Origin of the sequence: Paraburkholderia madseniana (genome assembly GCF_009690905.1) — a bacterium.
GTDB classification, from domain to species: domain Bacteria; phylum Pseudomonadota; class Gammaproteobacteria; order Burkholderiales; family Burkholderiaceae; genus Paraburkholderia; species Paraburkholderia madseniana.
In genome coordinates, this window is sequence record NZ_VOSW01000015.1 from 1 (window position 1) to 57,671 (window position 57,671).

Annotated in this window: 49 protein-coding genes (1 of these 49 running past the window's edge); 26 read left to right on the forward strand and 23 right to left on the reverse strand. The window is 62.6% G+C overall.

All coding sequences use genetic code 11. The features are described from left to right. Positions 1 to 586: 586 nt before the first annotated feature. Both FSO04_RS09940 and FSO04_RS09945 read right to left on the reverse strand, forming a co-directional pair. Positions 587 to 2,098 carry an aldehyde dehydrogenase family protein gene (locus FSO04_RS09940; protein WP_154559534.1) on the reverse strand — a complete coding sequence of 504 codons (1,512 nt, stop codon included), beginning with the start codon at positions 2,096 to 2,098 and terminating at the stop codon, positions 587 to 589. 58 nt (positions 2,099 to 2,156) lie between these two features. Continuing rightward, the gene (locus tag FSO04_RS09945; protein ID WP_154559535.1) at positions 2,157 to 3,758 is read right to left on the reverse strand and encodes a GMC family oxidoreductase; all 1,602 of its coding nucleotides are present in this window, start codon (positions 3,756 to 3,758) and stop codon (positions 2,157 to 2,159) included. A gap of 806 nt (positions 3,759 to 4,564) precedes the next feature. On the opposite strand from FSO04_RS09945, the gene FSO04_RS09950 reads away from it, so the two are divergent. From FSO04_RS09950 to FSO04_RS09985, 8 genes are all read left to right on the forward strand, one after another. After that, on the forward strand, positions 4,565 to 6,265 hold the full coding sequence (locus FSO04_RS09950) for a DUF1302 domain-containing protein (RefSeq protein ID WP_166618167.1): 1,701 nt from the start codon (positions 4,565 to 4,567) through the stop codon (positions 6,263 to 6,265). A gap of 107 nt (positions 6,266 to 6,372) precedes the next feature. Then, positions 6,373 to 7,737 (forward strand): DUF1329 domain-containing protein, encoded by a 1,365-nt coding sequence (locus FSO04_RS09955; protein WP_166618168.1) that lies wholly within the window; start codon positions 6,373 to 6,375, stop codon positions 7,735 to 7,737. A gap of 121 nt (positions 7,738 to 7,858) precedes the next feature. Continuing rightward, a complete protein-coding gene (locus FSO04_RS09960) occupies positions 7,859 to 8,965 on the forward strand; it encodes a YCF48-related protein (RefSeq protein ID WP_154559538.1) in 1,107 nt (368 codons plus the stop codon). 88 nt (positions 8,966 to 9,053) lie between these two features. Further along, entirely contained in the window at positions 9,054 to 11,558 is a 2,505-nt protein-coding gene (locus tag FSO04_RS09965; protein ID WP_154559539.1) for an efflux RND transporter permease subunit, read from the forward strand. Between the two features lie 38 nt (positions 11,559 to 11,596). Further along, positions 11,597 to 12,574 carry a VOC family protein gene (locus FSO04_RS09970; protein ID WP_154559540.1) on the forward strand — a complete coding sequence of 326 codons (978 nt, stop codon included), beginning with the start codon at positions 11,597 to 11,599 and terminating at the stop codon, positions 12,572 to 12,574. Continuing rightward, entirely contained in the window at positions 12,575 to 13,402 is an 828-nt protein-coding gene (locus FSO04_RS09975) for an enoyl-CoA hydratase/isomerase family protein (protein WP_233464801.1), read from the forward strand. Between the two features lie 4 nt (positions 13,403 to 13,406). Continuing rightward, positions 13,407 to 14,276: an SDR family NAD(P)-dependent oxidoreductase gene (locus FSO04_RS09980; RefSeq protein ID WP_233464802.1), complete on the forward strand. Its 870-nt coding sequence runs from the start codon at positions 13,407 to 13,409 to the stop codon at positions 14,274 to 14,276. Beyond that, complete coding sequence (locus FSO04_RS09985) at positions 14,273 to 15,064, forward strand: alpha/beta fold hydrolase (protein WP_154559541.1); 792 nt, start codon at positions 14,273 to 14,275, stop codon at positions 15,062 to 15,064. Before FSO04_RS09980 ends, FSO04_RS09985 begins: the two co-directional genes overlap by 4 nt. A gap of 135 nt (positions 15,065 to 15,199) precedes the next feature. On the opposite strand, the gene FSO04_RS09990 is transcribed toward FSO04_RS09985, so the two are convergent. Further along, entirely contained in the window at positions 15,200 to 15,661 is a 462-nt protein-coding gene (locus FSO04_RS09990) for a MarR family winged helix-turn-helix transcriptional regulator (RefSeq protein WP_154559542.1), read from the reverse strand. A 115-nt stretch (positions 15,662 to 15,776) separates the two neighbouring features. On the opposite strand from FSO04_RS09990, the gene FSO04_RS09995 reads away from it, so the two are divergent. The 3 genes from FSO04_RS09995 (at position 15,777) to FSO04_RS10005 (ending at position 19,943) form a co-directional block, all read left to right on the forward strand. Beyond that, positions 15,777 to 17,336, forward strand: coding sequence for a DHA2 family efflux MFS transporter permease subunit (locus tag FSO04_RS09995; RefSeq protein WP_154559543.1), 1,560 nt, complete (start codon positions 15,777 to 15,779; stop codon positions 17,334 to 17,336). Between the two features lie 122 nt (positions 17,337 to 17,458). Continuing rightward, positions 17,459 to 18,313 carry an SDR family oxidoreductase gene (locus FSO04_RS10000; RefSeq protein WP_154559544.1) on the forward strand — a complete coding sequence of 285 codons (855 nt, stop codon included), beginning with the start codon at positions 17,459 to 17,461 and terminating at the stop codon, positions 18,311 to 18,313. Between the two features lie 202 nt (positions 18,314 to 18,515). After that, complete coding sequence (locus FSO04_RS10005) at positions 18,516 to 19,943, forward strand: MFS transporter (protein ID WP_233464803.1); 1,428 nt, start codon at positions 18,516 to 18,518, stop codon at positions 19,941 to 19,943. A 70-nt stretch (positions 19,944 to 20,013) separates the two neighbouring features. Here the strand turns inward: FSO04_RS10005 and FSO04_RS10010 are convergent, their stop codons facing one another. The 4 genes from FSO04_RS10010 to FSO04_RS10025 are packed head-to-tail and all read right to left on the reverse strand — an operon-like array spanning position 20,014 to position 22,905. After that, entirely contained in the window at positions 20,014 to 20,898 is an 885-nt protein-coding gene (locus FSO04_RS10010; protein ID WP_154559546.1) for a fumarylacetoacetate hydrolase family protein, read from the reverse strand. Further along, entirely contained in the window at positions 20,895 to 21,851 is a 957-nt protein-coding gene (locus FSO04_RS10015; RefSeq protein ID WP_168435630.1) for a VOC family protein, read from the reverse strand. Before FSO04_RS10015 ends, FSO04_RS10010 begins: the two co-directional genes overlap by 4 nt. A 43-nt stretch (positions 21,852 to 21,894) precedes the next feature. Continuing rightward, complete coding sequence (locus tag FSO04_RS10020; protein ID WP_154559547.1) at positions 21,895 to 22,653, reverse strand: SDR family NAD(P)-dependent oxidoreductase; 759 nt, start codon at positions 22,651 to 22,653, stop codon at positions 21,895 to 21,897. Between the two features lie 21 nt (positions 22,654 to 22,674). Continuing rightward, entirely contained in the window at positions 22,675 to 22,905 is a 231-nt protein-coding gene (locus FSO04_RS10025) for a ferredoxin (protein WP_097392617.1), read from the reverse strand. 471 nt (positions 22,906 to 23,376) lie between these two features. On the opposite strand from FSO04_RS10025, the gene FSO04_RS10030 reads away from it, so the two are divergent. The 7 genes from FSO04_RS10030 (at position 23,377) to FSO04_RS10060 (ending at position 30,696) form a co-directional block, all read left to right on the forward strand. After that, positions 23,377 to 24,111 carry an IclR family transcriptional regulator gene (locus FSO04_RS10030; protein ID WP_233464804.1) on the forward strand — a complete coding sequence of 245 codons (735 nt, stop codon included), beginning with the start codon at positions 23,377 to 23,379 and terminating at the stop codon, positions 24,109 to 24,111. A 440-nt stretch (positions 24,112 to 24,551) separates the two neighbouring features. After that, positions 24,552 to 25,865 carry an amidohydrolase family protein gene (locus FSO04_RS10035; protein ID WP_154559549.1) on the forward strand — a complete coding sequence of 438 codons (1,314 nt, stop codon included), beginning with the start codon at positions 24,552 to 24,554 and terminating at the stop codon, positions 25,863 to 25,865. Between the two features lie 185 nt (positions 25,866 to 26,050). Next, positions 26,051 to 27,199 carry an acyl-CoA dehydrogenase family protein gene (locus tag FSO04_RS10040; RefSeq protein WP_154559550.1) on the forward strand — a complete coding sequence of 383 codons (1,149 nt, stop codon included), beginning with the start codon at positions 26,051 to 26,053 and terminating at the stop codon, positions 27,197 to 27,199. 5 nt (positions 27,200 to 27,204) lie between these two features. Beyond that, positions 27,205 to 28,296 carry an acyl-CoA dehydrogenase family protein gene (locus tag FSO04_RS10045; RefSeq protein ID WP_154559551.1) on the forward strand — a complete coding sequence of 364 codons (1,092 nt, stop codon included), beginning with the start codon at positions 27,205 to 27,207 and terminating at the stop codon, positions 28,294 to 28,296. Then, positions 28,293 to 29,096 carry a crotonase/enoyl-CoA hydratase family protein gene (locus FSO04_RS10050; RefSeq protein WP_154559552.1) on the forward strand — a complete coding sequence of 268 codons (804 nt, stop codon included), beginning with the start codon at positions 28,293 to 28,295 and terminating at the stop codon, positions 29,094 to 29,096. Before FSO04_RS10045 ends, FSO04_RS10050 begins: the two co-directional genes overlap by 4 nt. 75 nt (positions 29,097 to 29,171) lie before the next feature. Then, positions 29,172 to 30,296, forward strand: a complete 1,125-nt coding sequence (locus FSO04_RS10055; RefSeq protein WP_154559553.1) for an acyl-CoA dehydrogenase family protein — start codon at positions 29,172 to 29,174, stop codon at positions 30,294 to 30,296. Between the two features lie 76 nt (positions 30,297 to 30,372). Continuing rightward, positions 30,373 to 30,696, forward strand: a complete 324-nt coding sequence (locus FSO04_RS10060) for a 2Fe-2S iron-sulfur cluster-binding protein (protein ID WP_093635194.1) — start codon at positions 30,373 to 30,375, stop codon at positions 30,694 to 30,696. Positions 30,697 to 30,767: 71 nt separating this feature from the next. Here FSO04_RS10060 and FSO04_RS10065 read toward each other — a convergent pair whose 3' ends face one another. Next, positions 30,768 to 32,045 (reverse strand): cytochrome P450, encoded by a 1,278-nt coding sequence (locus FSO04_RS10065; protein ID WP_154559554.1) that lies wholly within the window; start codon positions 32,043 to 32,045, stop codon positions 30,768 to 30,770. A gap of 194 nt (positions 32,046 to 32,239) precedes the next feature. Here FSO04_RS10065 and FSO04_RS10070 point away from each other — a divergent pair, with 194 nt between their 5' ends. After that, entirely contained in the window at positions 32,240 to 33,886 is a 1,647-nt protein-coding gene (locus FSO04_RS10070) for a phytoene desaturase family protein (RefSeq protein ID WP_154559555.1), read from the forward strand. Here FSO04_RS10070 and FSO04_RS10075 read toward each other — a convergent pair. From FSO04_RS10075 to FSO04_RS10095, 5 genes are all read right to left on the reverse strand, one after another. Next, positions 33,842 to 34,597: a TetR/AcrR family transcriptional regulator gene (locus tag FSO04_RS10075; protein WP_154559556.1), complete on the reverse strand. Its 756-nt coding sequence runs from the start codon at positions 34,595 to 34,597 to the stop codon at positions 33,842 to 33,844. The genes FSO04_RS10070 and FSO04_RS10075 overlap by 45 nt on opposite strands. Before the next feature lie 157 nt (positions 34,598 to 34,754). Further along, the gene (locus tag FSO04_RS10080) at positions 34,755 to 35,489 is read right to left on the reverse strand and encodes an SDR family oxidoreductase (protein WP_154559557.1); all 735 of its coding nucleotides are present in this window, start codon (positions 35,487 to 35,489) and stop codon (positions 34,755 to 34,757) included. A gap of 52 nt (positions 35,490 to 35,541) precedes the next feature. Then, positions 35,542 to 36,996: an acyl-CoA reductase gene (locus tag FSO04_RS10085; RefSeq protein ID WP_154559558.1), complete on the reverse strand. Its 1,455-nt coding sequence runs from the start codon at positions 36,994 to 36,996 to the stop codon at positions 35,542 to 35,544. A 7-nt stretch (positions 36,997 to 37,003) separates the two neighbouring features. Continuing rightward, on the reverse strand, positions 37,004 to 38,422 hold the full coding sequence (locus FSO04_RS10090; protein WP_154559559.1) for a long-chain-fatty-acid--protein ligase: 1,419 nt from the start codon (positions 38,420 to 38,422) through the stop codon (positions 37,004 to 37,006). Positions 38,423 to 38,546: 124 nt separating this feature from the next. After that, on the reverse strand, positions 38,547 to 39,548 hold the full coding sequence (locus tag FSO04_RS10095; RefSeq protein WP_154559560.1) for a helix-turn-helix transcriptional regulator: 1,002 nt from the start codon (positions 39,546 to 39,548) through the stop codon (positions 38,547 to 38,549). Positions 39,549 to 39,797: 249 nt separating this feature from the next. Here FSO04_RS10095 and FSO04_RS10100 point away from each other — a divergent pair, with 249 nt between their 5' ends. From FSO04_RS10100 to FSO04_RS10115, 4 genes are all read left to right on the forward strand, one after another. Further along, a complete protein-coding gene (locus tag FSO04_RS10100) occupies positions 39,798 to 41,084 on the forward strand; it encodes a cytochrome P450 (RefSeq protein ID WP_154559561.1) in 1,287 nt (428 codons plus the stop codon). An 81-nt stretch (positions 41,085 to 41,165) separates the two neighbouring features. After that, positions 41,166 to 42,197, forward strand: coding sequence for a hypothetical protein (locus FSO04_RS10105; RefSeq protein ID WP_154559562.1), 1,032 nt, complete (start codon positions 41,166 to 41,168; stop codon positions 42,195 to 42,197). Positions 42,198 to 42,276: 79 nt separating this feature from the next. Further along, a complete protein-coding gene (locus FSO04_RS10110) occupies positions 42,277 to 42,633 on the forward strand; it encodes a nuclear transport factor 2 family protein (protein WP_154559563.1) in 357 nt (118 codons plus the stop codon). Between the two features lie 98 nt (positions 42,634 to 42,731). Next, a complete protein-coding gene (locus FSO04_RS10115) occupies positions 42,732 to 43,277 on the forward strand; it encodes a glutathione peroxidase (protein WP_154559564.1) in 546 nt (181 codons plus the stop codon). A gap of 138 nt (positions 43,278 to 43,415) precedes the next feature. Here the strand turns inward: FSO04_RS10115 and FSO04_RS10120 are convergent, their stop codons facing one another. The 5 genes from FSO04_RS10120 to FSO04_RS10140 form a co-directional block, all read right to left on the reverse strand. After that, positions 43,416 to 44,591, reverse strand: coding sequence for a thiolase family protein (locus tag FSO04_RS10120; RefSeq protein ID WP_154559565.1), 1,176 nt, complete (start codon positions 44,589 to 44,591; stop codon positions 43,416 to 43,418). Continuing rightward, entirely contained in the window at positions 44,588 to 45,490 is a 903-nt protein-coding gene (locus FSO04_RS10125) for a 3-hydroxyacyl-CoA dehydrogenase (protein ID WP_154559566.1), read from the reverse strand. The genes FSO04_RS10120 and FSO04_RS10125 overlap by 4 nt, the downstream gene beginning before the upstream one ends. A gap of 14 nt (positions 45,491 to 45,504) precedes the next feature. Next, complete coding sequence (locus FSO04_RS10130; RefSeq protein ID WP_154559567.1) at positions 45,505 to 46,362, reverse strand: fumarylacetoacetate hydrolase family protein; 858 nt, start codon at positions 46,360 to 46,362, stop codon at positions 45,505 to 45,507. Next, positions 46,359 to 47,441: an amidohydrolase family protein gene (locus FSO04_RS10135; protein WP_154559568.1), complete on the reverse strand. Its 1,083-nt coding sequence runs from the start codon at positions 47,439 to 47,441 to the stop codon at positions 46,359 to 46,361. Before FSO04_RS10135 ends, FSO04_RS10130 begins: the two co-directional genes overlap by 4 nt. A 352-nt stretch (positions 47,442 to 47,793) precedes the next feature. Beyond that, positions 47,794 to 48,597 carry a TetR/AcrR family transcriptional regulator gene (locus tag FSO04_RS10140; protein WP_154559569.1) on the reverse strand — a complete coding sequence of 268 codons (804 nt, stop codon included), beginning with the start codon at positions 48,595 to 48,597 and terminating at the stop codon, positions 47,794 to 47,796. Between the two features lie 149 nt (positions 48,598 to 48,746). Between FSO04_RS10140 and FSO04_RS10145 the strand changes: the two genes are divergently transcribed. Then, complete coding sequence (locus FSO04_RS10145) at positions 48,747 to 50,387, forward strand: ATP-dependent acyl-CoA ligase (protein ID WP_233464805.1); 1,641 nt, start codon at positions 48,747 to 48,749, stop codon at positions 50,385 to 50,387. A gap of 104 nt (positions 50,388 to 50,491) precedes the next feature. Here the strand turns inward: FSO04_RS10145 and FSO04_RS10150 are convergent, their stop codons facing one another. Beyond that, positions 50,492 to 51,292 carry an SDR family NAD(P)-dependent oxidoreductase gene (locus tag FSO04_RS10150; protein ID WP_154559571.1) on the reverse strand — a complete coding sequence of 267 codons (801 nt, stop codon included), beginning with the start codon at positions 51,290 to 51,292 and terminating at the stop codon, positions 50,492 to 50,494. 126 nt (positions 51,293 to 51,418) lie between these two features. Between FSO04_RS10150 and FSO04_RS10155 the strand changes: the two genes are divergently transcribed. Continuing rightward, entirely contained in the window at positions 51,419 to 52,153 is a 735-nt protein-coding gene (locus tag FSO04_RS10155; RefSeq protein ID WP_154559572.1) for a DUF2889 domain-containing protein, read from the forward strand. Positions 52,154 to 52,240: 87 nt separating this feature from the next. On the opposite strand, the gene FSO04_RS10160 is transcribed toward FSO04_RS10155, so the two are convergent. The 4 genes from FSO04_RS10160 to FSO04_RS10175 all read right to left on the reverse strand — a co-directional run bounded on the left by FSO04_RS10160 (position 52,241) and on the right by FSO04_RS10175 (position 56,809). Next, positions 52,241 to 52,807: a 3-phenylpropionate/cinnamic acid dioxygenase subunit beta gene (locus FSO04_RS10160; RefSeq protein WP_154559573.1), complete on the reverse strand. Its 567-nt coding sequence runs from the start codon at positions 52,805 to 52,807 to the stop codon at positions 52,241 to 52,243. Between the two features lie 40 nt (positions 52,808 to 52,847). Next, complete coding sequence (locus FSO04_RS10165; RefSeq protein ID WP_154559574.1) at positions 52,848 to 54,239, reverse strand: aromatic ring-hydroxylating dioxygenase subunit alpha; 1,392 nt, start codon at positions 54,237 to 54,239, stop codon at positions 52,848 to 52,850. Positions 54,240 to 54,415: 176 nt separating this feature from the next. Then, on the reverse strand, positions 54,416 to 55,330 hold the full coding sequence (locus tag FSO04_RS10170) for an NAD(P)-dependent oxidoreductase (RefSeq protein ID WP_154559575.1): 915 nt from the start codon (positions 55,328 to 55,330) through the stop codon (positions 54,416 to 54,418). Between the two features lie 48 nt (positions 55,331 to 55,378). Beyond that, complete coding sequence (locus tag FSO04_RS10175; RefSeq protein ID WP_154559576.1) at positions 55,379 to 56,809, reverse strand: aldehyde dehydrogenase family protein; 1,431 nt, start codon at positions 56,807 to 56,809, stop codon at positions 55,379 to 55,381. Positions 56,810 to 56,997: 188 nt separating this feature from the next. On the opposite strand from FSO04_RS10175, the gene FSO04_RS10180 reads away from it, so the two are divergent. After that, a protein-coding gene (locus FSO04_RS10180; protein ID WP_154559577.1) for a LysR family transcriptional regulator crosses the window boundary here: on the forward strand, positions 56,998 to 57,671 show its 5' portion. The gene runs 274 nt beyond the window's last position; the window shows 674 of its 948 coding nt (coding positions 1-674); its start codon is at positions 56,998 to 57,000; its stop codon lies beyond the right edge, outside the window.

The following is a 57,671-nucleotide window of genomic DNA, read 5'->3' on the forward strand; positions in this document are numbered from 1 at the left end:
GTGGCCCCAAGACCCGCAAACCCGCACCCTATGTCGAAGGCGCGGTAGCCCGAGCCCATCACAGTACCGCCCGCCTGCTTAAACGCGCCAAAGGCGGGACATCTTGATCAAGACCTTGAAAGGGCTGACTTTAAGTGCCTCGCGTGTGATTGCGCACCCGACGGTGCCAACCCGATCGGACAACCGGAAGTCGATTCTACTTCCGTCGGCCGAAACTCTTGGCTCGAAATCAAGAACGTCCATGCCACACCCCGTAAATTCATGGGCAAACTTTTGGCTTGCTGCCGCCCCCTTCCAAATTTAACAGAACACGCCCCGCGGGCAATAGTCGGCGAGCACCGACAGTCAATTCAGGAAAACGCATGTGAAATGGCCCCCTCGCGTTATAGACGCTGTTTTGACGTTTGCGGGCTACGAGTTGGCCGTTGACGGTTAGTTTCATTCTGTTTTGAACAGAGACTTCCACTGGTGACAGATTACGTGAGACGAACGGCAATGGTTGGCAGCCACGGCGCAGTTTCGCCGTGTGCCGATCGATACAATCGAACATATGTCACACGTCCTGTTTTGCCTCTCCCCGAGCAGATCAAACCCCAATCCGGAACAGCACCGACTTCTCCTGCGTGTATTCATCCAGCCAGTTCTCACCGAATTCACGCCCAAGCCCGGATCGCTTATATCCGCCGAAGGGGGTATCCATCAACGAATACAGGCCGCCGTTGATCACCACGCCGCCAGTGCGCAAACGCAGCGCCATGTCATAAGCCTTCGCCGGGTCACGGGAATGAATTCCGCCATACAGGCCATATCGGCTGTCATTGGCAATCTGCACCGCTTCTTCGTCGTTATCGAAACCGATCACGCTGGCCACAGGGCCGAAAATCTCCTCCTGCGCGATCGACATATCGTTGGTCACGCCGTCGAAAATCGTTACGTCGTAGAAGAACCCCCGGTCCAGATGAGCTGGCCGCCGCCCGCCTGCCACGAGCCGCGCACCCTCGTCCTGCCCCTGCTGCACGAAGCGCTCGACCCGGCTGCGGGCCGCCTCGCGAATCAACGGTCCGACCACGGTGCCGGCGGCCGCCGGGTCGCCGACGCTCAACTGCGCCGCAATCGCACGCATGGTTTCGACATACGCGGGACGGATCGCGTTGTGCACGATATGACGTGTCGCCAACGCGCAGCCCTGGCCGCAATGGGTCGACACCTGGAACACGCCTTCCATCGCGGCTTTCTGCACGTCGGCATCTTCACGCACGATCAACGCCGACTTTCCGCCGAGTTCGAGCAGCGTCTTTTTGATGGTCGGCGCGCCTTGCGCCAGAATCGCCGCTCCCACCTGCTCCGAGCCGGTGAACGTCACCATGTCGACACGTGCATCCGCGGTCATCATCTGTGCGACGTCGGCATTGCCGGTCACGATATTCAGCACGCCGTCCGGCAATCCGGCTTCCTGCGCCGCCTCGCCGAACAGCAGCGCCGAAAACGGCGTATGCGGCGACGGTTTGAGCACGACCGTATTGCCGGCCAGCAAAGCCGGAAACAGCTTGGCCAGGTTGGTGAGAAACGGCGCGTTGAACGGCGTGATCGCCGACACTACGCCGATCGCCTCCCGCACCACGACGCCGCTGCCGATCAATTGCGCGCCGGCGGGATCGAATGGATTGAGCGCGGTCGTAATCGGCAGATGGCGCGCCGCCTGGTTGAGGGAGCGCTCGATCGCGGTTTCGACGATCTTCATCGGCGACGCGAACATCATGGTTTCGGCAAGTGCGCGCGTTGCGCCGGCTTCGACGATCTGCAACGCCTTGATGCGATCGGCACGCGCGAGCAACGCGGCATGCATGCGCCGCATAAAGCCGGCGCGCTCGGCCGGCGACATGCCCGGCCACGGCCCGCGATCGAATGCTTCGCGCGCAGCGGCGAGCGCGGCTTCGGCTTCTGCCAGCCCGCCAACCGGCGCTTCGCCGATCACTTCCTCGGTGGCCGGATTCAACACGGGCTGACGCTCACCGCTTTGCGGCGTGACCCACACGCCGCCGATAAAGAGCCGCGTCTGTTCGGTGAACTGCTTCGGCAGCGCCGCAAAATCGTTCATTCGATGTCTCCGTCCATGTCGTTGTCAGATGGCGATAGCGGTGGCAACAAGGCCACGCTCATTGCTCGCCGAGTATCAGTTCAGCCGCGCGCATGCCGATCGCCATGGCGGGCGCGTTGGTATTGCCCGCGATCAGCGTGGGCATGATCGACGTATCGACCACCCGCAGGCGCTCGACGCCGCGCACCCGCAGTTTGGTATCGACAGCAGCCGCATCGCTGTTGCCCATCTGGCAGGTACCGGACACGTGAAAGGCGGTCGAGCCGAATTTGAAGTACGCCTCGACCAGTTCCTCATCGGACGTGAACGCGGGACCCGGCGCGGTCTCCTCGGTGAAATGGCCACCCAGTGCCGGCTGACGCAGCATGCGGCGGATCAGCCGGATCAGCGCCACGCTGTTGCGGCGGTCCTGTTCGGTGTCGAGATAATTGGCGTCGATGGCGAGCGGCGCGGCGTGATCCGCCGACGTGATGCTCACGCTGCCGAGGCTCTGAGGATGCGTGAGATAGGCCACCCAGGTCATGCCGGGTTGCGTGTCGATCGCGATCTTGCCGTCTTTCACCGTCAACGAATACAGGCCGACGCCAATCTCCGCATTCGGGCGCGTCAGTTCCGGGTTCGTTTTAACGAAGGCGCAGACCTCGTGCGCCGCATGCGTCATCGGCCCCGCGCCACGCAACTGGTAGCGGAACATGTTGGCGACGAGCGGCCAGCCGCGAAATTGCCGGTTCAGACTGCCGCCCGTGACGCGCGCGCTTAGCATCACCGGCCGATGCTCGCGCAGGTTGCGGCCTACCGCGGGCACGTCGGCAACCACGTCGATGCCGAGCTCGCGCAATCGCTCGCCGTCGCCGACACCGGAGAGTTGAAGCAATTTCGGCGAGTTCAGCGCGCCCGCGCTCACCAGCACTTCACGCCGTGCATTGACGCTCAGGACGGCGCCCTCGGCCGTGCGCAGCAACACACCGGTGGCGCGCCTGCCGCTGAAGTTGATCCGCTCGACCTCGACACCCGTGCGGATGTCGAGATTCGCACGGCCGCGCACGGGATCGAGAAACGCCTTGGCCGCGCTCCAACGTCGCCCGCGCCAGATGGTTCGCGGCTGGTAGCCGATCGCCGCATCCGCAGCGGCATTGATGTCCCTAACTCGCGGCACGCCGCTCTGCCCTGCTGCTTCGATCACTGCCTCGCAAAGCGGATCGCCCGACGGATGCATCGACACTTTCAGCGGCCCCCCTGCGCCGCGCCACTGCGCCTCGCCGAGCTCGTGATCTTCCATGTCCTTGAAGCAACGGCCCATGTCAGCCCAGCCCCAGCCGGTGCAACCTGCTGCTTCCCAGTCGTCGTAGTCCTGCGGATGGCCACGCAAATACACCATACCGTTGACCGAACTCGAGCCGCCGAGCGTACGCCCTTTTAACCAGTATTCCGAGCCGCCGCCGCTGCGCTGGGTGGCGCGATAGCTCCATACGAGCGGACCACCCGGGCTCAGGATCTTGCCGATGCCGCGCGGCATGTGAATCAGCGCGCTGCGATCCGGCGGCCCGCTTTCGAGCAGCAGCACGGACACAGCCGAATCCGCCGACAAACGGTTGGCCAGCACACAGCCCGCCGACCCTGCTCCGACAATCACATAGTCGTAATGCTCACGAAAAGCCATCGATCGTTCCTGTGACAAGTTCAAGGTTTTGTCCGTCACCGGCGGCGCTGCCGTTTCGGCCTGCACGGCCAATTTCCGAATATTATGAACACATATCGGAAATATGTCTCTTATTTGACGATGCCTCCAGGGTATCTCTCGAGACGGGTGCTCAAGGAGCCCGGCGAGACCGGGTAACTCCTGATAGCGGATAATTTGAACAGGTTCGATTCTGGTGATCAATTTAAGAAATGCCGGCGAGCGGTCCGACCGGCCGGCGTTACCTCCCGACTGCCAAGCATGCAACCCCCACGCCTCATCACACGTCCTGCTGTCTATTTCCTGCGCCCACCCGTTGATGCCCTGCGCCGGGTTGCGCTCCATGCGGCCTCCCCACACTCGCATCCGACGCTGACCGTTGCCCGAAAGTCCTTTCCACATAAGGATCCGATCAAAAATACGAGGCCATTGACCTTGCCCGACGGCACACCTTTCCCCTGCGGAAATGGGCTGACTCCCGGTCTTCTGGCGTTACGCCACGCAGCATCCTTGCCCCATTAGCAGAATGGATATGAACAACTTCGTCAAATTTGTCTCGAATAGGGGAAAACGAGAGAGCCGGAGTCGAAATTCTATCTATAGAATTCAATTCCGAATCCAGGCGAATCTAACAAGTCCCGACGAGCAGACTGCACAGAGTTGAACACTGTGTGCAATTCCCTGGGCGGCAGCGTGGAAGCCACGAGGCCAGCAGCACCGTGCCGTCACCACCGTCAAACAAAAACCCGGCCCCGGCAGGGAGCTACGGAGACAAGGAGATGAAGGGAATGAGCAGCTGCGCCAGATTCGAAAAAAGCCGGATGAGCCTCGGTATCGCGATGGCTCTGGGATGCTGGGCCGCATCGGCCAACGCCGTGCAACTCAGTTCGAACCCCGATCTGAACATCAATTGGGACAACACGATCAGCTACAACCTGGGCATGCGTGCCCAGGGCATCAACGACTCGATCGGCAATAACCCGCTTTACAGTGAATCGGATTACAAGTTCAAGCACGCTGGCGACATTGTTACCAACCGCGTGTCCGATCTGAGCGAATTCGATGCGGTCTACCAGGACAAATTCGGTTTTCGGGTCAGCGCCTCGTTGTGGAAAGACTTCGCGTACGGCGGCGGTGTGAACAACAACCCCGGCGCCGCCTATCCCGGGGTGCCCTACTCGAGCCTCAACTCGTACACCGGCAACCACTACGGCAGTTACACCGAGCGCTACTACCAGCAGGGCGCGGATCTGCTGGATGCATTCGTGTTCTACAAGTTCGAGATCAATGGCCAGCCGAGCGCGATCAAGGTCGGCCGTCTCACCCAGTACTGGGGCAATGCGCTTATCTTCGGCAGCGAGGGCATTAACTACGGTCAAGGCGCGTCCGACAACATCAAGGGCGCAGCCTCGCCCGGGACGCAGGCAAAGGAACTGGCGATCCCGCGCGCCCAGGTGCTGTTCGAAACCCAGCTCACGCCGACCGTCTCACTGGCCGCGCAGTATTTCGCCGAATATATGCCGACCCGTCTGCCGGAAGGCGGCACCTACCTGGGCACGGTCGGCTTCGGCTTCCAGGGGCCGAACCTGTTGGAGGGGGCAATTCCGCGCGGCGCCGACGTGATGCCGAACAACGGTTTTCATAACGACTACGGCGCCAAGGTCACATGGGCGCCGCAATGGCTCGGTGGCACGTTCGGCTTCTATTACCGCAATCTGACGGAAACGCAGCCGTGGGTGCTGCTGGGCGTGAACCCGGCAACCGGTGCGACCAACTATCACCTTGCCTATGGCTCGAACGTGAAGCTGTACGGCATGAGTCTCGACCGGCAGATCGGCGACTTCAGCACGGGCTTCGAAGTGTCGTACCGGCATAACACCGCGCTGAACAGTGGCACCGGTCCGTTGGCGAGCGACCTGAGCGGCCAGCAAGGCGCGCGAGGCGACGTCGTCAATGTGATCGGAAACGTGCTGGCGGGCCTGTCGCGCACGCCATTCTGGAACACCGGCAGCGCGCTGGCTGAAATCGCTTTCACGCAGAAGGTCAAGACCACCAGCAACGGCGCGCTCTACAACGGCGTGGGCAACTCGACCGAATGTCCGACCGGCAGCAAATGGGCCGGCTGCTCGACCAACAATTCGGTGGCGCTGGCGGTGCAGTTCGATCCGCAATGGCTGCAGGTGTTTCCGGGTGTCGACATCGACGCGCCGATGTTCATCCAGTACGGCCTGTGGGGCAATACGCCGAGTCTGGGCGGCACCAACCAGGGTTCGATGATCTACACCTTCGGCCTGCACGCGCTAATCCAGAACAAATACAACGTCACGCTGCAATACAACGGCTATCACTCGCATACGGGCGGCCAGACAAACTTCGGTCTCGCCAACGGTTTGCCGAGCGGCGGGCCTTCGTATTACGCAACGGGCAACGGTCCGTCTTTCTACAACGACAAAGGTTGGGTTTCGCTCACGTTTTCTTCTTCATTCTGACGGGCGACGGTCGCGCCCGCTTTCTGTCACGGATGCCCTCACGAGCGCCGGATAAAAAGCTGTCGCGCACCGGCTGGGTTTTTCTGACACATATTCTGGAGACAAGCATGAAACTCGCAATGGTACTGGCAACGATGGCGACGGCAGTCGCCGCCAGTGGGCCTGTGCTCGCGGCGGTCAGCGCCGACGAAGCCAAAGAGCTCGGCGGCAAGCTCACCGAATTCGGCGCACAGAAAGCCGCCAACGCGGACGGTTCGATCCCTGCCTACACCGGCGGCGTGAAGGATCTGCCCATCCCCGCCGACTTCAAGCCCGGCAGCGGCCGCTATCCCGATCCGTTCAAGGACGACAAGCCGATCGAATCGATCACCAAGGCCAATCAGGCCAAGTACGGCGACGCGCTGACACCTGGCACCAAGGCGCTGCTCGACCGCTTCCCGGGTTTTCGCGTCGACGTCTACAAGACGCGGCGTACGATGACCTATCCGGACTGGGTGCTGAAGAACACGGTGAGCTGCGCAACCACGGCGAAGCTCGTCGGCAAGATCAAGGGCGATGGCGTGGAAGGCGCATTCGGCTGCATTCCGTTCCCGATCCCGAAAGACGGTTATGAAGTGATGTGGAATCAGAACATGCGCTACCAGGGCGTGCGCACCGATTTCCGCTTCCGCACGATCTTCGTTGACGAAGCCGGCCACAAGACGCTGATGGGCGACCAGGAGTCGAAGTTCATCTACCCGTTCTACGACCGCAACGCGACCAAACTGAACGACCCGTATTTCCGCCTGACCTACACCAACTTCTTCGGCCCGTCCTCGCAGGTCGGCCAGTTGTATCTGGCGAAATACAGCGTCAATAACGGCGACCAGGACGACACCACCTGGATCTACATGCCGGGTCAGCGACGTGTGCGCGTGGCGCCCGAACTGAAGTACGACACGCCGATGGCGGGTATCGGCGGCACGCTGCTGTTCGACGAAATCGGTGGTTTCCAGGGACGGATGGACCGCTTCGATTTCAAGCTGGCCGGCGAGAAAGAAATCATCGTGCCGTACAACAACTATCGCGCGTATCAGTCGCCGAATCTGGTGGGCGACAAGTTCGCCAATCCGGATGTCGTGCGCTGGGAGAAGCACCGGGTGTGGGTGGTCGAGGCGACCCTCAAGCCGGGTCAGCGTGATGTCTACAGCCATCGCACGTATTACATCGACGAAGACACGTGGCTGATCGTGGCGTACGACGCGTACGACCAAAGCAACGCGCTCTACCGTACCGCCTATACGCTGGACATCATCCCTTACGACAAGCCGCGCGTCGGCCAGCCCATCCAGGTGGTCTACGACCTGACCAAGGGCAACTACGCGGTCATCGCGGACCAGGGCGATCCGGTCACCCACATGATCCCGTACGACGAACTGCCGAACCAGGCGTATTACACGCCGCAAGCACTGCAAAGCGCGGGCGTGCGCTAAACGGCGCGGCGCGCGCCCGCCGGAACCGGGTATCGATCCGGCGAGCGCGCAGCCTGCATGGTCGAAGAATGGTCAATGCGTTGCCAATGAGTTCGCAACGTGTGTGTGCGGAGACTTACCCATGAATTTCCGGTCAGTGCAATGTCTGACGGCCATCGTCGCGGCGTTCGCGGGTGCTTCCGCACTCGCCGCGACGGCCAGCACGGAGCCGCCGGCGGCCCACGCGGCGCGCTTTGTCGATCCGCTCGACGCGCCCGCCGAAACCGCCGTCTCACCCGCCACCCGGCCGATGACCGCGGTGGCGAGCGCTGGTCAACGCCTCGTCGGCGTCGGCCAGCGGGGCGTGATCGTCGTGTCCGACGACCACGGGCATAGCTGGCGCCAGGTCCCCAGTCCGGTGCAGAGCGATCTGACGGCGGTGGCCTTCCCCACGCCGTCGCAAGGCTGGGCTGTCGGCCACGACGGCGTGATTCTGCATACCTCGAACGGCGGCACGAGCTGGAGCAAACAGCTCGACGGACGTATCTCCAACGAGCGCTTCGTCGCCTATTACCGGGACGCCGTGGCACGCGGCGACGCGAATGCCTCCACGTATCAGAAGCAGGAAGAAAACAACGCCAAAGCGGGCCCGTCGCTGCCTTATCTCGATGTCTGGTTCGACAACGCCACCGAAGGCTATGCGGTCGGCTCGTTCGGCTCGTTCGCCATGACGACCGATGGCGGCAAGACCTGGCGGCCCGGCCTCGAGCACATCGACAACCCCGACTTCCTGAATCTGAACGCGATTCGCGGAATTGGCGGCGAGGTGTATATCGCGGGCGAACGCGGCACCGTGTTCCGGCTCGATCGGGCGAGCGGCCAGTTCAAGCGCCTGCAATCGGGCTACAGCGGCAGCTTCTTCGGCATCGTCGGCAACGACCAAAGGCTCTTTGCCTTTGGCCTGCGCGGCACCGTTTATCAGAGCACCGACCAGGGCAACAGCTGGCAAAAAGCCGACACCGGTACCGATTCGACGTTGAACGGCGCCACCGTGCTTGGCGATGGCCGCATCGTGATCTGCGGCAGCCGCGCGATGCTGCTAGTCGCCGATCCGGTTAGTGGCGCCTTCCATCGCGTTTCGGCCGATACGCCGATGCTGTTCGCCGGCATCGCCGCGGACGGCGCGGATCGCGTCGCGCTCGGTGGTTCGAGCGGTATGAGCGTTGAGGCGATCGGCTTGCGGCGCTGAGCCGGACAGGCGCAATCAGCGCAGTAGGTGCAGTAAATGCAGCGGGCGCGAGACACGCCATTGAATTGCATCACTAGAGGTGTTCAGCATGGATAACCCACACGATCAGTCCGCAGCGAAGGATCAACCGCAACCGGCGCAGCCTTTCGACCGCCGTTCAGGCGGTCCGGTCGAGCGGCTGATTTTCAATCATCGCGCGCTCATCGTGATCGTCTGCGTGCTGTTGACGGCGCTGTTCGGCGCGCGCGCCACGCGTCTGGAAGTCAACGCGAACTTCCTGAACATGATTCCGCAGTCGCACCCGTTCGTGCGCCACTATCTCGACAACGCCGCGTCATTGCGTGCGCTCGGCAACTCGCTGCGGATTTCGGTGGAGAACACCAACGGTTCGATCTACGACGCCGACTATCTGCGCACGCTGCAGAAGATCAATGACAAAGTGTTCCTGATGCGCGGCGTGGACCGTGCCTACATGAAGTCGCTGTGGACGCCGTCGGTGCGCTGGACCGAAATCACCGAGGACGGCTTTCGCGGTGGCCCCGTGATGCCCGAAGCCTACGACGGTTCCACGAAAAGCCTCGACGAATTACGTCGCAATGTGGCACGCGCCGGCATCGGCGGCTCAGTGGTCGCCAACAACGAGCGTTCGAGCGTGGTGTTCGTGCCGCTGCTCGACAAGGATCCGGCCACCGGCACACCGTTGAACTACCGTGAGCTCTCGCACGATCTGGAAAAGCAGATCCGTTCGCTTGAAACCCCCAACGTCAAGATTCACATCGTCGGCTTCGCCAAGCTGGCGGGCGATCTGATCGGTGGTCTCGACGGTGTGCTGATCTACTTCGGCATTTCCGCGCTGATCGCCGCGTTCGCGCTCTATGCGTACACGCGCTGCCTGCGCAGCACCGGTCTGGTCGTGCTGTGTTCGGCCGCCGCGGTGATCTGGCAGCTCGGCATCGTGCAGTGGCTCGGTTTCTCGATCGACCCCTATTCGATCCTCGTGCCGTTCCTTGTCTTCGCGATCGGCGTCTCGCACGGCGCGCAGAAAATGAACGGCATTACCCGCGACGTCGCGCGCGGCGTGCATCGCTATGCGGCCGCCCGTCATACGTTCCGGCGCCTGTTCCTCGCCGGCCTGACCGCCCTCCTCGCCGACGTGGTCGGCTTCGCGGTGCTGATGATCATCGACGTGCCCGTGATCCGCAATCTCGCGCTCGCCGCCAGCATCGGCGTGGGTGTGCTGATCTTCACCAACCTCGTATTGCTGCCGGTGCTGCTGTCGTACACGGGCGTGAGCCGGTCCGCGGTGCGACGCGCGCGCCTGAGCGCCGATCCGCAAGCGAAGCGCGGCTTCGTGGTGCGCAGCTATCAGGCCTTCGACCGCTTCTCCACCCGCCGCTGGGCCATTGGCGCGATGATCGGCGCGCTGTTGCTGTTCATCGGCGGTATTGCGATCAGCACGCATCTGCAGGTGGGCGACCTCGATTCCGGCGCACCCGAACTGAAGACGAACTCGCGCTACAACCGCGATAACGCGTTCATCAACCAGCACTACAACCTGTCGAGCGATGTCTTCGCTGTGATCGTCAAGACACCGGCCGGTGGCGTGGAGAGCTTCCCGACGTTGACCGAGATGGACCGCCTCGAAGCAAAGCTGCGCGAGACCGAAGGGGTGCGCGGCACGGTGTCGGCAGCAAGCGTGGTGCGGCAGTACACGGCCGGCAACTTCGAAGGCTCGCCCAAGTGGCTGACGGTGAACCGCGATCCGTTCGTCTCCGGCGATGCGTTTTCCAACGTCGTGGTGGCCATGCCCGAGTTGACCAACGCTGACCGTACGGTCGCACCGCTGCTGGTCTTCCTGAGCGACCACAAGGCCGAGACGCTGACGCGCGTGGTGCACGTGGTGAACGATTTCGCCGCGGCGCACGACACGCCCGAACGGCATTTCCTGCTGGCCGCGGGTTCGGCCGGCATCGACGCGGCGACCAATATCGTTGTCGAGCAGGCCAATCGCGAGATGCTGCTGCTGGTCTACGCGTCGGTAGCGATCCTCTGCTTCATTACCTTCCGTACGTGGCGCGCGGTGGTTGTCGCGCTGATTCCGCTGATGCTCACCTCGGTGTTGTGCGAAGCGTTGATGGTGCTGCTCGGCATCGGCGTGAAGGTCGCCACGCTGCCGGTGATCGCACTCGGCGTCGGGATCGGCGTCGACTACGCGCTGTATCTCCTCTCGGTGCAACTCGCGCGGCAACGCGCCGGCGCCACGCTGCGCGAGGCCTACCGCGACGCATTGATGTTCACCGGCAAGGTGGTGATGCTGGTCGGCTTCACGCTCGCGGGCGGTGTCGTCACGTGGGTCTGGTCGCCGATCAAATTCCAGGCTGACATGGGCATCCTGCTCACCTTCATGTTCCTGTGGAACATGGTCGGCGCCCTCGTGCTGATTCCAGCGCTCTCCTATTTCCTGCTGCGGCCGAAAGCCGAGCGCCTGCGCGGCGGCTCCGGCACCGAGCCTGCCGAGGCCACGCAACCCGCAATCGCCGCCTCGGCCACCCGCCTGCGCGCCACGGCGCCGGCAGCCCGCCAGGCGTCCTGACAAGCCGTTCATCCAACACTTTTTGGAGATTCACCGATATGTTCGATCTGCTGATGACCGCCGACATGATGGTTCCGGACCCGGACGGGATGACCGAATTGCTGGTCAACAAGCTGGGGATTCACAAGCACCCGAATTGGCGCCAGGCGTTCGACAACCATCCGTACATCGCGCATTTTCTGCGCGTGCACAAGTCGCTGGCGGTGGCGCCGACGCGCGTCGAGCCGCAAGTGCATCTGGATCGCCCGAACCCCGGCGACCCATCGTTCCATCATTTCCTGCAAAGCCTCGAGGCATTTCAGGGCAAGCATCGGCCGATCCTCACGCACTCGATCGTGGTGGCCGCGCACGGCCCGAAGTTCGAGCAGACCGTGGAGCGTCTGATGCGCCGCCGCCTGCCGTTCCGGATGGCGCAGCGCACCCCGGAAATGCCGTTCGACCGCTTGTGGGTCGGCGTGACGCCTGAGCGCCCCGAGTACGAACCTTCCGTGGACGGCGGCCTGTGCATCGAGATCATGCCGATGGAGCCGCTGCAACTGCCGCCTGAAACGTTCGCGACGCCCGCACCGCAACCACGCGATCTTCAGCCGGGCCAGCTGGTGCGCGTGACCGCACGCGGTTTTCTCGTGCGCGATCTCGACGACACCCTGCGCCGTTGCTCGGCGAATCTCGACTGGGAACCGGTCGGCGCGGTGGAAACGCTGGTCGGCGAAGGCTACCGGCGCGCGCGAATGGGCTTCACGTTGCCCAATAGCGCGTCGCTCGACGTGCTCGAGGCGACCCGCTGGGACGGCGAGGCCGGCCGCTACCTGAACAGCTGGGGGCCGGGCCCGTATTTCGTGCGAATCGCGGTGAACGGCCTGCAAGTCAAGGCCGAAGAACTGAAGGCACGCGGCATCGGCTTCGACTGGGTCGAATCATCCGAAGCCGTGGGCGGCCGTTCGCTGATTCGCATCGACCCCGCCGAGCTCGACGGCCAGTTGTTCGAGTTCGAAGAATTTCAGGCGCCCCGCTAAATGCTGACTACCCACGAGGGGACCTCCACCATGAATGGGCTGACGATCAACCCCACCGTGCGCGTTGAGCGCAACGGGAAGACCGCGTGGATCGTGCTGAACCGGCCGGAGCAGATCAACGCGATCAATGACGAAATTCGCCGGGGCGTGCCGCAGGCGCTGCAGCTCCTCGACACCGATCCCGACGTTCACGTGATCGTGCTGCGCGGTGAAGGCGCGCGCGGCTTCTGTGCTGGCGCGGACATCAAGGAAAAGCGCGGGTCCGAATCGTCGCTGCAAGTGCGGCGGCGCATGGAACGCTCGCGCTGGATCGAGGCGCTCGATCAGGTCCAGAAACCTGTGCTCGCCGCGCTGCATGGTTTCTGCATGGGTGGCGGACTGGAGATCGCGCTCGCCTGCGATATCCGCTTCGCCTCGCCCGATACGGTGCTTGCACTGCCGGAAACCGGTCTCGGCCTGATTCCGGGTGGCGGCGGCACGCAACGTCTCGCGCGCGTGGTCGGCCATGGCCGCGCGCTCGACGTGCTCCTGACCGGCGACCGCATGAGCGCACAGCAAGCGAAGGAAATCGGCCTCGTCACGCGCATTTCGGCGACACCCGAGAGTCTGATCGCCGAAGTGCAGACGTTAGCGGACCGGCTCGCCGCGAAATCGCCGGCGGCCACGATCTACGTCAAGCAGGCAGCGCGCGCCGCGCTCGAACTCGATCTGCGCCGCGGCCTGGATCGCGAGCTCGACCTGTTCGCGCTGCTCGCCCCGAGCGACGACGTGAAGGAAGCCGCGCTGGCCTTCAAGGAAAAGCGCACCCCTGTTTTCACTGGAGACTGAGCAGATGACTAGCGGTATTGGCGGTAGTAGCATGACTGGCGCTACTCAAACGACGGCCGGCAAACTCGAAGGCAAGGTTGCGATCGTCACTGGCGCGGGTGGCGGACTCGGCGCGGCCTGCGCCCGTGGCCTCGCGGCGCAAGGCGCGCGCGTAGCCGTGGTGGATATCGACGGCGACGCGGCGGTGGCAGTGGCCGCTTCGATCGGCGAACGGGCACTGGGCCTGCGCACCGACGTCTCGTCCGAGGCCGAGGTCAAGGCGATGATCGCAGCGGTTCTGGAGCACTTTGGACGCATCGACATCCTGCACAACAATGCGGCCGTGCTCGACGCCGCGCAACGCAGAGGCGATCGCGATGTGTGCAACGTCGAAGTCGAAGCATGGGATCGCGCGATGGCGGTCAATCTGCGCGGCCCGATGCTGTGTTCGAAGCACGCGATTCCCGCGATGCTGAAGGTGGGCGGCGGCTCGATCATTCACGCATCGTCCGGTTTTGGCGCGCAGGGCGATTTCACCTTGAGTGCGTATGCAGCTTCGAAGGCCGGCTTGACGATCCTGAGCAAGTCGATTGCCGCGCAGTACGGCAAGCAGGGGATTCGCTCGAACACGATCCAGATCGGTCTCGTGGTCGCGGAGAACGGTGGCGCGCATCCGCTGCCCGACGATATCAAGGCGGTGATTCTCGACGGCCATCTGACGCCCTATCTCGGCGAGCCGAAGCACGTGGCGGACGTCGTGTGCTTTCTCGCGTCGGACGAAGCCGCGTTCATCACCGGCGCGACCCTCCCGGTCGACGGCGGCTTCACGAGTCATGCGCCGACGCTGGCGCCGATGCGTGCGCTGTTCGCCGCGCGCGGTAGAGAAGCATATTGAGCGCGCAGCCATCGTCTCAGGCGCGGCCGGACTTCGATACTTCAGTTGCAAAGCCGAAGTCCGCCGGCAAGCCGACTATCGTCCTGGTGCACGGTGGCCAGCATAGCGGTGCGTGCTGGCAACCCACCGTCGACGCATTGCGCGCGCGCGATCCTTCAGTGCGGGTACTCGCCGTCGATCTGCCCGGCCACGGTAACGAACCGGGTAATCTGGCGACGCTGACCATCGCGCAATGCGTCGAGAGCGTGACGGCGCAGATTCTCGCGACGCGGCCGGACAGGGTGATGCTGGTCGGCCATTCGATGGCGGGGATCACGTTACCCGGTGTGGCAGCGCGGCTCGGGTCAGCACACGTGCAACGAATGGTTTTCATCGCCTGCTGCATCCCGCCTGACGGTAAGACCGTGCTCGATACACTGCATGCGCCGATGAACGTGATCGCGTCGCGAGCGGCGCGGCGCACGGCTGTTAGCGCGCCGCTCCCCGCGTTCATCGCGCGCTGGGTATTTGCCAACGGCATGACGCGGGAGCAGAAGCAACGCGTCGTGGCGGGTCTGTGCGCCGAAAGCACCAGGGTCACGACCGAACCGGTCGATCGTTCGACATTCCCGCGCGTACCGATGAGCTGGGTACTCACTCAACGCGACCGCGCGTTGCGGCCGAAGGTGCAACACAAATTCATCGGCAACCTGGGCGGTGTGGACGAAGTGATCGAACTCGATACCTGCCACAACGCGATGATCAGCGAGCCGGTGAAGCTGGCGGAGATTCTGTTGAGCCGGTGCTGAGCATGACGGGAGGTGCTTGCTTCACGCAAGCGCATTTCAGCTTCATCACGTCACATGATGAGCCGCTCGTCTCACGGCTCCTTCGGCTGCTTCAGCGCACTTGCATAGCGCATAGTCCGGAAAGGAGCAGCCCCTTCATACTTCGGACGTGCCGCAACTCGCCATCGCCTGGACCAGGTTTGCCCTCATACGATGCAACAACCCTATCAGCACCTCGCGCTCGTGAGCATCGAAACCGGCTAAAGCTTCCTCCGCAACCCGGTCCCCGACATCCAAAACCTGGACAAGCGCTGCCCGTGCTTTCCGGGTCGCTTTCACGCAGTAAGCCCGCCGGTCGCTGACGTCCGCCACCCGCATCACCCAGCCGCCTTCGGTCATTCTGTCCAGCAGCCTCGTCAACGAGATCGGCGAAATCTCCAGCGTCTCGGCTAGCCTCGCCTGATTCGTCTCGCCATACCAGGACAGGTAAGCCAGCACGCGGCTCTGCGCACGCGTCAAGCCGAGGCGAGCCTTGGCCCGTTCATCGAAAAGCCGGCCGCACAACCGGCCCGCGTCCGTGATCAGAAAGCCCAAGCGGTTGTCGTAGCCTTTGTTCATGCCGGCGATTATACGAGTCAAATCCCTCAAATATGAACACTACTTCGATATATGACTCAATTACAATAAGTACGCTTATCAATCTTGCGTGCTATACGACAGGAACCTCAACGTTATGGCAGTCAATTCACCGGCCACGGCATCCGCTCAATCGCCGCAACCCGGCGCGGCGCTCAACCGGCCGCTGATCACCGTGTCGATCATGCTGGCCACGCTGATGCAATCGCTCGATAGCACGATCGCCAACGTTGCACTGCCGCATATGCAAGGCGCGCTCTCCGCGTCGCAGGACGAAATCACCTGGGTTCTCACCTCGTATATCGTGTCCGCCGCCATCGCCACGCCGCTCACCGGCTGGCTCGCCACCCGCTTCGGGGTCAAGCATCTGCTGGCTGCGTCGATCACGGGGTTCACGGTCGCTTCCGGCCTCTGCGGTCTGGCGGACTCGCTGCCGCAAATCATCATCGCGCGATTGCTGCAAGGGATCTTCGGCGCGTCGCTAGTGCCGCTGTCGCAATCCATCCTGCTCGATATCAATCCGCGCGAAAAGCAGGGCCAGGCAATGGCCGTCTGGGGCATGGGCGTGATGGTCGGGCCGATTCTCGGGCCCACGCTCGGTGGCTGGCTGACCGAAAGCTATAACTGGCGCTGGGTGTTCTTCATCAATCTGCCGGTCGGCGCGTTTGCGCTGTTCGGCACACTCGCCTATTTGCCGGAGAACCGCCGCAAGCTCGGCGAGCGGTTCGATTTTTTCGGCTTCGCCACACTGAGTCTGGCTGTCGGCGCGTTGCAGGCACTCCTCGATCGCGGCGAGCAGCTCGACTGGTTCAGTTCGATGGAAATTCGAGCCGAAGCGTTAGTGGCCGTCATCAGTTTCGCCTTCTTCATTGCGCACACGGCGACCGCTGGGCCGCGCTCTTTCTTCCGCTATCAGTTGTTGAAAGACCGCAATTTCGTGACGGGCGTCTTCTTCATCTTCGTGGTCGGCGCCGTAATGTACGCCACGCGTGCCCTGTTGCCGCCGATGTTGCAGTCGCTGATGAATTACGACGCAGCCACCGCTGGCCTCGTCAGTGCGCCGAGCGGCATCGGCACGATGATCGCCATGATGGTGGTGGGCCGGCTGATCGGCCGTTTCGACGTGCGCCTGCTGCTCGTTACCGGCTTTCTGATCTCGGCGTTCGCGCTGTGGCAGATGACGCACTACACGCTGGTGCTATCTCCATCGGACATTATCTGGCCGGGCGTGGTGCAGGGCTTCGGCCTGGGACTCGTGTTCGTGCCGCTCAGCTCCGTCACCTTCTCCACGCTTTCCAGCGAGCTGCGCAGCGACGGCACCGCGATCTACAGCCTGATGCGCAACATCGGCAGCAGTATCGGGATTTCAGTGGTCCAAACCTTCATCACGCGCAATACCCAGGTGGCGCATGCGTCGCTGGCCGCGCATGTGTCGGTGTACGACCCCGTGGTGCAAAACCAGGTCGATCTGCATTCCCCAAGCGCGCTCGCGCTGCTGAACATGCAGGTCACCCAGCAGGCCTCGATGATCGCGTATATCGACGACTTCAAGCTGATGTTCATCGCTACCCTGCTGGTGATTCCTTTGCTGGCCATCATCCGCCCGGCCCGTCACTCGCGCGCCTCGCCCGCCGACGCACATGTGGCGATGGACTAGCCCGCATGCGCCAGGAACTTTGACTCAGTTTATCTGTACATTTGTAGATATTCTGTTTAAATTATAAAAACCAGACACCACCCGGCGGGCGAACCATTGCTGGGCCCGACATGAGGAGACATATGCAGATCGACCTGAGCAGCAAGCGCGTGATCGTCACCGGCGCATCACGCGGCATCGGCCGCGCAATCGCGCGGGCCTTTGCCGCCGAAGGCGCGCGCGTCGCCATTTGTGCGCGCACCACCGCCGACCTTGAAACCGTTGCGGAAGACCTGAAAGCGCGCGGTGCGTCCGCCGTGATCGCGCACTCGGTCGACGTAACCGATACCGAAGGCGTCAAACAGTTTGTCGAACACGTGGCGCAAAGCTGGGCCGGCGTGGACGTGCTGATCAACAATGCCGGCCAGGGGCGTGGCGGCAACCTCGAAACGCTGACGCCCGAGCAGATCCTCGAGCATGCCAACATCCTGCAAATGGGGCATTTCCGCTTCGTGCAGGCGGTGGTGCCACATATGCGCAAGCAACGCTGGGGCCGCATCATCGAGATCAACGCACTTGCGGGCGTCGTGCCGACGCCGGACGGCATTCCGTCGGTTGTCAATCGCGCGGCCTGCGTGGCGATGTCGAAATCGCTCGGCATGTCGCTCGCGAAAGACAACATCCTCGTCAACACCCTGAACATGGGCTGGATCGACACGGGCCAGTGGGACCGCCACTATCGTGAGATGCCGGCCGGCTGCACGCGCGAGGAGTTCGACCAGATGGTGTTGAAGGTCGTGCCGATCGGCCGCTTCGGCAAACCGGAAGACGTCGCGGGCATGGCGCTGTTCCTGTCGAGCGATTACGCGAGTTTCATCAGCGCGGCATCGATCGATATCGCCGGCGGCATGGGCGGCCAGATCGCGTACTACCCGACACTCAAACGCGACTTCTACGAAGCAGTGAAGGCGCGCGGCGAGGCCGCGGTCGAGCAGTAAGCAGACGGGAATGCCATCACGCTGCGGCAGCGCCCTACTTTCGGCACGCGGTATGCCATGACGAGCGATACCGCCCGCCTCGCGCGGGCGGTCATCCATCTGCCTCGGGAGTCCTGTTTTGCCCACCGCCCTCACGCCCCGGACGCAGCAAAGCGCGCCCGCCTCAGCGACTGCCTCAGGGTCGACCTCTCCGATGGCGTCAGTGACTGCCTCATCATCCGCTTCGGTGACTGCCACGTCGGCTGGCACACTAGCCAGGTACCCATCGGCTCGTTACGCGTGGTACGTCATCGCCGTGCTATTCGCAGCCACTTTGCTGTCTCAGCTTGACCGTCAACTGCCCGCGCTGCTGGTACGTCCTTTGCGCAAAGAGTTCGGCATCTCGGATACGGCATTCAGTCTGCTGCAGGGCTACGCGTTCGCGATCTTTTACACGCTGGCCGGTTTGCCGCTTGGCCGCCTCGTGGACCGCGGCAACCGTCGCAATCTGATCTTCGTCGCTTTGCTATTCTGGGGTGCGGCCACCGCGCTCTTTGCGTTCGGCCAGAGCTATACGCACCTGCTGCTCGCGCGGATCGGGGTTGGAATCGGCGAAGCGGTGCTCGCGCCGGCCGCCTATTCGCTGATCGCCGACTGCTTCACGCCGACGCAGCGTGGCCGGGCGATCGCCATCTATTACGTCTCGATTGCGATCGGTTCGGGTGCCTCGTTACTGCTCGGCGGCTGGTTGCTGGCGGCAATTCCGCCGCACGGTCTGGCGATTGCGGGTATCGGCAGCGTGCCGGCATGGCGCCTCGCGTTTGTCGCGGCGGCGCTGCCCGCCGTGCCGCTCGCCTTGCTGTTGCTGGTGACGGTGCGCGAGCCGGCGCGTCAGGAAGTGGCGGTGGCAAGCGCTGGAATCGATGCAGACAAGAACGCTTCCTTCGGCGATTTCACGCGTTATCTGCGCCAGCATGCCGCCACGTTTTCCCGTGTACTGACTTACCCGGCGTTGCTGTCGATCATCGGCTATGGCGCGCTTGCCTGGGCACCCGCGTTATTCGAGCGCAACTTCGGTATGCAGCCGATGCGTTCCGGGCCAGTGCTCGGCCTGATCATTGCCATTGCAGGCGCGGGTGGCACTCTGGTGTGCGGTTTTCTCAGCGATGCGTGGACCGCGCGTGGCGTAACCGCAGCACGCTTTCGCATCGCGCTGCTGGGCTCAGCGGTATTCGCGCTGCCGTGCATGCTATGGCCTCTGATGCCGGACGCTCGTCTCGCATTCGCGCTGCTATTCGTCAGCGTGTTCGGCCTTGGTATTGCCCAGTCGGCGGCGCCCGCGGCGATTCAGGCGGTCGTGCCCAACCGCATGCGAGGCCAGGCCATCGCTGTGTATCTGCTGCTCGCGGGATTGCTGGGCATCGGGTTAGGGCCGACCGCGGTCGCGCTCGTCACCGATCACGTGTTTCATCGCGACAGCGCTTTGCGTTATGCAGTAGCGTGTACGGCGGCTCCCGCAGCGCTGTTTGGATTGTGGCTGATTGGCTCGGGCATCAAGCCCTATGCGCGAACGCTCGCCGCTTTGCACGATGCGCAACAGCGTCGGCAAATGAAAACGGCGGCTAAGCGTGAGTGCTCAGCCGCCGTGTGATTACGATGCTCCGCTTGCCTGTTGCACTTGCGTAGTGCGCTTGCCTGGTGCACTGATCAATCGCACTCGTCTATCCACCGCGCCCCAACCGGCCAATAGCACGCATCGGCGAGAGTACCCGCTTCGCTCCGATCCGGTTACGCAACACGCCGATGCGCTCGATCTGCGCTTCGATCACATCGCCCGGTTGCAGGAAGCGGCCGTCTTCGAGCCCTACCCCACATGTCGACCCGGTGAAGACCAGATCGCCCGGCCGTAGCGCGATGCGCGCATCGACATAGTTCAACAATTCGTCGACCGGGAAAATCATCTGGTCGGTCGTATCGTGCTGGCGCTCCTCGCCGTTGATACGCAAGCTCAGCGTCACACACGGCTGGCCAGGCCCGCCGAACTCATCGAGTGTGGTGATCCACGGACCGATCGGCGCGGTGCTGTCGAGCGCCTTCTGCGTGAACAGATCGAGCGAACCGAGCTGCTTGCCGGCATCGCGCGCGCTAATGTCGTTGCCCACCGTATAGCCGAGCAGACAGGCGCTCGCTTGCGGTTCGTCGCCGAACGCCCGCGCGACGACCGCCACCAGCTCGACTTCGTAGTCGAGCTGGTTCGTGACGGCGGGATACTGAATCTCTCCGCCCGGCGGCACGAGTGCCGATGCCGGCTTGATATAGGCAAGCGTATGCGGCGGCGCCTGCTTGCGCCCGAGCCGCACCAGGTGCGACAGATAGTTCAGACCGACGCCGAACACGCGCGCCCCGGGATTCACCGGCGGACACAACTGCAATTCGGCGAGCGGCAAACGGCGCGCATCGAGCTCGAGCGCCGCGTCGCCCTGATCCGCGACCACCGGCGCCCACACTTCGAATGGCGACCGAATGCGCTGCACCTCGCGTGCGTTTTCGTCGACCTGGGCCCAGAAACTCTCGCCCGCCGCGTCGCGGACCCTCGCAAGCTTCATGGCCGAGCCGGCCGCCGCCTGGCGGCGAGAATCGCGAGGCCCTCGGCATCCATCACTTCTTCCGGCGTGCGCACGCTCGGACCAAGGATCGGGCCGACCAGTTCGTGGCCCCACGTACTCAGCTTTTCCGGATTCAACTCGAAGCCGTCGCCGTGCCAAGGCTCGAGCTCGGTGATGATTTCGAACGCGAAACCGCCCGGCGAGAAGTGATAGAACGACACGTGCGGGTCTTGCGTGTGCTGGCCGAGCGTCATCATCATCGGCAGCTTGCGCTGCCTGACGATGTCGTAGGTCTCGCCCACGTCGCGCAGATTGTTCACGAAGAGCCCGATGTGCTGGATACCCATCTTGTTCGGCCCGAGTCCGTAAGCAATGTCGTGGCTCGTGCTGGTGTTCAGTTTCGAGCGATAGAACGCAGTCTTGCCCTTGCCTGCTCCCGCGCCGTAGTAGTGAAAACCCATCACCACAGTCAGGAAGTGTTCGAGTTCCGGCGGAAACTCCGGCGTGATCACCACGATATGACCGAGACCTCGCGCGCCGGCATTGAAGCCGCCGTGCGGACGGCCTGGGATGAACGAGCGCGGCATCCATTTCTGCGAGTAGAACAGTTCATGCTGATAGCCGACCGGATCGCGAAAACGCACGACATCGCGTACGCCACGCAGTTCCGCGTCGCCTTGCGTGACGTCGACACCCGCTTCACGCAACCGCGCGACAGCCGCCTGAAATTCGAGCTTGCCGCGCGCTTCCCAGCCGATATAGGCGAGCCGGTCGACCTTGCCGGGATGAAACGCAAAGCGGTGGCGCCGGTCGTCCATCCGGAAGTACAGCGAATCGCGATCCGCTTCCGGCGACGCACCGATTTGTAAGCCCAGCACTTCAGGGCCATAGGTGCGCCATTCATCCATGTTGGCCGTCTCGAAACCGAGGTAGCCGATGCCGATAATATCCACGACGTCTCCTGATAATGTGTTCTCTCAGGCATGCACGGCGCTGTTAGAGCGCGAGCATGCCGCCGTCCACGACGATGTCGGTGCCAGTGATGTACGAGGCCTCGTCCGATGCCACGAACAAAGCCGTGGCGACGATCTCTTCCGCTTCGCCCGCGCGTTCCATCGGAATGCCGGCTAGCAGCATGGAACGCGTGGCCGGGTTAGCGAGGAAAGGTTTGGTGCCGGGTGTGACAACCACGCCCGGGCTGATGCTCACTGCGCGAATCCGATGCTTGACGCCTTCCACCGCGAGTTGCCGTGTCAGGGCGATCACGCCGGCCTTGGCTGCCGAATGCGCGCCGATGCCGGTGGCCGCCGAGGCCCCCCACGCCGCCACCGACGAGATATTGACGATCACACCGCCTTGCGCTGCCAGATGACGCCAGGCAAAGCGCGTGGGATAGAACACGATGTCCAGTTCATTGCGCAACGTGTAACGCCAGTCGTCCACCGACATCTCGCCGATCGGAGCGAAGCGTGCCGCCGACGCGTTGTTGTACAGAATGTCGATGCGGCCATAGGTGGCGACCGCGTCTTCGATCCACGCCTGGGCGGCTTGCGGATCGCCCAGATCGACGCTGCCCGTGCCGGCCATGTCGAGGCCTTCGTCACGCAGCAGTGCGATCGTTTCGTGCTGCGCCGCCGCGTTCAAATCACAGCCGAACACCTTGGCGCCTTCGCGTGCGAAGCGCAGCGCGGCTGCTCTGCCCTGGCCGCCGCCGGTGCCGCTGATCAGCGCGACCTTTCCTTCGAGCCGTCCCATATGATGCATTCTCCCGTTGGCTCAGCCGGCGATCGCTTCGACGCTTAACGCCTCAGCGGGACAGGCGGCCGCGCCTTCGCGCGCGTCAGCCTCGAGTTCGGCGGGAATCGTCTCAGCTTCGAGATAAACGAGGCCGTTCTCGTCGAGCTTGTAGACCTGCGGACACAGTTGCGCGCACAGGCCATAACCGCAGCAGCGGCTCCGATCGGCACTCACGCGCAACACCACTGATGCTTTGATTTCCGAATTCATGTCTCCTCCTTTGGACGCGTAGCCATGCAAGGCCATTTGCTGGAAATTATATGCACAGATTATTCAAATGTGTTTATTTTATCGCCCGGGTTGACCCTGGCTGCAGGTGCTTGTGGAGGTATTTGGCCGTCGATGAACGAATCGCCTGTCGCGCCGGTTTGATCGGGTAAGCCACTATGAACAAAGGCTTTGCGCCGGGACTATTCTGGCTACAGAATATAATCACTGCCTGTAGAACGACTCCGGAGCAACTCCGGAACACCGTGAACACCCTTTGGCGCCGCGTTTCTTACGGGCGAGGATAGAAAATGAACGGCACGTGCCAGTGCCCGGACGGCAACCAAGAGACCGCCACCCATGACGACAAAGAAGAACACTGCTGCAAGTGAGTCCGTAGGAACCCGTGCGAGCGTGACGCGCCGCTCTGCTGATCAAACGCCGAAAAGCCGTGCCGCAACGAGCGCGGTAACGGTGAAGCCCGTTGCGAATGCAATCCGTATTTTGCGTTACCTCACCCAGACAGGTGCGCCGGAGCGAGCCGCTGACATCGCGCGGCATCTGTCGATCAATCCGAGTACTTGCTTCAATATTCTGCGCACACTCGTTGCTGAGGACGTGGTTGATTTCAATGCATTGTCGAAGACGTATTCGGCAGGCCTCGGCTTGGCACGGCTGGTGGAGCAGTTGGTCACGCAGGGGCAGCGGCTGCAACTGGCTACGCCGCTGATGCAGGATCTTGCCGCGGAGTTCGGCGTCACCGTGACCTTATGGCGTCGGCTCGGCGCGGACCGGATCGTGCTGGTGAGTTCCGAATCGAGTCCGACGGATTTGCACATCGATATGCCGGCCGGCCAGCGGCTGCCGATTCTGATGGGGGCCAGTGGACGCCTGTTCGCGGCGCGCCTCGGGCTTACCGATGAACAGTTGCGTGACGAGTTTGAACAGTTGCGCTGGGCGCGGCCCATCTCGCTCGAGACCTATGTGCGCGAGGTGAATCGCGCGCGGCGGCGCGGCTGGGCCAGTGACGACGGGTACTTCGCTACCGGTGTGATGGCGATTGCCGCTGCTGTCTGCGACAAGAGCGATAACATCGCCTTTACCGTCTCTACGGTCATGATTCGGGGTGATCGAGGGGACGCGCAAGTGGAGGCGCTTGGCGAGGCCGTTCGCGACCTGGCTCACCGGCTGGAGTCGGTACTGTTCTGATTTTTTCTTCTCATTCGGGCGCAGTGGCTGTGCGCCCGAAGCATCGGTGTTTTCGCGTTGCATTGCGTTCGGCGCGACGGCACGCCTCTGCATCGCCGGCGTTCGCTTGACGCATCGGCATCTCATTCGACGTATCAATCCGCATTCGCACGAAATGCAGGGGTTCGAGTCCCCTCCCTCGCACCGCCTTCGCCTCTGACGGCAGCCCACAGCGCGTAAATTTAAAGAAGCCCCACGCCGCGTAGCGTGCGGACAGCGCGTGCCGCTCGCAAAAATCCCCTCTTCCTCTCCCTGTAAACCCTAAAAACGCCGCATCAGACGCACTTAAATGAACATTATCGTTGATTGTGTTTAACTTGTTATCTACTATCTCTCTACCAACTCACTCCAAACCCGGCGCGCCGACTCGCAGGCGCGCCCCTTCACCACGGGGACCCCCAATGAAACTGGAAGACCTCATTCTCGTCAGCGTAGACGATCACGCGATCGAGCCGCCCAACGCTTTCACACGCCACATGCCCGCCAAATACAAGGGCCGCGAACCGAAAGTCGTGCAACGCAGCGGCCGCGATGTTTGGGAATTCGAAGAAAAAGCCACCGGCTATATGGGCCTCAATTCCGTCGTGGGCCGGCCGAAGGAAGAGTACGGCATGGAGCCGCTCGGCTACGAGCATATGCGCCGCGGCACCTGGGACATCAAAGCCCGCGTCGACGACATGAACGCCAACGGCGTCCTCGGCTCGCTGTGCTTCCCGACTTTCCCCGGCTTCGCCGGTCAGCGCTTTCAGGCCTATGCGGATCGCGGCGTGTCGCTCGCGGCCATCCAGGCGTACAACGACTGGCATCTGCACGATTGGTGCAATGCCGCGCCGGGACGCTTCATGCCGTTGATGATCGCGCCGTGGTGGGACCCGCAAGCGGCCGCTGCCGAAGTCGAACGGATGGCCAAACAGGGCGTGCACGCCCTGTCGCTCTCGGACAACCCTTCGCTGCACGGCTACCCGTCGATCCACAACGATCACTGGGATCCGGTCTACAAGGCGTGTGCCGACAACAACGTGGTGATCTGCTGCCATATCGGCACCGGTGCGAAGGCCGACCACGCTTCCGACGAATCACCGATCGATGCGTGGATCACCTCCATGCCGATCTCGATCGCGAATTCGGCCGCGGACTGGATCTGGGGGCCGATGTGGAAGAAATACCCGACGCTGCGCATGGCGCTCTCGGAAGGCGGCATCGGCTGGATTCCGTATCTGCTGGAGCGCGCTGATTTCACGCACCGTCACCATCACGCGTGGACCATGTCGAACTTCGGCGGCAAGATGCCAAGCGATATCTTCAACGAGCACATCATCACCTGCTTCATCGAAGATCAGTTCGGCCTGAAAAACCTCGATTCGATCAACCTCGACAAGGTCACGTGGGAATGCGACTACCCGCACTCCGACTGCACGTGGCCGAATTCCGCCGACGTGTTCTGGGAACAGGCACAAGCACAAAACGTATCCGATGAAGTGATCAACAAGATCACTCACCTGAATGCGATGCGCGAGTTCTCTTATGATCCGTTCCCGATCCTCGGCCGCGAGAACTGCACGGTCGGTGCGCTGCGCGCCAAAGCGAAGCATGTGAGCATCGAGCCCGCGCTTGGCATGGGCGGCGCCGCGCCGGTGCGCGATCCGAACAAGCCGGTGACCTCCGGCGACATCAATCGGATGTTCGCCGCCGCCGACGCACAGGCCGCGCTGTAAAGCGATCCACCCACGCCGCGGCAGCAGAGCGCCGCGGCCTGAGCAACACAGACCGGGCCGCGCGCCGTGCATCAGCTTCGTGGTTCAAGCGACCTACGCGGCCGGTGTAGCCTGGCGAATGTGATCGACATTCGAGGCCACGATCGGCGCGACCCGGTGCCCGCTCCCTGCGTCCCATCCGAACTATGTCCGCTACCGCCTTTCGCTATCACCGCATTCCCACCGACGCCGAGCCGCTGCGCGAGCAGGTACGCGCGTTCCTGGCCGAGACTTTGAAAACGCGCCCGCCGCTTAAACGCGCCGAATCGTGGATGGGCGCCGATCCCGCGTTCAGCCGCGAGCTCGGCCGGCGCGGCTGGCTCGGTATGGCGTTGCCCAAACGCTATGGCGGCAGCGAGGCCGGCCCGTTTGCGCGCTATGTCGTGATCGAAGAACTGCTCGCGGCGGGCGCGCCCGTGTCCGCACACTGGATCGCCGATCGCCAGAGCGGTCCGCTGCTTCTACGCTACGGCACCGAGGCGCAGCGCGAACGCTATCTGCCGGCGATCTGCCGTGGCGAAAGCTACTTCTGCATCGGCATGAGCGAGCCGAATTCAGGTTCGGACCTCGCGTCGATCCGTACTCGCGCCGAACGCAAAGGCGACGGCTGGGTGCTCAATGGCCACAAATTGTGGACCACCAACGCGCACTACTCGCACTACATGATCGCGCTCGTACGCACGGGTGAAAAATCCGGCGCGCGGCACGAAGGCATGTCGCAATTCATCATCGATCTGAAAGCGCCAGGTGTCACGATCCGCCCGATCCGCGACCTGGCCGGCGGCGAGCATTTCAACGAAGTGTTCTTCGACGACGTACAACTCGGCGCCGACGCGCTGGTTGGCACCGAGGGTCAGGGTTGGAACCAGGTCACCGCTGAACTCGCGTTTGAGCGCAGCGGACCCGAGCGCTTTCTAAGCAGCATCGCGTTGCTGCATACGTTGATCGATGCGATTGGCCGCCGTCCGGATGCCTTGCAGGCACGCGAGATCGGCCGGCTGACAGCGCGGCTCTTCACGCTGCGGCAGATGTCGCTCTCGGTCACGGCGGAACTTGCGGCCGGACAGAACCCCGCGTGGGCCGCGTCGTGCGTCAAGGATCTCGGCACGAGCTTCGAACAGGAGATTCCCGACGTCGCGCAACTGCTGCTCGACACGCTGCCCAGCACCGCCGGCGGCAGCGACCATGCACAAGTCCTCGCCTATCTGATGCAGATGGCGCCTTCCTTTTCCCTGCGCGGCGGCACGCGCGAAATCCTGCGCGGCATCATCGCCCGTGGACTTGGACTGCGGTAATCGGCATGAGAGAAATTTTCGAATCCACCATCGAGCGCCTGCTCGGCGACATCGTCACTCCCGAGGTACTACGCGACAGTGAAGCCGGCGCGTGGCCGGCGTCTTTGTGGAGTGCCATCGAAGAATCCGGTTTTGCCGTAGCGGCTGCTTCCGAAGCACAAGGTGGCGCTGGCGCGAGCTGGGCCGACCTGTTCGTCGTAGTGCGCGCGGCAGGCCGCCACAACCTGCCCTTACCGCTCGCCGAAACGCTGTTGGCCAATGCGCTGCTTGGCGAATGCGGGCTTGAAGCAATCAACGCACCGCTCGGCATCGCGGGTGGCGGCTCAGTGACGCTACAACAGGGACGCGTGAGCGGCACGCTGCTGGACGTGCCCTGGGGCCGTCACGTTGGCCACGTGGTTGCGATCACCGCGGGCAAGGAGCCGACCCTGGTGCTGCTCGACGCGGCCGATGCACAGGCGACATTGCGCCTGAACACGGCGGGCGAACCGCGCGACGATCTGCATTTCGAACGCGCCGCCTGCGTGAGCTGCGTGCCCTTGGCCGCCGATCTGCAAGCCGACGCGCTGCAGCTGGGCGCGGCGATGCTGCGCAGCGCGCAGATCGCGGGCGCCTTGCAGGCGGTGCTCGACCTGACGATTCTCTATGCCACCGAACGCGTGCAGTTCGGCAAGCCAATCGGCGCATTCCAGGCGCTGCAGCAGCAAATCGCGGTGCTTTCCGAGCATGCCGCGGCAGCAGCAGTAGCCGCCGAGTGCGCGCTCAGCGCATCGCTCGACGGTGCCGGTGGCTTCGCCGCGCTGCCGATCGCCGCAGCGAAAGTGTGCAGCGCCGAGGCGGCGAGCTTCGCGGCGGCAGCGGCACATACGGTGCATGGCGCGATCGGCTTCACCCATGAACATGCGCTGCATCACTCGACGCGGCGGCTGTGGTCATGGCGCAGCGAATTCGGCAACGCAACCGTGTGGGCGCAACGGCTGGGCGCCGCCGTGTGTACGGCCGGCTCGCCCGGATTGTGGCCGGCGCTGACCGCGGGGCGCCTCGCGCCGCTCGAGCGGCCCGCCGCGGCGGTGCAATGGCAGGGAGTCGCGGCATGAGCGAAACCTTTCTCAACCTCGAACGCGACGGCGCCGTCCTGACCGCGTGGCTGAACCGTCCTGAGACGCGCAACGCACTGTCCGAACCCGCGCAAATGGATGAGCTGGTCGATCTGTGCCAGCAGGTGCGCTGCAATCGCACGATCAAAGCACTCGTATTGACCGGCACCGGCAGCGCGTTTTGCGCCGGCGGCAACGTGAAAGACATGCGCGAGCGCGGCGGTATCTTCGCCGGTTCACCGCACGAAGTGCGCGACAGCTACCGCAATACGATCCAGCGCATCCCGCTCGCACTGTACGAGCTCGACGTGCCGGTGATCGCTGCCATCAACGGTCCGGCGATCGGCGCGGGGCTCGATCTTGCCTGCATGTGCGACATTCGCATCGCGTCGGACAAGGCGCTGTTCGCCGAGAGCTTCGTGAAAGTCGGCATCGTGCCGGGCGACGGCGGTGCATGGCTGCTGCCGCGCGTGATCGGCATGCAGCGCGCAAGCGTGATGTCGTTCACCGGCGACACGATCGATGCGGTCAAAGCGCTCGAATGGGGACTCGTAGCTGAGGTCGTCGCCGCTGACGACCTGCTCGCGCATTCCCAAACGATGGCACAACGCATCGCGGCCAACCCGTCGCATGCCCTGCGCTTGACCAAACGGCTCTTACGCGAGGGCCAGCATATGCGGCTCGACTCCTTGCTGGAGTTGTCCGCCGCCTATCAGGCGCTCGCGCACCACACCGAAGATCATCAGGAAGCGGTCAACGCGTTTCTCGACAAACGGCCACCGCGCTACATGGACAAATGAACACGTGGATAAGTCACGTGTAGTAGACCCAGCCCACTCCACCCAAACGCAGAGCGACAATCGCAGGACATGACCATGCGGACCGTTTTCAGGGAAGACCACGAATTATTTCGCGAGCAGGCCCGGCGCTTTATCGAAACCGAGATCGTGCCGAATCTGCACGCGTGGGAACAGGCCGGCATCGTGCCGAAATCGCTCTGGCGCAAAGCCGGCGAAATCGGTCTGCTGTGCTCGACCGTGCCCGAGGAGTATGGCGGCAGCGGCGGCGACTTCGGTCATTCCGCGGTGATGATCGAGGAACTGGCGCGCGTCAACGCCACGGCCATCGGTTTTACGACACACTCGGAAATCGTCGCGCCCTACCTCGTCGCATATGGCAGTGAAGAACAGAAACAACGCTGGCTGCCGCGCATGGCGAGCGGCGAACTGATCGGTGTGATTGCCATGAGCGAGCCGGGCATCGGCAGCGATCTGCGGTCGATGCGCACCGGCGCACGCCGGGAAGGCGACCACTACGTGATCAACGGACAGAAGACGTTCATCACCAACGGCGGCAACGCCGGCCTGATCGTCACGGCCACCAAGCTCGATCCGCAATCGCGCGATCTCACACTGATCTGCGTCGAAGAAGACACCGAAGGTTTTTCCAAAGGCAAGCTGCTGGAGAAGATCGGACTGAAAGGACAGGACACGTCGGAACTCTTTTTCGATAACGTGCGCGTGCCGGCCGGCAACCGGCTCGGTGAGGAAAACAAGGGCTTCGGCTACCTGACCCATCAGCTCGCATGGGAACGCACCATCATCGGGATTCGCGCGGCGACCTCGATCGAGGCCTTGCTCGAGGAAACCATCCAGTACACCCGCGACCGGCGCGTATTCGGCAAACCCGTGTTCGACTTTCAGAACACACGCTTCAAGCTGGCTGAAGTCAAGGCGCAAGCCACCATGCTGCGCGCCTTCGTCGACGATTGCCTCGGCCGCGCGATGCGCGGCGAACTGACCGCCGAAGTCGGCGCGATGTGCAAACTGGTCGGGTCCGAATTGCAAGGCAAGCTGCTCGACGAAATGCTGCAATTGCACGGCGGATACGGCTATATGAGCGAGTACCGGATCGGCAAGGCATGGGTGGATGCGCGGGTGGCGCGAATTTACGGTGGCACTTCGGAAATCATGAAGGAAATCATCAGCCGGTCGCTATAGGACTGCCATTCACGTTGCACACAGACCCGCGCGAATCGAAGACCGGCGCTTCAACCACGCTATACAGGAGACGACCATGCCCAAACTCTCATACATCACGCACGACGGCTCGCGCACCGACGTCGACACGGCCGTTGGCGCGACGGTGATGCAAAGCGCGCTCGAACGCAACATCGCCGGGATCAGCGGCGACTGTGGCGGCGCGTGCCAATGCTGCACCTGCCACGTGTTTGTCGAAGAAGCGTGGCAAGACAGATTGCCGCCTATCGACGATATGGAAGACGCGATGCTCGACAGCACGGCCGAGCCGCGCCGTGTCAATAGCCGGTTGTCATGCATGCTGACCATGACTCAGGAACTCGACGGTCTCGTCGTCCATCTTCCCGCCTCGCAGATCTGAGCGAAGATCGTTGTCGCAGTAAAAAGGCGACCTACGGGTCGCCTTTTTCAATCCGTCGCCAGGTTCGTTCCTCAATCCCAGATCACATGCAACGCGTGCGGCCCGCGCAATTGGGCGCCGACGATCTGCGGCTTCGGCATATCTGGATCGAGCCGCAGGTTCGGCAGCAGGTCGAGGATGGTATTCACCGCCACCGCGAGTTCGACCTTGGCGATGAACTGCCCGATGCACATATGCGGACCAAAGCCGAAGCCAAACGACGGCTTGAGCTTGCGATCGATATCGAAGCTCTCGCTGTTCTCGAACACCTCCTCATCGCGATTCGCCGACGAGACGATACATTGCACCATCGCGCCCTTCGGAATGCTGAAGCCGCCGATCTCCGTGTCCTGCGCCGCCTGGCGCACCTTGAACGTCGCAACCGGTTCGAAGCGCACGGCTTCGTCGATCGCTTTCGGCACAAGGCTGCGATCCGCACGCACCCGCTCCAGCAGTTCGGGCCGCTCCAGCAACGCCACCATCAGCGAGCCGAATGTGCGCGTGGTGGTCTCACCCGCCGCAGGCAGCAATGAGCGCACAAAAGTCGCCACCTCGTGATCATCCAGAGAACGCCCTTCGTACTCCGCGCGGATCAGCCGGCAAATCAGGTCGTCGCCTTGCGCGCCGTTCTTGCGCACTTCGGTCACTTCGAGCTTGACCGCGTCGTAGAGCGCCTGGGCGGCTTCCATCGCCGCTTTGCGCGCCTGGGCGGCTTTCTGGGCATCGACCTGCGGGCCCGCCAGAATCGCCAGCGCCCACGCAGCGTATTGCTCGATCTGTTCGGGACGGTTGTCGGGAAAACCGATCAGAGAATAGATCAAACGGATCGGGAAATGCAGGCCGAAGTTCATCAGATCGGCGCGGCGCTTCGGCACCAGTGGCTCGATATATTCGCTGCGCACGATCGGCGCCATCTTCGTCTCGCGCCAGCGATTCACCACATCCGGCATGAAGACCGGCTGCAACAGCGAACGCGCGCGGCGATGCGCTTCGCCGTCCATGCCGGTCAGGATCAGGCCGTCGAAGAACGCACCGAGTCCTTCGGCGATAAAGCCGCTCGTGAAGTGGGTGGCATCGCGCAACACCGACATCACGTCCTTGTACTTGAACAGCGTAAACGTCGGCCGGTTCGCATCGAGGCCGGCGATGTTCGGCACGCCCAGGCGCGCCATGAAGTCTTCCGCAATCACCGGCGAATTGCGGCGCATGTCACGGTAAATCGCGTGCAGATCGACGTCGCTACCTTTGTAGTTGTCCGCGACGCCGGCGAAGGCGCTCTCGAGCGAAGTTGCTGCGGCGGGTGTGCTCATGCCTGTCTCCATCGTTGATATTCGGCACGCGGACTTAGGGATCAGCCTGATAACCGTTTGACCCATGGTCAGCGCATTATGTTGAACAGATTTGTAGATTGTGATCCACTTAAGGAATGGAGGCAAGACAAAAGGCGCGCACTGCGATCGACGCAAACGCCCATGCACCCTGACAACAAAAAGGACGGAGACACATGGCAACAGAACAGACTTATGACGCGTTGATCGTCGGTGGCGGCCATAACGGGCTATCCGCGGGCTGCTATCTCGCCGAGGCCGGCAAGAAGGTGCTGGTGCTCGAAGCGCTCGACAAGGTGGGCGGCATGGCTTCGTCGGGCTATCTGCTGGAAGGCGCGCCACAGCACATGGTTCATCCGTGTGCGCTCGACATGATGTCGATGCGCGTGCATCCGCGCGTGCCCGCCGAATTGCAGCTCGAACGGCACGGCTTTCGCCAGATCGAACTGACGCCGGGTTACGTCTATTTGCATCCGGATGGCAGCTCGCTGGTGTTCTGGCGCGATCCGGAGAAGACCGCAGCCGAGATTCGCCGCTATAGCCCGAAAGACGCCGACGCATTTCTCGTCTTCATCAAGGTCGTCTTCGCCTTCATCGACATGGCCGTTCCGATGATGCGCGTCGACCCGGCAGATAAAAACCTCGGCGCGAAATTCGAGGCTTTCAAGGCGGCGCTGCGCAATCGCAAGCTGAAACCCGAACTGATGGCACTGCTCACCGGCTCGGCTTATCAGGCCGCACAGGAGCATTTCGAACACCCGGTGACGATCTCCGCGATGTGTTGCCTGACCGGCCTCGCCGGTCCCATCACCGCTGACGGCAGCGGCATCTATTACGCGCTGCTCGGCTTTTTGCATCGCTTCGGCGTGGGCCGTGTGATCGGCGGCATGCAGACGCTGTCCAACGCGATGGCCGCACGGCTGCGGGAACTGGGCGGTGAAGTGATGACCTCGGCAAGCGTCGCGGAGATCATCACGGACGACCACGCGGCGCGTGGCGTACGTCTCGCCGACGGCCGCACGTTCTACGCGCATGCCGTCATCGCGAGCTGTCATCCGAAGGTCGCGCTCGATCTGGTTACGCCCGGCCGGGTCGAAAAGCGCCTGTTGACGCGCATGGCGCATGCGCCGGCCAACGCGCACGGCGCGTCGCCGCTGAAGATCGACATGGCCCTGCGCGGCCAGATATCGCTCAAGCGCTTCGAGGCGAAACGCGGCGACGGTCTCGATCTGCGCAAGACCTGCTTGCTGATCGGCACCACCGAGGCCGTGCTGGAAAACTTCCGTGCTTCGGCGCGTGGAGAAGTTCCCACCTTGCCCTATCTGACGATCACCGCGCCGAGCGCGGTCGACCCGTCACAGGCGCCTGCTGGACAGGACACGGTGTATCTTTACCCGCCTGCCATGCCGACCCAGCCACGCGAAGGCTGGGATGCGATTCGCGAACGCGTGACGCAGCAGGTGGTCGACCAGGCGAGCGAGTATGTGGACGGTCTGAAAGAGTTCGAGATTGCGCGCCGCATGGAGGCGGCCCCCGACTTCACGCAGCGGCTGAACACCGTCAACGGTTGCGTGGTGCATATTGACACCAGCACGATGCGCTCGAACAAATTTCGGCCTGCGTACGGGCTGGGTGGCGCGACGTTGCCGGTACGCGGTTTGTACTTCGGGGGCGCCGGCATTCATCCGGGCGGCGGCGTGAACGGCATGCCGGGCCGCATCGCCGCGCAACGCGTCCAACGCTACCTCGGCAAAGCCGAGCGGCGCGGCACAACCCAATCAAGCTTCGTGATGGCGATTCTTGCCGCGTGGGGCGTCTGCTAAAGCCGTCAAAACCGGCCGCTTCAGCGATGGCCGGTCGCCGGCAAGTAACGTGGAAAGCACGAAGTCCACCGAGAATTCACGCCATGCTGCCGCGCCCGCAGCGGACGTCGTATCGAAACCCGCGACCGCGGACACGGTGTAGTGATTGGTGAAACCGCCGGTAGTCAGCAGCGCGCACGCGGCGTAGAACATACGCGCATCCACACCGTCACGGAATTCGCCGCTCGCGGCCCCGCGCTGCAGGATACGCTCCATCTGCGCGACCAGCGCGGGCGCCAGATCGACGAACCGGTTGCGTTCGACAGGATGCGTGTGGTGCTCGTGAAACCGCAGGCTCTCTTGCGCCAGGGAGCCAAGCGTCGGGTCGAGCCGGTATTGATCGATTGCGTGTTGCAGAAAAACCCGCAATGCCTCCACCGGCGGCAGGTGATCGAGTTCGAGCGCCAGCAGATCGGCGAGCACGTCTTGCGCGGACTCGTCGAGCACGCTGGCGAACAACTGTTCCTTGCTGCTGAAATAGTGATAGACGAGCTGCTTGGTCACGCCGGCTGCCCGCGCGATATCGTCCACCCGTGCGCCCGCGAGGCCCTTCTCCGAAAACGCCAGGCGTGCCTCTTTCAGCAGACGGCTGAGCGTGGCTCGCTTTCGCGAGGGCGACGCGAGTGCCGCGGACGTGGAAGGCGCGGCGGTATCGGTAAGCGTCAAGGGCATGGATAGGTGGCACACGATGCAGGGGAAAACGAAGCACCGCTGGTGCAATTGAATGCGCCCTTCTCGGCGCAGTCCGCAGCGGTGTTCGGCTAATGCATTGTAGTGCTGATCGCCAGCAAAAGGCGCCTCGTTCTGACACCGCCGATCATTCTCTGCTTCAGAAACTTTGCGAGAGCGGCCGCACGACGATCTCGTTGACTGCAACATGTTCCGGTTGCGCAATCGCATAGACGATAGCGTCGGCGATCACGGCCGGCGACATGGCGCCCTCGAACAGTTTTTGCGCGCGCTCGCGGAAAGCCGGCACTGTGATGCTGTCGGTGAGTTCGCTCGCGACGAGACCTGGGCAGATCGAGGTCACGCGCACCTTGCCCGCGCATTCCTGACGCAAACCCTCGCTGATCGCACGCACCGCGAATTTGGTCGCCGAATAGACAGAGCCGCCCGGCCCCACCGTCAATCCCGCCACCGACGAAATATTGATCACATGCCCCGAGCCCTGCTCCAGCATGCCGCCAAGCACCGCGTGAATGCCATACAGCACGCCCTTGATATTCACGTCGATCATGCGGTTCCAGTCGTCCACGCAGCCTTGCGCGATCATCGATACAGGCATGATGCCGGCATTGTTGACGAGCACGTCGACGCGGCCGAAGCGCTCGCGCGCCTTCTGCGCGAGTTGTTGCAGATCGGCTGATTGGGTGACGTCGGTCGCGGCCCACAGCACGTTGGCGTCGCCGCCGAGTTGCTCCGCCAGATGCTTCAGACGATCCGCGCGCCGTGCGGCCAGCACGAGTTTGGCGCCCTGCTGCGCCAGCCGTCTGGCAGTCGCTTCGCCGATGCCGCTGCTTGCACCGGTAATCATGATGACTTTGCCGTCTATCGAATTCATCGGTTTCATTCCTTCGTGTAAAGTTGATTGCGCAATCGCGGCGCGACCGCGCCTAGCCCGCCAGCGATTCCACCAGTCCAGGATCGGCCGTCTCTTCAGTGACCCATTTCACGGTGCGGCGGATCGGTTCGATCGCATCCTGACGATCGAGGTTGTGCTGCAACGTGGCGGCCGCGCCGAGCGACACCAGCCGTTGCGCGCCCTGATACGCGAGCCGGTCGCGCAACGTGTGTTTGAGTGCTTCTGGAAAAATGCCGATGGTCTGCGTATACGCGTTGACCGAGCGCACGGCTGTGTCGATCTCGTCGATCGGTACCAGATTGCCCACGCGGCAACCGAGAATGCGCGAAAAGCTGACCGGCGCGCCGTCGCGCGAGACGATCAACGCGCCTTCATTGCTTCTGCCGCCGAAGACCGTGTAGTCCTCCTCGATCATGCGGATGCCGTCGAGTTCTTCTTTCAGCTGCGGATCGAAAGCCTTGTGGGGTGTGGACAGGCTCTCGGGCAAGCTCTGCAGTGCCGCAAACGTGAGTTCGGCAAGCTTTGCGCACCGCGTAAGGCCGGCTTCATCGGTGCCCGACTGCACGTAGATCACGCGCGCGCTTACACAGGCCTCCTGGTTCTGCGCACCGACGTCGAGCGCGAGGCGCCTCGCCACGCTGGTCAGCGTCGTCTCATCGGCGAAGGCTTCGCGGCCGATGATCGTGCCGCTCAGTTTCGGATCGAGCGTGATCAGATCGAGACCAGGTTGCAGATAGCGCGTGATGTGCTTGACCGAATCGAAGCCGCCCCATGCAATCAGCTTCTCGACCTTGCGGGGATCGTAGATATGCCGCTCCACCGCTTCGTCGCCGCCTTTCCAGTAAGCGACGCTCAAATGTTTCGTCAACGGATGATCCGGCGCCATGTCGATCATCGTGCGCGCCAGCGCCATGGACGTCAGCGGATCGTTCGACGGCGCCTTGATGATCGCGTCGGAACGTGTGAGTGCGTTGCGAATCAGCGTCAACACCGCAACCACCGGCGCATTGCCCGCAATCACGTGCACGCAGCGCGCGCCGAATGCACGGGTGCGCGCAGTGACGCCCGGCAGACTGCCCGGTTGCTCCACCCAGCCCTCCAGATACTCGGCGCCAACCGAACGCGCGACGATGTTGTACAACTCGTCGCGTTGAAAGAGACGCGGCGTGCGTGTGTAGTGAAAGCGCAGAATGCTTTCCGACAAACCGGACGTGGCGCACGACAATTCGAAGGCCTGCTGCAAATGACGGTTGTCGGCAAAATTGAGGTGCTGGCCGAGTTCGACCAGATAGTCGACGATCTGCTCGAGACTCAGCGTGTACAGGTCGGCCATTTGCGACGGCGCGCGCAGGGTCAGTTCGTCGACATAGCGGCTCACGTCCGGCGCTGTAAAAGAAACGCCCCCGCGACGGCCGCCGAATGTCAGCGCATCGCCTTCGATGAGCTTGCCGCGAATGATCAGCGGCACATTGTAGGAAATGGTCATGATCGGCTTACTCGGAAAGTTCGGTCAGGAAGTTGAGTGCTTCGTCGTGCGCGGCCGGGGCACCGGCGCAAATCACTTTGTCGTCGCCGCCTTCCTTCTCGCTGTAGCGGCGGATCGCCGCCAGCAGATAGGGGCCGCTACGGCCGCACTGGCAGGGCTTCTCGTAACCGCGCAGCGTGATTTCGTCGCCGGTCACGAGGCCCGCCCAGTAGGTGCCCGGTAACAGATCGAGCGAAGCAAAGCGGCCTGTCAAACCGTCTTTGCGTGGCAGCGGCTTGCCGGTCGCCGGATCGAGCAGGAATGCGATGGTGGTAGGCGGTACGTGGTAGTGGCCTTCCTCGCAGCGCATGCAGAAACCCATCTGTTCACTGCAGCCGTAAAACTCGTAGAAGTTGTCGAAGCCGAGGAACTCAACCAGTTGCTCGCGCCAGTTGTCCGGCATGTTCTTGCCTTTCTTACCGCCGCCTGTATGCAATACGCTGCCGTTGCCAAATACCTGGCGGGCGCCTCGCGCAAGACCTTCGGCGGCAGTCTCGTACAGGATCGTCCAGACCGCGCCCATGTAGACGTCACGGCCGGCGAAACGGGTGATCGCTTCGGCAAAGAACTTACGCAATTGCTCTGGACGTTCGCGCTCCACTCGCACGAGTTCCTCGCGTTTGGCCAGCAAGGCTTCAGAGATATGCAAGGAACCGAGTTCACCCTGCGCTTCGGCTGCAGCGAGACGGCCCGATAGCGAGGCAACATCCGCGGAAAAACGCGCGTCGGGGTACATGAACAACGCGTTGTGCTCCCCGCCCGCGTACATCTCGACCTGATAACCGCTGCCGCGCGCGGCGGCGCTCGCGCCCTTGCGATAGGTCGGCGCAATCAAGGGGCGCGGGTTGGTAATCAGATCCGGGCCACTGCCCGGACCGCGCCAGTCACGAATGCGGCTCGCCGATAGCGTGATGTTCTGGCGCCACTCGCGATCGGTGCGCGGCAGAAAAGACAGCTTGCCTGTGGTGCCCGACGTATGGAACACGCGCAGATTCGTTTGTGCGTCGAGCAGATCGATCCAGTCGTCGATCAGCTTGATGCCGGATGCGTCGACGTGGCTCAGGTCTTCCGTGGTCAAACCGTTGAGCCAGCGCGTGAGCTTGTCGAACTGGCCGCGTTCGAGATACGACAGCGGGTACGACTTGTACACCGTGTGCGCGAACAGCAAAGGGGCGACGTCGTCGATGCTATTGATCGTGTCGATGCCCTGTTCTGCAGCGAGACGCTCCAGCACCGGAATCTTCGCGCGCATTTCACCGAACCGCCGGCGTGCGCCGCTCAGTTGTATGTCGTGGATCTGCTGCTGGGTGAGACGGAAGGCGTCGTCATAGCACGCGGTAACGAGTGCGGCGGGGTCGGCAAGGAGCTGCGTATACAGCGTGGACATGGTGTCTCCGTTCGGGCTGTCTGAACTATTCGGACCGCGCGCGGAATGATTCGCGGTGCGTATCTGAATGCTATGAAAACGAGCCGCCGAGCAGAATCGCTAGTTGCCGCGCTGCGCGGTCAAACTATCGCCGAACGGACATGTCGTGCTCAGGAGCCGTTCGCAAGCCCAGCAGATCGAGTCGATAGGCGCGCGGCGTACGGCCGGTGACCTTGCGAAACGCCGCGCCGAATGCCGCGGCGCTGGTGAAACCGCATTCGTATGCAACCGTTTTGATCAGCACGTCGGCATCGGCCAGCCGTCCCTTGGCCTGGCGGATGCGCGCGTCGGCGATAAACGCGCTCAACGTCACGCCGGTGCTGTTCCTGAAAGTGCGCGACAGGTGCCGGGCACTGATACGGCATGCCTGCGCCAGTTCGATCACACCGGGCGACGGTCCGTACGCGCCCTCGACGCGCTCGCGGATCAGGCGCAACTGCCACGGCGCAAGCTTGCTGCCCTCGCCCAGGTTCGCACGCGGATCGACGCGGCGAACATGCCGCGCGATATGCACGAGCATCGACATCAACAGATTTTCGGCGAGCGCCGCGCTGGCAAAGCCAGGACTAAGCGCTTCACTGGCCAGTTGCAGCATCGCGTCGCGTACCTGGATCACCCGCAAATCGCGGCACAGTTCGAGCCGGGCTGCGTCCCATTGCCAGTCGCGCAGTTGATCGAAACGCGCTGGCTCGAACATGCAGCAGACCACGCGCCGTTGCATCGAATCACAACGCACATGGAAGGTCTGACCGGGCGGCACCAGCACACTCTCGCCCAGCCGGCCAAATGCCGTTCCGTCGGCACCGCCACCGAAGATGCCCCCAGGCGTGCCGCGAAATGCGCCGCATGCGCCGCGTTCGCGCGAATCGAGTAACAGGTCCAGATAGCCCATCGATGGGCGGAATATGGCGTCGAGCGGGCCGTCGAGCGTAAATGTGCGGACATTGACCTCGAGCGATGGCGTGGTCAGATGCGCGTCTACCGACAAATGGGCTGGCGCCATGCGCTCGCGACGCACCAGCTTGCCGCCGCTAGCTACGGTGTAGAGATCTGAGACGTTCGGGTCCGCAGTTTGAGCGTACGACATCGCAGCCTATATATGAACATTTAGTAGAAATATGTCTATATAAGATGTTCGGACGGCCGCGCCTATAGCGATGAACCCGTATCGCGCCCAGTTTGACGGCGCGTCAAACGAACCCGGCGGACAGTGCGGCCATTGCTCGCTAAGCTGCACAGCAAGACGGACTCCGCGTCCGCTGACATGACCAGGCCCCATTGCCCGTTACCCCATTAATCAGGCTGCCGGGCCGGAAGAAGACCCATGAGGAGACACATGAACGCACCCACGCAGGAAGGCCTCACGCTCGATCTGGAGGCGGCCTATCACGCCGTCTCCGACACCTTCCGGGGTCCCGACCTCGATTTGCAGGCGCTGTGCCGCGAAATGCGCCATACGCAGCCCGTGATGCAGGGCGATTTCGTCGCCACAAGGCTCGGCGTGCCGACCAATGCGGGCGCCAAAGCGGCGCAGTGCGCGGTGACGCTCTTTAAGTATCAGGACGTGATGGCCGTGATGCGGGATGCCAAGACCTTCACCAGCGGCTTCATCGCCGAGGGTCTCGGCGCGTTCTTCGACGGCCTGATCGTGCTGGCGATGGACGGCGACGCTCACCGCCGCGCGCGCGGCCTGCTGCAGCCTGTCTTCATGCCGGAGACGGTGAACCGCTGGCGGCCCGAACTCGACCGTGTGATCCGTCAGGATTTTCTCGAGCCGCTGGTGCCGAAGAAGCAGGCCGAACTGATGGACTTCGGTCTGTACTTCCCGATTCGCGAGATGTACGCACTGATGGGTTTCCCGACCGACGACACCGCCCGCTTCAATCAATACGCAACGTGGGCGCTTTCGATGGTGGCCGGCAATCAGATCGACCCGGAGAAGATCAAGATTTACGGGCCGCTCGCGGGGGCCGCAGTCAAGCACCTCTATGACGCCGTGAAAGAAGTCGTGGTGCAACGACGCGCCGAAGGCGCCCACGGCGATGATCTGATCAGCCGCCTGATGCGCGCGGAGTACGAGGGCCACATGCTCGACGACCACGAAGTGACCACCTTCGTGCGTTCGCTGCTTCCTGCGGCAGGCGAGACCACTACGCGTACGTTTAGCTCGGTCATGGCACTGTTGCTCGAGCGTCCGGAACTGGTCGAGCGCGTGCGCAACGATCGCACGCTGATTCCACGTCTGATCGACGAAGCCGTGCGATTCGAACCGGTCGCGACCTTCAAGGTGCGGCAGGCGGCGCACGACGTCGAGATCGGTGGCGTGAAGGTGCCCCAGGGCGCGCTGGTGCAGTGCATGGTGATCTCCGCGAACCGCGACGAAGATGCGTTCGACAACCCCGACGCCTTCGACATCGACCGCAAACCCAAGCCCTCCTTCGGCTTCGGTTTCGGCACGCATATGTGCATCGGACAGTTCGTCGCCAAGGTCGAATTGCAGTGCGCAGTGAACGCGATTCTCGATCTGTTCCCGAACGTTCGGCTCGACCCCAGCAAACCGGCCCCGAAAATTGCCGGTGCCCAGTTGCGTGGAGCGAAGTCCGTGCCCGTCGTCTGGGACTGATACCGGAATTGACTTCGCGTTTTCTATCGGCGCGCTTGCACCTTGCGCATCCTGACAGCATGAATCTCCTCGAAAAAGACCATGAAGCACTTCAACACTCTTCCCGAGCGCGGCAATTTCACGTTCCAGACCCTGGTCGCGCCACACAAAGTGAGCGGCCGCGCGATGCACGACCTGCGCGGCTTTTACGGGCTGCAGCTGACCAAAGGCATGCCGTTCGGCTGCGTGCGTGATGAAGACGGCGAAATCTATGCATTCGTGCGCGCCGTCAACGAACCTGGCAGCACGCCGAATCCGACCAAATTCGTCTACCTGTCGACGCAAGTGGACGGCCAGCATCTACGCATCGACAAGTCGCGTATCGAGCCGCGCGCGATGACGCTATTCCCGCAACGCTGGCTCGACGGCGATACGGCCTGCTGGTCGAGCCTCGAAGGCGAACCTGGCGCAGCCTGGCGACTGACGGCTTCCGGCGAACGTCTGAGCTGGCAGGAAGACGGCTTGTTCGATCTGAGCGGCCCACTGCTCGGCCAGGGCATGCAGTGGTATCTGCCGGGTCCCGAATGGGGCACGTTTTACGTCTCGCAGATCTACGATATCGCCGGCACCTGCGATGGCCGCAAGGTCAAAGGCTTGATGTGTTTCGACCAGGCGTATATGGCCGAAGGCGGCGCGATCCACTTCAGGAAGGACCTGGTCGTCAACAACAAGATGCATGTGATCTGGTGGTCGTTCGCGACCGTCTATAAGGACGGCACGTGGGACGCGGGCTCCTTCATGGTCGGTCACGACAATCTCGGCTATGCGATCTTCCAGAATCACAAGGGCGAGATCCGCACCACCACCGATATCGAAGGCAGCGTCACACACAAGGACGGCAGCTACTTCGTCGAAAGCGCGCGTATCGTGCTCGACGGGCATGAAGAGTGGGAGTATCTGCCCTGCCCGAAAGGCGAGATGGTCGACTTTGTCGGCGGCTTTCCGATTACGGCGCAGCAGGAAGGCCGCTGGCGACGCATCGGCGATACCCGTGAGCCGGACCGCTGGCTCGGCTGGGGCGAATCCGATCGACGCAACGGCACCGCGCGCAACGTGCGCGGCGCGGTTCTTTGACGTGTCCCCGATGGGTCTTTGAAGCGCTTTTGAAGTGTTTTTGAAGCACGAAGATGCGTGCCTTTCCAACGAAGCGACCATGTCCACTACCGAAACCACCAAATTCATCGCGGCCTTCCTGCACGACCAGACCGAACACTGGAACGCCGGCGACAAGACTGCATTCTTCGATGCTTATCGACGCATCGCGCCCGCAGGACTCACGATCGAATACATCGGCCGGCCGCCGCAGGACGGTTGGCCCGTACTCGAGCATATGTGGGAGAACCAGCGGGCGAATATCCGCGCCGAACCGGTAGCGAAGATCATCAACGGCAATGAAGCTGCCTGCTACGTGCGTAACGTGGTGGTCGGCACCGCGCGAGTGATCGAAACGGTCGAGCTATTTCGCTTCGCAGCCGGCCACCTATTCGTGCGCTACTTCATCAAGCAGTAGTCCGGCGCCTGGCTGGGAGCACGCCGCACGCGATCGAGCAGAATCACGTACAGTGCAGAATAGAACTTTTTCATCTGTCTGCAACCAGAGGACTCGCAATGAGCACATCGATTTACGACATTCCAGTTAAGACTATCGAAGGCGCACCCGGCAACCTCGCGCCGTATCGCGGCAAAGTGCTGCTGGTCGTCAATGTAGCGTCGAAATGCGGGCTAACGCCGCAGTACGCGGGGCTGGAAAGCCTCTATCAGGACAAGCGCGCAGCCGGTCTTGAAGTGCTGGGTTTTCCGGCTAATAACTTCAAGGGCCAGGAGCCAGGCTCGGACGAAGAAATCAAATCGTTCTGTTCGACCAGCTACGACGTGCACTTCCCGCTGTTCTCGAAGATTTCGGTGAAGGGTGAAGACAAGCATCCGCTGTATACGGCACTGACAGGCGCGCAACCGTCCGCGATCGGCGACGGTCCGTTTCGTGAGCGCCTGAAAGGCTATGGCGTCGAATCGGGTGATCCGGTCGAAGTGCTATGGAATTTCGAAAAATTTCTGCTGAACCGCAATGGCGACGTGGTCGCGCGTTTTGCCCCCGACGTGGTGGCGGACGATCCGCGCCTCGTGGCGGCGATCGACGCGGAACTCGCGAAGTAACTGCCAGGGCGACTGATTCCAGTCGCTTATTTCAGTCGCTTTCTTCGGCCGCTTACTTCGGCCGCATGCAAAAACGGCGCGCTGTTTATAGCGCGCCGTTTGCTTTCCAGAACTTTCCTCGATATGCCGGCTCGCGCATCAGTCCAGTCGCTCGATAATCGTCGCCGTTCCGAGGCCGCCCGCGCAACAGATCGCCTGCAAGCCATAGCGCGCGCCACGCCGTTCCAGTTCATGCAACATCGAGGTCATGATGCGTGCTCCGCTCGCGCCCAGCGGATGACCGAGCGCGATCGCCCCGCCGTTCACGTTCAGCCTCGAATGTGGCACGCCGAGTTCTTTCATCCACACGAGCGGCACGGACGCAAAGGCCTCGTTGACTTCGAACAGATCGATATCCTCAATGCTGAGCCCCGCCTTCGCCAGTACTTCACGCGTCGCGGCAATGGGACCGGTGAGCATCAACGTCGGATCGGCGCCGACGGTGGCAACCGCCCGCACACGCGCCCGGGGCTTCACGCCGAGTGCCTTCGCTTTGGTGGCGGACATCAGCAGCAGGGCCGACGCGCCGTCCGATATCTGCGATGAATTGCCGGCCGTCAGCCGCCCAACGCTGCGAAAACTCGTCTTCAGCGTCGCGAGTTTATCGGCGTGAGTGCCGGGACGAATCGTTTCGTCCGCCGAAAAAAGCGCCGCTTCGCCTTCCTGCGATTTCTCGCGCAGACGCTGCACTGGCACCGGGACGATCTCGCGCGCAAACCAGCCTTCCGCAGCCGCGGCCGCCGCACGCCGATGGCTCTCGACCGCGAACGCATCGAGTTGTTCGCGCCCAAGCTCCCACTCGTCGCACAGACGCTCAGCTGCCTCGCCCTGGCTCGTCAGCTCGTACCTTTCGCTCGCCATCCAGCCGAACGCTTCGCCATGCAGATCGCGATTGCTGCCCATCGGCACGCGGCTCATGTTCTCCGCGCCGCCGGCCACCACCACCTCCGCCGCGCCGAATGCAATGAGCCCCGCGGCGACGTGCACGGCTTCTTCGCCCGAGCCGCATTTACGGTCGATCGTGAGACCGGGTATGCTGTCCGGCCAACCCGCGCCGAGCAAGGAGGTGCGTGCGATATTGGCCGACTGCTCCCCGATCTGGGTGACGCAGCCGAAGATCACGTCGTTGACGACCTCCGGCGCGAGCCCCACGCGTTTGACCAGTTCATCGATCACATGCGCGCCGAGATGATCGGCGCGCACACCGGCAAGCGAGCCGCGAAACTTGCCGATCGGGGTGCGCGCCGCACCCACGATCACGACATCGCGACTCATAGCGAACTCCCCTTCAGACCCGAGCCCGGCACCCGCTGACCGTCTTCGTAGCGATACACGCCATGGCCGGTCTTACGGCCGAGGCGCCCCGCCGCCACCATCTTGATGATCAGGGGACATGGGCGAAACTTGTCGCCGAGCGTCTGATGGAGATATCTCAGCACCGACAGGCGCGTGTCCCAGCCCGTGAGGTCACCAAGCTCGAGCGGTCCCATTGGATGATTGAAGCCGAGGCGCAGCGCGGTGTCGATATCCTCCGCGCTGGCCGCACCCTCCTGCAGCATCCACATCGCCTCGTTGCCGGCGAGCGCCGACATGCGGCTCGTCGTCAAACCGGGCGATTCGTTGACGATGATCGAAGTTTTGCCGATCGCATCTGAATACTCGCGCGTGAGCGCGACAGTTTCGTCGCTGGTGGCAAGGCCGCGCACCAGTTCGACCAGCTTCATCTTGTGCACGGGGTTGAAGAAATGCATGCCGATCACGCGTTCCGGATGCGCCACCGCTGTGGCGATCTCGGTCACGCTGAGTGCCGAGGTGTTGGTCGCGTACAGCGCGCCGTCGGCCATCACGTCTGCCGCATGCGCGACCACCGCCTGCTTGACCGCCAGTTTTTCCGACACCGTTTCGATCAGCAGATGCGCACCGTCCGCGGCGGCAGCGAGGTCGGTTTTGATGGCGAGCCGCGCCTTGGCGGCATCGGCTGCGGTGACCTGGAATTTACCAAGACGCACGCCGTCGTCGAGAATCTTGCCGATGCCTTTGTGCGCGCGTTCCAACGCATTTTCGTCCATGTCGACGAGTGTCGTGCTGAACCCCGAACTCGCGAACGCATGTGCGATGCCGGTGCCCATCAGACCCGCGCCGACCACGACCACCTTGTTGTTTTTTAAAGTCATACCACTGCCTCCCTTCATGCTGATTCGTTTGCCGATACGACGTTGCGCAATGTGCCGATGCCTTCGATCGAGGCTTCCACCACGTCGCCGGGATTCAGAAAGCGGCCCGTACCCTGACCGGTGCCCTCTGGCGAGCCGGTGAACAGCACATCTCCCGCTTCGAAACTCGAGCGCTCGTCAACGAAACGCACCAGCGCCGCCGCGTCCCACGTCATCTCTCCCGATGACGCATCCTGCCGCGTGTCGCCGTTCACTTTCAGCGTCATGCGCAACGCCGGACTGCCGGGCATGAATTCGTCGCGCGTAACGATCCAGGGGCCGAGGCCCGTCGACCGATCCTGGCTCTTCGCGGCGAACAGATCCATGCCGACACCCGGTGGCCCACTACGTTGCAGATCGCGCGCGCTGACGTCGTTGCCTACCGTGTAACCCAGCACGCTGCCGAGCGGATTGGCGCGGTCCACCTGCCGTGCGCCGATCACCACGACCAGTTCGACTTCGTGGTCGAGTTCTTTGGTGAGCGGCGGATAGCGAATCGGATCGCGCGCGCCGACCAGCGCGCCGTATGCCTTCAGGAACGCCACCGGCTGACTATGGCTTTTCATGCCGAAGTCGGCATTCAGGTGCTTCGCATAGTTGGCGCCGGCAACAACCACGCGATTGCCGCGCTCAACTGGCGGCAACAAGCGCAACTCGCCCAGCTTGCGCGGCGCACCTGCGAGCTTTAGCGCATCGAGGCCGTCCTCCGGTCTTGCCGTGAGTGCAGGCGCCCATTCGGCGAATGACCCGACGATCGGGGTCGCTTCGCCGCGTTCCGTATCCACTACGGCCCAGAACGGCACGCCACCGTCCGTGCAGCGCGCGAGCTTCATGCGCTCACCGCCTGCTTCGGCGCCGGCACGCCGATCTTCGCCGGGTCGAGATGCAGCAACTTGCAGGCGTTCTGCCAGCGGATCTTTTGCAGGTCTTCATCCGACAAACGCAGACCATCGGTCAGATCGTGACGCACCGCATCGCTGCCGCCGAAATTGCTGCCGTACAGAATGCGGTCCGCGCCGATAATGTCGATCAGCGCCTGGCGCATCGGCACTTCATGCAATTCGACGTCGAAATAGAAGTTCTTCAGATACTCGAGCACGGGCTTCTTGTTGTGCGCGAAGTCGAGATTGGCATTGCATTGCGCGAGACGGCCAAGCTGATACGGCACATAGCCGCCACCGTGCGTGATGTACACCTTGAGACCCGGAAAGCGGTCGAATACGCCGCCGCAGATCAGATTCCAGAAACAACGCGTTTCGTCGTACTGCATGCCGACGATGGCCGTGGTCTCGTAGCGGTCCTCATTGGCCTTCTTGCCCCACGTGACCGACTGGTTGTAGCCGTGGATGAACATCGGCAGGTCGAGGTCGCACAGCGCCTGCCAGACCGGATCGAGTTCCGGCGAATCGAATTCGAGGCCGCCGAAATTGGCGCCGCCCGCTACGAGCCCTTTCGCGCCGAGCTCACCGCAAGCGCGGCGGATTTCCTTCGCGGCCTCTTCCGGCACGTTGAGCGGCGCATGCGCCCAGAACATCAAACGATCGGGCGCGGCGGAACAGTATTCGGCGAGCGTGTCGTTGACCTTTTTCGCGTAGCGCACCGAGAAGTCCGCTTCCGCCCAGTACATGTAGCAGTGCGACGGCACCGACACCACCTGGGCATTCTGGCCGGCGGCGTCCATACCGGCCAGACGAACGTTCGGATTGGCCCAGCGTGCGAAGTACTCGTCGAGCTTCAGCCCTTTGCCGGACCGTACGGCTGCCTTACGCTCGGGTGAACCCAACGTCAGGATCCAGTCGCCCACCCGCAGCTTGACGTCACCATCCTCGTGCTGTTCGAAGAACGGGCCCCAGTGGGGGTGTTGGTTGTAGTAGCCCGGATGCGGAGCGTGGGCATGAAGGTCGATGAGCATGATGTCTCCTGGCGCTCGACGGCGCAGATGTGGGATAGACCTGTCTGCGGTTCACCGACATCCGGACGCACGAAAGCCAGATGCGCGAAGCAGATCAGACTGTTCGACATCATGCCAATATTAGTCACTTAATGCAATTGTGTTCAAATTAACGTTTACGCGGGTTCCTCCCGCTTGCCTCGGGTCTGCTTTCCGGGTCTGCTTTCCGGGTCTGCTTTCCGGGTCTGCTTTCCGGGTCTGCTTTCCGTCTCTGCTGCCGCCGGCATTCCTGCATGGCGACGCGCCGGCCCCGGCGCGAAAGCCGGTGGCAGGACGGTCGCCAGGAGCCACGGTGTGCGTGAACGTCATAGGTTCAGCGGCGCGCCCGCGTAACCCCGCCGAAGCGGATCGAATCGATGAGACGGCCGATACGGCGTTGCATCGCGCCTCGCTCAGACTCGCTCGACACGAGGTGTTCGCTCATGACGAAACGGATCAGCAGATCGCAGATCAGTTCGCGATCGAGTTTGACGCCCAGACGTTCGTCCCATGCGTCGAACACGGGTGACAGCAAATCCTGAAAGCGCACCACGGCGTCGTGAAAGATGCGTTTGAAAAAGCGCAACGCGAACTCCGGTGCAACCAGCAACATGCGCCGGGAATTGCCCGCGTCAAGGTAGTCCTGCAGGTAGTTGATGACCACGTCGAAGCGCTCGTCCGGGTCCTGATAGCGCACCAGTAGTTCAGCCAGCGATTTGTGGAAGTTCTCCCTCTTGTGGCGCGAAAACGCTTCGAGCAGTTCGTCCTGCGAGGCGAAATAGCGGTAGAACGTGCCCCGCGACACGCTCGCCGTTTCGCACACTTCAAGAATGGAAATACGGTCTGCACCCGACTCCAGCACAACCTTTTCCGTCGCGGCAAAGATGTTGTCGATGGTCTGCTCGGAGCGGCGATTGCTGCGCCGACGGCGCGGCGCCGCGGCAGGTGCGGCCGCAGCCGCGGCCACCGCGGGCGCGGCTGGCACGGCTGGCGCGAGGCTCTTGCGTGCCGTTGGCGCTGGCGCCACTGACTGCGCCGCGCTCTTGCCGCTTTTCTCGGCGACGGCGCGTTTCTTCGCCGGTTGTTTGACAGCAATCTTCGAGGTACCGGCTTTCGATGGAGTAGTCTGTTTAGCCATAAGTTGATCAGTTTTTATAAAAGTGTGCGGGTTTCCCCGCAGATCAGGATTGGAATACAAACACTAGAATTCAATTCTCGGGTTAGAATTTGTGGGCAAGTCGCCCGGTTCACGCCCAGTTCATTTTCTGAGAGGTTGATATGGCTGGTATGGGAAGAGCAGAGACTTGGTCGCTCGGTGAACAGGACACCGTTATCGCCGCACTCGAGCGCGCCGTCGTGGCGCATCCGGACCGGGTTCTGCTCGACTTTTCGGGTGCGCTCTATACCTATGCGGACGTCGACCGTCTTTCCACGCGCCTCGCCCATTCGCTGGCGTCGCTCGGCGTTCAGGCCGGGCAAACCGTGGTCACGATGCTCGACAACAACGTCGACGCCGTGATCTCGTGGCTCGCGGTCAACAAACTCTGCGCCGTCAGCGTGCCGATCAATACGGCATTGCGCGGTGAATTCCTGCGCCATCAGATCGCCGACGCCGGCTCGCCGCTTGTGATCTGCGAAGCCGACTATCTCGATCGGATCGGCGCGGTGGCGGCGCAACTGTCCGAAGTGAAGCAGGTTCTGTATCGCAGCGCCGATACGGGCGCGACCGCCGTCACCGCCGCCCGTTGCGGTCCCTTGCCGCTCGCGCCGCTTGACGCCCATCGCGGTCATGACGACACGCCCTTCGAGCGCAAGCCGGAGCCGCGGGACCTCGCCAGCCTGATCTATACATCCGGCACCACCGGCCCGTCCAAGGGCTGCATGATCAGCTACAACTTCATGTGCAACCTGGCGCGCCTGCAATTGCGCGCCGGCCCAGCAAGCCCCAACGACGTGACGATCACGCCACTGCCGCTGTTTCACATGAACGCGCTGGCGGTGGGCATCCTGTCGAATATTCTGGTGGGCGCGCGCGTGGCGATCATTCCGCGTTTCTCGGTGTCCAATTTCTGGCCCGAAGTCGAGCGCAGCGGCGCCACCATCGCGTCGATTCTCGGTGGCATGGGCGGCCTCCTCGCCAATGCGCCGGACAATGAGGCGGCAAAGCGCTGTTTCGGCCAGATTCATACGGTGCGTGGCAATCCGTTCACAGAAGAAAACAAGAAGGTCTGGCGCGAGCGCTTCGGTGCCAGACAGGTCGGCGGCAACGGCTACGGCCTCACGGAAGCATGCGTGATCACCTCGCTGCCGGGCGGGGAATACGCGGCGCCTGGTTCGTCCGGCAAGCGCATTGCCGACTTCGACGTGCGGATCGTCGACGATCTCGACCGCGAACTGCCGGCCAATACGCCGGGCGAAATAGTCTGCCGTCCGCTGCGACCGGACATCATGTTCATGGGCTACTGGCGCCGTCCCGAGGAGACGCTGAAGCTGATGCGCAACATGTGGTTCCATACCGGAGATATAGGCAAGTTCGACGACGATGGATTTTTCTATTTCGTAGACCGCAAAAAAGACTATTTGCGCCGCCGTGGCGAAAATATTTCCAGCTTCGAGATGGAATCGGCCTTTGCACGCCACCCCGATATCGCCGAGGTCGCGGTCCATGCCGTGCCATCGGACAAAGGCGAAGACGACGTCAAAGTCACCGCCATTCTGAACCCGGGTGCCGCGCTCACCGCCGAGGCCCTGTTCCACTGGGCTACCGACGCCGTTCCATATTACGCCCTGCCACGCTACATCGAGTTTCGTGAGACGCTGCCCAAGAACCCGCAAGGCCGCATTCTGAAGTATCAGCTGCGCGATGAGGGTAAGACGGCGTCCACCTGGGATATCGAGGCGACCGGCATCAAGGTGGCCAAACGCTGACCGTGTTCAGTTTCTTCAGTGACTAGCAGTAAAGGGGCCCGCGGGGCCCCTGTTGCTTTATATACGACCCGCTTTCGTACTCAGCCGCGTGCCCGGACCATTACTCAGTACTCGCGCACAGGCACATTGGCCGGCCGCGAGTTGTAGCCCGGCAGATGCAGACCGCCATCCACATGCAGCGTCTCACCGGTGATGAAGCGCGACATCTCCGAAGACAGGAACACCGCAGCCGGCCCAATATCTTCTTCCGGATCACCGCAGCGGCCGAGCGGACGCGCTGCGGCAGAACGTTCGGCAAAACCCGGGTTTTCTTCCGCCAGCTTGAAGAACGTCGCGCCCATTGCCGTCGGCGCAATTGCGTTCACCGTGATATTGAAGCGCCCCCATTCCGAGGCCGCGCTACGCGTCAAACCGACGATGCCCGACTTGGCGGTATTGTAATCGGCATGCAGCCACGCGCCGGTCTCGGTGTCGATCGAATAGAAGTTGACGATGCGGCCCCAGCGGCGCTCGCGCATATGCGGCATTACCGCACGCATGGCCCACCAGGTGGCCCACAGCGACGACGTCAGGGTTTGCTGCAACATCTCGTCCGTCTTGTCTTCGAACAGTACGTTGGGCGTGGGAATGAAGGCGTTGTTCACCAGAATGTCGATGCTGCCGAAGTGCGCCACCGTGCTCTGCACGGCTGCCTCTATCGAAGCCTTGCTCGTCACGTCGGTCTTGACGAACAGCGCACGGCCGCCGATCTCCTTGATTTCGCGCTCGACCTGCAAGCCGGTTTGCTCGTCGATCTCGGCAATCACCACGGCCGCGCCTTCTCGCGCGAATGCTCGCGCAACGCCGCGGCCGATGCCGCCGCCGGCGCCCGTGACGAAACCGACCCTCTCCTTAAGCAATGCCATGCCGACGCCTCTTGTTTATTGAACATAATTTGCGATATCGTACACTTTAAGAATAAAGGTGTCAGCATTTTGCAGCCCACAATCGGGCATCGCTACTGTTTTTACGCTGTTTTCGAGGGTTCTTTCATGTTCAGGCGCCGCATCGTCATCAGCAGCCACATCGGCACATCGCAGCGCGTGACGCGCGCGGCACTCGAAGACGACTTCCACCACTTTCGGGTCGAAGTCGCCAGCGCGCATGGACAAGCGACGCGCATTGACGCCGCGTCACCCCGCCGGCCCTATACGCTGTGTGCGCAAGCCGCCGGGCAATTGCAGGCGCTGGTCGGCATGACATTGACGCAAACAGCCCATGAAGTCACACGCGTGGCGGATGCCAGCGAGCAATGCACTCATCTATTCGAACTCTCTGGACTGGCGATCGCCGCGGCAGCGCGCGGTACATTGCGGCGTCAATACGACGTCGAAGTGCCGACGCGCGTAGATGATCGCACGCACCCGGCGCTCGCACGCGACGGCATTCCCTTGCTGGAATGGAAGGTTGTGGGCACGGTGATTCAGGGACCGCCGCCGTATGCGGGCATCGATCTGTATCACGGCATGGCGCGCTGGGCGCTCACTACGCTGCCGGGCGAAGAGGCCGAAGCGGCGCTGATTCTCAGGCGTGCGACCGGCATCGCCAAAGGACGTGGTATGAATCTCGACGAACAAGTACACGCACGTCCTAACGGCAACTGCTTTGCCCAACAGCCCGTGCGAGCCGAACAGGCGATTCGCATCGTGGGATCGACCCTGGACTTTGCCACGCGCCCCGCTGCCCTGTGCGCCGACGATCTGGCATGGCTGGCCTTCGCCGAATAAGCCACCAGGCATCGCCCGCCATAAAAAAAGCCCCCAGAAACAGGGGGCAACTTCCTTGGCTCGCGAAGCCTCGAGAAACGGTAACGCCTAGAGAAAGATCGCCAGATTCGGCGTGCCGAGTACCGCCTGATCGAGAATGATCTCGCGGCGCGCCAGCTTGAACGTGTCGCCGCTGCGGCGCAGCACGTCATGGCGCTCGCCGCTGATCAGATCCAGATCGTCAAAGTTGAAACGGCTGCGCGTCACCAGCAGATTGCTGCGCACCACGTATTCGCCGGCCGTATCGCCTTCGTACACCAGCACGTTAGTCACGAGCCGGTGCGTACGCGACGGCGGGTCTTCCGCCCACGCGCTTTTGGTACCCGTGAGGCGCATGATCCGGCCCATGATCGAGCGATAATTGTCGTGATAATGCTGCATCGTGCGGATGACCGACGACTCATGCTGCGCATACGGCCGTGTTTGCCGCAGCGGCGCCGCGTAGACGAGATCGGTGGCGAGCGTCGCGCCCCATTCTTCCAGGCGAATCTCGTCGAGCAGCACCGCCTCGTCGTACAGGAACTCGACCACCGCGTTATATACCGCTGAACCAAGCGGCACACGAGCACGTTGCGGCGTCGCGGCCTGTTGCACGGCTTCTTTTACTTCGCTCATCACACTGTCTCCTTGAGTGGCTTTGATTGGCGCGCGGCGCTCAACTTTCCGAGGTCATCAGTTCGCGCCAGTGCAGCCACCAGTGCCATTGCGTGTCGTCCTTCGTGAAGCCTTCGTTGACAATGCCCGGACCTGGCCAGCCTGCCGGTGCGCCGGTTTCGTAGATCGCCTGATACTTGAGCGTCTGCTTTTTGCCCTGCGCGCCCTTAGCGGCGAGCGTCATATGCGGCCATGTGTCGGAGTCGTCCTGCTCGACCATGCCCGACGTGCCGAACAACTGGATGGTCTGCTTGAGCATCTGCTCGCGCACCTCGGGCGGACAGTCCTTTTCCGCGAAGACCCAGTTGACGAACTCGAGCTTGTCCGGTCCGCGCGGAATATAGGCGTGTAGCGTGATCGAGCCGATCACCGAGCCATCGGCCTGGGGAATATAGAGGAAGCCGAACAGCACGTTAGGGAACATGCCGCCCACTTGCGGCGGCATCGAGGTCTGCACCTGCAATTGGCCTTCGTTCAGATTGCGCTTGAGCTGGCTGACCATTTCCTTTGTCATGCCCGCGGGCGGCAGCACCTCGAGCTTCTGTTCGACCGTCAGCTGATCCGGGTCGAGTCCGGTCAGACGGCGAATCTTGCGGCCGAGGTCGATGCAGCGCAGCGCGTGCCCGTGCGGCGAGCTGATTTCAACGCCGTACATTTCCGGGCTCAGATCGCCGCCCTTTTCGTCTTTCTTCGAATACGCACCTACTTCACCGAGCCAGCGGTGCAAGGTCAGCGTGTGATAGCCGTCGCCCGATGACTGTTCGCCGGCCGTCTTCCAGTTGGCGCGCACGATGAAGCGCTGCGGCGGCCCGAGCACTTCGATGCCCCTGTCGCTGCGTTTGAACAGCATGTCGTAATACCACTTCGCATCGCCAAGGAATTCCTCGAACGACGGGCCGTCCAGATTCCAGGTCGCAAAGATCAGGCCACCGTACAGCGTCATCCGCGCCTTTTTCAGCGATAGCTCGTCTTTGCTGCGAATCTTGCCGTGCATGCATTCCTTCTCGACCGGCGCGCCGAGGAACTGGCCGTTTGGACGAAACGCCCAGCCGTGATAAATGCAGGTGTGGATTTGCGTGTTACCGGCGTCCAGCGTGGAAACCCGCATGCCACGGTGCGAGCACACGTTCAGCATGACGTGGATCTCGCCGCTCTTGTCGCGCGTGACCAGCACCGAGTCCGACCCCATGTCACGGACCATGAAGTCGCCGGAGTTCGGAATTTCGCTTTCGTGGCCAAGCAGCAGCCACGTCTTGCCGAAAATCCGCTCCATCTCCAGTTCGTATAGTTCGGGGTCCGAGAGAGCGCGCATCTGCACCTCTCGCGTTTCGACGTTCACCAGATCAGCGACCTTGGTGCCGTCGGCCAGTGTGGGACTGGTCTGCGTCAACATGCTTGTCTCCTTGACTTACCCTTCGTGGGGTTAAGTTGTTAATATAAACACTTTTGCTATCTGTGTACATATTTTGAGTTTTTGATCCGGATAATCCCCTACGGGTGCGACGCGGGCACGTTCATACCTGGTCGCGCCCGGTCTTCGTCATGAGTCTGCCAGCGATGTCTTTATGTTCAGGAAGCGGTCCAGCCCTTCGGCACGCGTGCCCTGTCGATCTTCGCCAGATCGCAGATCGCGTCGGCAATGCCGGAAAAGTCGATGCGGCCATACTCGCTGGCCCGTGCGAGACTGAACGACTCGAACACGGCGGCCGCCACCGGCATCGGCACCTTCGCTGCGTGTGCGGCGCCGAGTACCAGCGCCATGTCCTTGTGCGCAAGATCGATCGTGAAGCCCGGCGTGGTATCGCCCGCGAGCACCTTGTTCGGGAAGTTCATCCGCAGTTGGCCATTGCTCGCCGAGGTGCCATAGAGCACCTGCAGGGTCTTCGTGATGTCGAGGCCGAAGCGCTGCGACAGCGCAAGCGCCTCCGCATTCACCTGACACAGCGTGACGGCGACATAGTTGTTGACCAGCTTGGTGCGGCCACCGGTGCCGACGGCCCCGCAGTGATAGACGGTGGTGCCCATCGCGTCGAGCAAGGGTTTGACGCGGGCGAAATCCGCATCGCTCGCTCCTACCATGAAGAGCGATTCCCCACGGTCCGCATGCTCGGCGAGACGGCCAACCGGTGCGTCCACTACCGAGAGACCATGTTCGCGCGCTCGCGCTTCCAGCCGGTCAGTGGCGAGCGGATCGATCGTGCTCATATCGAGCAGCACACTGCCGCGCGCGGCGTTGGCGAAGATGCCATCAGCGCCCAGCGCAACCTGCTCCACTTCCACCGAACTCGGCAGCATCGTCACGACAATCGAACAATCGCGCGCGATCTGCGCAACGCTTTCGCCGGCACGCGCACCCAGTTCCACCAGTTCCGCGACGGCCGCGCGGTTCAAATCCATCACGACCAGATCAAAGCCCTTCTTGCGCAGATTGGCCGCCATTGGCTTGCCCATGCGGCCGAGGCCGATAAATCCGATCTTTTCCATCACTCAGGTCCTGTTGTCGTCCAGCGTTATCAGAGAGGGCCGGCCGGTTCAGTAACCGACGTAGGCCGTTTTGCTGTTCGTGTAGAAATCCACCGCGTAAGTACCCTGCTCACGCTGACCGTAGCTCGACGCCCTAATGCCGCCGAACGGCACGTGATAGTCGAGGCCTGCAGTCGGCAGGTTGATCATCGCGAGACCGCTTCTGACGTGCTGGCGGAAGTGGCTCGCGTACTTGTGCGAGGTCGTGCAGATGCCCGCCGAGAGGCCGTATTCGGTGTCGTTGGCGAGCGCCAGTGCTTCGTCGTAGCCGGACGCGCGGATGACCGTCGCGAACGGGCCGAACACTTCCTCCCGGTTGATGCGCATGCTGTTCGACGTGGCGGTCATCAGCGCGGGCTGCATGAAGAAGCCGGGCGTACCGGGCTGCAACAACTGGCCGCCTTCGACCAGCACCGCGCCTTCATCACGTCCGGTCTGGATATAGCCTTGCACCATGTCCAGCTGGCGCTGATTGATGAGCGGGCCGATGTCCGTGCCGGCTGTCAGCGCGTGGCCGATCGTCAACGAGCGCATGCGGATGCGCAATGCGTCGACGAAACGGTCGTGGATCGCATCGGTCACGATCAGACGGCTCGATGCGGTGCAACGTTGTCCCGCCGAAAAGAACGAGCCGTTCAGTGCACATTCCACAGCGACACCCAGGTCCGCGTCGTCGAGAACGACGAGCGGATTCTTGCCGCCCATTTCCAGCTGGACCCGCACCATGTTGGCGATCGCGCTTTGCGCGAGACGCCGTCCGGTGCGCACGCTGCCGGTGAAACTCAGCGCGTCGATACCTTCAACAAGCGCCTCACCGGCATCCGCACCGCGTCCATTGATCAGATTCGCGACGCCGGCCGGCAAGCCATTGCGCTCCAGCACGCGAAACAGCTCCCACGCGACGCCGGGCGTTTCTTCCGAGGGCTTGAGCACAGCAGTGTTGCCGAACGCGAGCGCCGGTGCGAGTTTCCACGCGGCAATCGCAATGGGAAAATTCCATGGCGTAATCAATGCGACGACACCCACCGGTTCGCGGCTGATCTGGACGTTGATGTTGGGACGCACCGACGGCAGGTTCTCGCCGCCATAACGCACGGCTTCTCCGGCAAAGAACTGAAAGATCTGACTGGCTCGCACTACTTCGCCAATGCCTTCCGCGCGCGTCTTGCCTGCTTCACGCGAGACCAGTTCGCCGATTTCCTCCTTGCGGGCCGCGAGTTCGATCGACGTCTTCAGCAGAAGGTCGCTGCGCGCCTGGCTCGTCGTGGCGCTCCACGCGGGTTGCGCCGCGCGCGCCGCCGCGACTGCTTCGCGCATCTGCGTCGCGTCCGCGAGCGCGTAGTGCCCGATGCTTTCACGTCTATCCGACGGATTGATGCTCTCGATCGAGCTCGATCCTTCGCACCATTCCCCGCCGATGAGGTTGGGCTTCACTGTCATGTGGCTTGTCTCCGATATGCGCAGCATTCGCGTAAACGCTCGGCTGAACGCGATGGTGTGTTGGCAGGGAGTCATCTTAGAATTGCGTGCAATTCGCTGTCGAATGACAAAAACTGATCGCCGTATCACGCACTGACATGCGTGGCGGTCGATTGCATGCAGCGTATGTTTGAACTACCGGACTTGCTATGGACATTCGCCAGATCCGCACTTTCCTTGCGATCGCCGACACGGGCAGTGCGACGCGCGCCGCCGAGTTGCTGCATATCGTGCAACCCGCGGTGTCGCGGCAATTGAAGTTGCTCGAGGACGACGTAGGCGCACCGTTATTCGAGCGCGATCGCCGCGGCATGCAGTTGACCGAAGCCGGCCATATCCTGCTCGATCGCGCGCGGCGAGCCTTGCGTGAGTTGGAATCAGCGCAGCAGGAGATCCGGCCGACGCCGGGACTCGTGTCGGGCACGGTAAGTTTAGGTCTGCTTCCCAGTAGCTGCGAGTTGCTGACCGCACCGCTGGTCGGCGCCTTGCAGCGGGCGTTTCCACAGATACGGGTGTCGCTCTCGGTAGGCTATACCGATCATTTGCTGCGCTGGCTCGAAAGTGGCGAGATCGACGCCGCACTGCTGTACGACCCCGCGGCTTCGCCGGCGCTGGATGCCAGGCCGTTGGTCGAAGAGTCGCTGAGCCTTGTTGGCCTGGCTTCGATTGGCCTGAGCGACGACTATCCGGTTTCCGTCGCGGCACTTGGAGAAGCGCCGCTGGTTCTGCCAAGCGCACCGCACCGGCTGCGAAGCCTGGTCGAACATGCCTGCGCGGTAGCCGGAGTCGACATCACCTTTGCTGCCGAGACCAATGCTTTGAG

What these genes read in the sequence shown, in the direction of transcription:
- FSO04_RS10105 (WP_154559562.1), top strand. Translation starts at nt 41,166, where the DNA reads ATGAAGCACTTCAACACTCTTCCCGAGCGCGGCAATTTCACGTTCCAG.
- FSO04_RS10065 (WP_154559554.1), bottom strand. Translation starts at nt 32,045, where the DNA reads ATGAGCACACCCGCCGCAGCAACTTCGCTCGAGAGCGCCTTCGCCGGC.
- FSO04_RS10085 (WP_154559558.1), bottom strand. Translation starts at nt 36,996, where the DNA reads ATGACCATTTCCTACAATGTGCCGCTGATCATTCGCGGCAAGCTCATC.
- FSO04_RS10130 (WP_154559567.1), bottom strand. Translation starts at nt 46,362, where the DNA reads ATGAAGCTCGCGCGCTGCACGGACGGTGGCGTGCCGTTCTGGGCCGTA.
- FSO04_RS10060 (WP_093635194.1), top strand. Translation starts at nt 30,373, where the DNA reads ATGCCCAAACTCTCATACATCACGCACGACGGCTCGCGCACCGACGTC.
- FSO04_RS10120 (WP_154559565.1), bottom strand. Translation starts at nt 44,591, where the DNA reads ATGAGTCGCGATGTCGTGATCGTGGGTGCGGCGCGCACCCCGATCGGC.
- FSO04_RS10135 (WP_154559568.1), bottom strand. Translation starts at nt 47,441, where the DNA reads ATGCTCATCGACCTTCATGCCCACGCTCCGCATCCGGGCTACTACAAC.
- FSO04_RS09965 (WP_154559539.1), top strand. Translation starts at nt 9,054, where the DNA reads ATGGATAACCCACACGATCAGTCCGCAGCGAAGGATCAACCGCAACCG.
- FSO04_RS09940 (WP_154559534.1), bottom strand. Translation starts at nt 2,098, where the DNA reads ATGAACGATTTTGCGGCGCTGCCGAAGCAGTTCACCGAACAGACGCGG.
- FSO04_RS09950 (WP_166618167.1), top strand. Translation starts at nt 4,565, where the DNA reads ATGAGCAGCTGCGCCAGATTCGAAAAAAGCCGGATGAGCCTCGGTATC.
- FSO04_RS10055 (WP_154559553.1), top strand. Translation starts at nt 29,172, where the DNA reads ATGCGGACCGTTTTCAGGGAAGACCACGAATTATTTCGCGAGCAGGCC.
- FSO04_RS10155 (WP_154559572.1), top strand. Translation starts at nt 51,419, where the DNA reads ATGTTCAGGCGCCGCATCGTCATCAGCAGCCACATCGGCACATCGCAG.
- FSO04_RS09990 (WP_154559542.1), bottom strand. Translation starts at nt 15,661, where the DNA reads ATGAACAAAGGCTACGACAACCGCTTGGGCTTTCTGATCACGGACGCG.
- FSO04_RS10000 (WP_154559544.1), top strand. Translation starts at nt 17,459, where the DNA reads ATGCAGATCGACCTGAGCAGCAAGCGCGTGATCGTCACCGGCGCATCA.
- FSO04_RS10110 (WP_154559563.1), top strand. Translation starts at nt 42,277, where the DNA reads ATGTCCACTACCGAAACCACCAAATTCATCGCGGCCTTCCTGCACGAC.
- FSO04_RS10100 (WP_154559561.1), top strand. Translation starts at nt 39,798, where the DNA reads ATGAACGCACCCACGCAGGAAGGCCTCACGCTCGATCTGGAGGCGGCC.
- FSO04_RS10010 (WP_154559546.1), bottom strand. Translation starts at nt 20,898, where the DNA reads ATGAAGCTTGCGAGGGTCCGCGACGCGGCGGGCGAGAGTTTCTGGGCC.
- FSO04_RS09970 (WP_154559540.1), top strand. Translation starts at nt 11,597, where the DNA reads ATGTTCGATCTGCTGATGACCGCCGACATGATGGTTCCGGACCCGGAC.
- FSO04_RS10125 (WP_154559566.1), bottom strand. Translation starts at nt 45,490, where the DNA reads ATGACTTTAAAAAACAACAAGGTGGTCGTGGTCGGCGCGGGTCTGATG.
- FSO04_RS10140 (WP_154559569.1), bottom strand. Translation starts at nt 48,597, where the DNA reads ATGGCTAAACAGACTACTCCATCGAAAGCCGGTACCTCGAAGATTGCT.
- FSO04_RS10115 (WP_154559564.1), top strand. Translation starts at nt 42,732, where the DNA reads ATGAGCACATCGATTTACGACATTCCAGTTAAGACTATCGAAGGCGCA.
- FSO04_RS09945 (WP_154559535.1), bottom strand. Translation starts at nt 3,758, where the DNA reads ATGGCTTTTCGTGAGCATTACGACTATGTGATTGTCGGAGCAGGGTCG.
- FSO04_RS10165 (WP_154559574.1), bottom strand. Translation starts at nt 54,239, where the DNA reads ATGTTGACGCAGACCAGTCCCACACTGGCCGACGGCACCAAGGTCGCT.
- FSO04_RS09975 (WP_233464801.1), top strand. Translation starts at nt 12,575, where the DNA reads ATGCTGACTACCCACGAGGGGACCTCCACCATGAATGGGCTGACGATC.
- FSO04_RS10170 (WP_154559575.1), bottom strand. Translation starts at nt 55,330, where the DNA reads ATGGAAAAGATCGGATTTATCGGCCTCGGCCGCATGGGCAAGCCAATG.
- FSO04_RS10095 (WP_154559560.1), bottom strand. Translation starts at nt 39,548, where the DNA reads ATGTCGTACGCTCAAACTGCGGACCCGAACGTCTCAGATCTCTACACC.
- FSO04_RS10080 (WP_154559557.1), bottom strand. Translation starts at nt 35,489, where the DNA reads ATGAATTCGATAGACGGCAAAGTCATCATGATTACCGGTGCAAGCAGC.
- FSO04_RS10035 (WP_154559549.1), top strand. Translation starts at nt 24,552, where the DNA reads ATGAAACTGGAAGACCTCATTCTCGTCAGCGTAGACGATCACGCGATC.
- FSO04_RS10160 (WP_154559573.1), bottom strand. Translation starts at nt 52,807, where the DNA reads ATGAGCGAAGTAAAAGAAGCCGTGCAACAGGCCGCGACGCCGCAACGT.
- FSO04_RS10040 (WP_154559550.1), top strand. Translation starts at nt 26,051, where the DNA reads ATGTCCGCTACCGCCTTTCGCTATCACCGCATTCCCACCGACGCCGAG.
- FSO04_RS09980 (WP_233464802.1), top strand. Translation starts at nt 13,407, where the DNA reads ATGACTAGCGGTATTGGCGGTAGTAGCATGACTGGCGCTACTCAAACG.
- FSO04_RS10070 (WP_154559555.1), top strand. Translation starts at nt 32,240, where the DNA reads ATGGCAACAGAACAGACTTATGACGCGTTGATCGTCGGTGGCGGCCAT.
- FSO04_RS10045 (WP_154559551.1), top strand. Translation starts at nt 27,205, where the DNA reads ATGAGAGAAATTTTCGAATCCACCATCGAGCGCCTGCTCGGCGACATC.
- FSO04_RS10075 (WP_154559556.1), bottom strand. Translation starts at nt 34,597, where the DNA reads ATGCCCTTGACGCTTACCGATACCGCCGCGCCTTCCACGTCCGCGGCA.
- FSO04_RS10050 (WP_154559552.1), top strand. Translation starts at nt 28,293, where the DNA reads ATGAGCGAAACCTTTCTCAACCTCGAACGCGACGGCGCCGTCCTGACC.
- FSO04_RS10150 (WP_154559571.1), bottom strand. Translation starts at nt 51,292, where the DNA reads ATGGCATTGCTTAAGGAGAGGGTCGGTTTCGTCACGGGCGCCGGCGGC.
- FSO04_RS10025 (WP_097392617.1), bottom strand. Translation starts at nt 22,905, where the DNA reads ATGAATTCGGAAATCAAAGCATCAGTGGTGTTGCGCGTGAGTGCCGAT.
- FSO04_RS09995 (WP_154559543.1), top strand. Translation starts at nt 15,777, where the DNA reads ATGGCAGTCAATTCACCGGCCACGGCATCCGCTCAATCGCCGCAACCC.
- FSO04_RS10175 (WP_154559576.1), bottom strand. Translation starts at nt 56,809, where the DNA reads ATGACAGTGAAGCCCAACCTCATCGGCGGGGAATGGTGCGAAGGATCG.
- FSO04_RS10145 (WP_233464805.1), top strand. Translation starts at nt 48,747, where the DNA reads ATGGGAAGAGCAGAGACTTGGTCGCTCGGTGAACAGGACACCGTTATC.
- FSO04_RS10090 (WP_154559559.1), bottom strand. Translation starts at nt 38,422, where the DNA reads ATGTCCACGCTGTATACGCAGCTCCTTGCCGACCCCGCCGCACTCGTT.
- FSO04_RS10020 (WP_154559547.1), bottom strand. Translation starts at nt 22,653, where the DNA reads ATGGGACGGCTCGAAGGAAAGGTCGCGCTGATCAGCGGCACCGGCGGC.
- FSO04_RS09955 (WP_166618168.1), top strand. Translation starts at nt 6,373, where the DNA reads ATGAAACTCGCAATGGTACTGGCAACGATGGCGACGGCAGTCGCCGCC.
- FSO04_RS09960 (WP_154559538.1), top strand. Translation starts at nt 7,859, where the DNA reads ATGAATTTCCGGTCAGTGCAATGTCTGACGGCCATCGTCGCGGCGTTC.